Annotated in this window: 35 protein-coding genes and 1 pseudogene (2 of these 36 cut by a window edge); 12 read left to right on the forward strand and 24 right to left on the reverse strand. The window is 72.8% G+C overall.

Features of this window, described 5'->3' with window-relative positions:
* The 17 genes from PUR71_RS17335 to PUR71_RS17415 form a co-directional block, all read right to left on the reverse strand.
* Positions 1–5698: the 5' portion of a non-ribosomal peptide synthetase gene (locus tag PUR71_RS17335; protein ID WP_329927908.1), read on the reverse strand. Its footprint begins 524 nt before the window's first position; 5698 of the gene's 6222 nt are visible here — the first part of the coding sequence; its start codon is at positions 5696–5698; the stop codon falls past the left edge of the window.
* Positions 5699–5753: 55 nt separating this feature from the next.
* Positions 5754–6869, reverse strand: a complete 1116-nt coding sequence (locus PUR71_RS17340) for a 2-oxo acid dehydrogenase subunit E2 (protein WP_329927909.1) — start codon at positions 6867–6869, stop codon at positions 5754–5756.
* Positions 6862–7869 (reverse strand): alpha-ketoacid dehydrogenase subunit beta, encoded by a 1008-nt coding sequence (locus PUR71_RS17345; protein WP_329927910.1) that lies wholly within the window; start codon positions 7867–7869, stop codon positions 6862–6864. The genes PUR71_RS17340 and PUR71_RS17345 overlap by 8 nt, the downstream gene beginning before the upstream one ends.
* Positions 7866–8771: a thiamine pyrophosphate-dependent dehydrogenase E1 component subunit alpha gene (locus PUR71_RS17350; protein WP_329927911.1), complete on the reverse strand. Its 906-nt coding sequence runs from the start codon at positions 8769–8771 to the stop codon at positions 7866–7868. Before PUR71_RS17350 ends, PUR71_RS17345 begins: the two co-directional genes overlap by 4 nt.
* A complete protein-coding gene (locus PUR71_RS17355; protein ID WP_329927912.1) occupies positions 8768–9004 on the reverse strand; it encodes an acyl carrier protein in 237 nt (78 codons plus the stop codon). The genes PUR71_RS17350 and PUR71_RS17355 overlap by 4 nt, the downstream gene beginning before the upstream one ends.
* Positions 8997–10862, reverse strand: a complete 1866-nt coding sequence (locus PUR71_RS17360) for an HAD-IIIC family phosphatase (RefSeq protein ID WP_329927913.1) — start codon at positions 10860–10862, stop codon at positions 8997–8999. Before PUR71_RS17360 ends, PUR71_RS17355 begins: the two co-directional genes overlap by 8 nt.
* A 21-nt stretch (positions 10863–10883) precedes the next feature.
* Positions 10884–11900 carry a 3-oxoacyl-ACP synthase III family protein gene (locus PUR71_RS17365; RefSeq protein WP_329927914.1) on the reverse strand — a complete coding sequence of 339 codons (1017 nt, stop codon included), beginning with the start codon at positions 11898–11900 and terminating at the stop codon, positions 10884–10886.
* Positions 11901–11903: 3 nt separating this feature from the next.
* Entirely contained in the window at positions 11904–13424 is a 1521-nt protein-coding gene (locus tag PUR71_RS17370) for a hypothetical protein (RefSeq protein ID WP_329927915.1), read from the reverse strand.
* Positions 13421–13654 (reverse strand): acyl carrier protein, encoded by a 234-nt coding sequence (locus PUR71_RS17375; protein ID WP_329927916.1) that lies wholly within the window; start codon positions 13652–13654, stop codon positions 13421–13423. Before PUR71_RS17375 ends, PUR71_RS17370 begins: the two co-directional genes overlap by 4 nt.
* 73 nt (positions 13655–13727) lie before the next feature.
* Positions 13728–13970, reverse strand: a complete 243-nt coding sequence (locus PUR71_RS17380) for an MbtH family protein (RefSeq protein WP_329927917.1) — start codon at positions 13968–13970, stop codon at positions 13728–13730.
* Between the two features lie 13 nt (positions 13971–13983).
* Positions 13984–15366, reverse strand: coding sequence for an MFS transporter (locus PUR71_RS17385; RefSeq protein ID WP_329927918.1), 1383 nt, complete (start codon positions 15364–15366; stop codon positions 13984–13986).
* A gap of 23 nt (positions 15367–15389) precedes the next feature.
* Entirely contained in the window at positions 15390–21119 is a 5730-nt protein-coding gene (locus PUR71_RS17390) for a condensation domain-containing protein (protein ID WP_329927919.1), read from the reverse strand.
* Complete coding sequence (locus tag PUR71_RS17395) at positions 21116–21853, reverse strand: thioesterase II family protein (protein WP_329927920.1); 738 nt, start codon at positions 21851–21853, stop codon at positions 21116–21118. The genes PUR71_RS17390 and PUR71_RS17395 overlap by 4 nt, the downstream gene beginning before the upstream one ends.
* A 279-nt stretch (positions 21854–22132) precedes the next feature.
* Complete coding sequence (locus PUR71_RS17400; RefSeq protein WP_329927921.1) at positions 22133–24019, reverse strand: AfsR/SARP family transcriptional regulator; 1887 nt, start codon at positions 24017–24019, stop codon at positions 22133–22135.
* 112 nt (positions 24020–24131) lie between these two features.
* Entirely contained in the window at positions 24132–24308 is a 177-nt protein-coding gene (locus PUR71_RS17405) for a hypothetical protein (RefSeq protein WP_329927922.1), read from the reverse strand.
* Between the two features lie 160 nt (positions 24309–24468).
* Positions 24469–25407, reverse strand: a complete 939-nt coding sequence (locus PUR71_RS17410; protein WP_329927923.1) for a helix-turn-helix transcriptional regulator — start codon at positions 25405–25407, stop codon at positions 24469–24471.
* A gap of 617 nt (positions 25408–26024) precedes the next feature.
* Entirely contained in the window at positions 26025–26906 is an 882-nt protein-coding gene (locus tag PUR71_RS17415; protein ID WP_329927924.1) for a DMT family transporter, read from the reverse strand.
* Positions 26907–27230: 324 nt separating this feature from the next.
* On the opposite strand from PUR71_RS17415, the gene PUR71_RS17420 reads away from it, so the two are divergent.
* Both PUR71_RS17420 and PUR71_RS17425 read left to right on the forward strand, forming a co-directional pair.
* Positions 27231–27350, forward strand: a complete 120-nt coding sequence (locus PUR71_RS17420) for a DUF397 domain-containing protein (RefSeq protein ID WP_329927925.1) — start codon at positions 27231–27233, stop codon at positions 27348–27350.
* 198 nt (positions 27351–27548) lie between these two features.
* On the forward strand, positions 27549–28418 hold the full coding sequence (locus PUR71_RS17425) for a hypothetical protein (RefSeq protein ID WP_329927926.1): 870 nt from the start codon (positions 27549–27551) through the stop codon (positions 28416–28418).
* 264 nt (positions 28419–28682) lie between these two features.
* Here PUR71_RS17425 and PUR71_RS17430 read toward each other — a convergent pair whose 3' ends face one another.
* The 4 genes from PUR71_RS17430 to PUR71_RS17445 all read right to left on the reverse strand — a co-directional run bounded on the left by PUR71_RS17430 (position 28683) and on the right by PUR71_RS17445 (position 33476).
* Positions 28683–29240 (reverse strand): ATP-binding protein, encoded by a 558-nt coding sequence (locus PUR71_RS17430; protein WP_443077469.1) that lies wholly within the window; start codon positions 29238–29240, stop codon positions 28683–28685.
* Positions 29241–29379: 139 nt separating this feature from the next.
* Positions 29380–30591 carry a L,D-transpeptidase gene (locus PUR71_RS17435; protein WP_329927928.1) on the reverse strand — a complete coding sequence of 404 codons (1212 nt, stop codon included), beginning with the start codon at positions 30589–30591 and terminating at the stop codon, positions 29380–29382.
* Between the two features lie 200 nt (positions 30592–30791).
* A complete protein-coding gene (locus PUR71_RS17440; RefSeq protein WP_329927929.1) occupies positions 30792–32057 on the reverse strand; it encodes a L,D-transpeptidase in 1266 nt (421 codons plus the stop codon).
* A gap of 177 nt (positions 32058–32234) precedes the next feature.
* The gene (locus PUR71_RS17445; protein WP_329927930.1) at positions 32235–33476 is read right to left on the reverse strand and encodes a L,D-transpeptidase; all 1242 of its coding nucleotides are present in this window, start codon (positions 33474–33476) and stop codon (positions 32235–32237) included.
* A gap of 254 nt (positions 33477–33730) precedes the next feature.
* Here PUR71_RS17445 and glgX point away from each other — a divergent pair, with 254 nt between their 5' ends.
* Positions 33731–35935 (forward strand): glycogen debranching protein GlgX, encoded by a 2205-nt coding sequence (glgX, locus tag PUR71_RS17450; RefSeq protein ID WP_329927931.1) that lies wholly within the window; start codon positions 33731–33733, stop codon positions 35933–35935.
* Positions 35936–35946: 11 nt separating this feature from the next.
* On the opposite strand, the pseudogene PUR71_RS17455 reads toward glgX, so the two are convergent.
* A pseudogene (locus tag PUR71_RS17455) lies at positions 35947–36318 on the reverse strand (Crp/Fnr family transcriptional regulator); the annotation flags it as partial.
* Positions 36319–36580: 262 nt separating this feature from the next.
* On the opposite strand from PUR71_RS17455, the gene PUR71_RS17460 reads away from it, so the two are divergent.
* Together PUR71_RS17460 and PUR71_RS17465 are read left to right on the forward strand one after the other, a co-directional pair.
* Positions 36581–38383: an ABC transporter ATP-binding protein gene (locus PUR71_RS17460; RefSeq protein ID WP_329927932.1), complete on the forward strand. Its 1803-nt coding sequence runs from the start codon at positions 36581–36583 to the stop codon at positions 38381–38383.
* On the forward strand, positions 38380–40236 hold the full coding sequence (locus PUR71_RS17465) for an ABC transporter ATP-binding protein (protein WP_443077470.1): 1857 nt from the start codon (positions 38380–38382) through the stop codon (positions 40234–40236). Before PUR71_RS17460 ends, PUR71_RS17465 begins: the two co-directional genes overlap by 4 nt.
* An 88-nt stretch (positions 40237–40324) precedes the next feature.
* On the opposite strand, the gene glgP is transcribed toward PUR71_RS17465, so the two are convergent.
* On the reverse strand, positions 40325–43003 hold the full coding sequence (gene glgP, locus PUR71_RS17470; protein ID WP_329927933.1) for an alpha-glucan family phosphorylase: 2679 nt from the start codon (positions 43001–43003) through the stop codon (positions 40325–40327).
* A gap of 1153 nt (positions 43004–44156) precedes the next feature.
* Here glgP and PUR71_RS17475 point away from each other — a divergent pair.
* The 7 genes from PUR71_RS17475 to pyk all read left to right on the forward strand — a co-directional run bounded on the left by PUR71_RS17475 (position 44157) and on the right by pyk (position 57137).
* Entirely contained in the window at positions 44157–46112 is a 1956-nt protein-coding gene (locus PUR71_RS17475; RefSeq protein WP_329928144.1) for an alpha-1,4-glucan--maltose-1-phosphate maltosyltransferase, read from the forward strand.
* A complete protein-coding gene (gene treS / locus PUR71_RS17480; RefSeq protein ID WP_329927934.1) occupies positions 46109–47833 on the forward strand; it encodes a maltose alpha-D-glucosyltransferase in 1725 nt (574 codons plus the stop codon). The genes PUR71_RS17475 and treS overlap by 4 nt, the downstream gene beginning before the upstream one ends.
* Positions 47834–48088: 255 nt before the next feature.
* Positions 48089–49579 carry a maltokinase N-terminal cap-like domain-containing protein gene (locus PUR71_RS17485; RefSeq protein ID WP_443077471.1) on the forward strand — a complete coding sequence of 497 codons (1491 nt, stop codon included), beginning with the start codon at positions 48089–48091 and terminating at the stop codon, positions 49577–49579.
* 59 nt (positions 49580–49638) lie between these two features.
* Positions 49639–51999 (forward strand): 1,4-alpha-glucan branching protein GlgB, encoded by a 2361-nt coding sequence (gene glgB / locus PUR71_RS17490; protein ID WP_329927936.1) that lies wholly within the window; start codon positions 49639–49641, stop codon positions 51997–51999.
* 171 nt (positions 52000–52170) lie between these two features.
* Positions 52171–54300 carry a phosphate acetyltransferase gene (gene pta, locus PUR71_RS17495; protein ID WP_329927937.1) on the forward strand — a complete coding sequence of 710 codons (2130 nt, stop codon included), beginning with the start codon at positions 52171–52173 and terminating at the stop codon, positions 54298–54300.
* A 73-nt stretch (positions 54301–54373) separates the two neighbouring features.
* Positions 54374–55615 (forward strand): acetate kinase, encoded by a 1242-nt coding sequence (locus PUR71_RS17500; protein WP_329927938.1) that lies wholly within the window; start codon positions 54374–54376, stop codon positions 55613–55615.
* 94 nt (positions 55616–55709) lie between these two features.
* Complete coding sequence (pyk, locus tag PUR71_RS17505; RefSeq protein ID WP_329927939.1) at positions 55710–57137, forward strand: pyruvate kinase; 1428 nt, start codon at positions 55710–55712, stop codon at positions 57135–57137.
* Between the two features lie 80 nt (positions 57138–57217).
* Here the strand turns inward: pyk and PUR71_RS17510 are convergent, their stop codons facing one another.
* Positions 57218–57671, reverse strand: the 3' end of a protein-coding gene (locus tag PUR71_RS17510; protein WP_329927940.1) for a hypothetical protein. The gene runs 980 nt beyond the window's last position; only the last 454 of its 1434 coding nucleotides appear in the window; its start codon lies off the right edge, out of view; the stop codon is at positions 57218–57220.

The following is a 57671-nucleotide window of genomic DNA, read 5'->3' on the forward strand; positions in this document are numbered from 1 at the left end:
ACACGTGCGCGGCCAGGTGGACGCTCTTGCGCGGTACACCGAGCTCGGCGGCCAGCCGGGCGACGCCGTCGACGAGGTCGTCGGTCAGGACCCGCGTCACGTCCGGGTCGAGGAACGGGTCCTCGGGTCCGGGTCGGTCCCCGGCGTGGTCCGGCAGGTTCGGCTGCGGCGCGGAGTCGAGCATGGCACGCCAGTACGCCACGGCCTCGGGGTCCGACGCCGCGTGCCGCTCGAGCGCCACGTAGTCGCGGTAGCTGATCGTCGGTTCGACGAACGCGCGGGGCGATCCGGTCAGTTCGTCGTCGTAGGCGCGGAGCAGGTCCGTGAGCAGCACGGCGAAGCTCCAGCCGTCCGCGATGGCATGGCTCACCGACACGGCGATCGTGTACGAGTCCTGGCCGTGGATCAGCACGTGGCACCGGAGCAGGGGTGCCTGCGCGAGGTCGAAGGAGTGCCACCACTGGGACGCCCACCAGTGCCTGACGGCCTCGGTGGGGTCGACGCCGGCGACCTGGTCGACGGTCAGGTCGACGGTGGCGGACTCGTGCAGCAGCACCGTCGGTTCGGCCTGGTCCACCAGGTCGAACGAGGCCCGGAGCAGTTCGTGCCGGGCGACCAGCCGGTCGAGGGCCCGGGCCAGCGCGTCCCGGTCGAACGGCCCGGTGACCCGGACCGTGGTCAGGTCGTGGTAGAGCGTGGGATCCTCGCTGATCTCGCACTCGTACACGACGCCGACCTGGAGCACCGACGCGGGGTAGCCGTCGACGACGCCCTCGGGGAACAGGGAGCGGTCCGGCTCGGGCAGCGCCGGCACGGGCTGCTCGACGACCACGGGGCCCTCCGCGGGTCGCTGGTCGAGATGGGTCGCCAGCGCGGAGACGGTCGGGTGCAGGAACAGCCCGCGGACGTCCAGGTCCAGACCGGCTTCCCTGGCGCGCGCCACCACGCGCATCGCGCGGATCGAGTCGCCACCGAGCACGAAGAAGTTGTCCTCCGCCTCGACGTGGTCGAGCTCGAGGACCCCGGCCCAGATCGCGGCGAGCGCGGCCTCGGTGGAGGTCAGCGGCTCGGCGGCCGCCGTCCGGCGCCGCCGGGAGGGGGCGGGGAGCGCGTCGCGGTCGAGCTTTCCGTTGGCGGTCAGCGGAAGCGCGTCCAGGAACACGAACGCGGACGGCAGCATCTGGGCCGGCAGGCGGTCGGCGAGCGCCGTGCGCAGGTCGATCGGGTCCGGCTCGGCTCCGGGCGCGGCGACGACGTAGCCGACCAGGGTCGCGTCGCCGGCGTCGGCGCGGATGACGGCCGTGGCGGAACGCACCTGCGCCAACCCGAGCAGCGCCGCCTCGACCTCGCCCAGCTCGATGCGGAAACCGCGCAGCTGCACCTGGTTGTCCATGCGTCCGCAGTAGACGAGTTCACCGTCCTCGCGCAGCACGGCGAGGTCGCCGGTGCGGTACATCCGGCGTCCCGGCGGGCCGAGCGGGTCGGGGACGAAGCGCTGGGCGGTGAGCGCCGGGCGCCCGAGGTAGCCGCGGGACACGCCCGCCCCGCCGACGAACATCTCGCCCTTGACCCCGCGCGGGACCGGATTCATCTCCTCGTCGAGGATGACGATGCGCAGGTCGTCGATCGGGAGGCCGATCGGGCTGGCGGCGCCGAGGGCGTCGGCGGCGGTCATCGGCCGCAGCGTGACGTGCACGGTGGTCTCGGTGATGCCGTACATGTTGACCAGCCGGGGCGCGGCGTCGCCGTAGTGGTCGAACCAGCCGCGCAGCGAGGTGGGTTCGAGCGCCTCGCCGCCGAAGACCACCCAGCGCAGCGCGGTGGGCGGGTACCCGTTCCGCTCGGCCACGGCGGTCAGGTGGCGGAAGGCCGAGGGGGTCTGGTTCAGGACGGTGACCTGCTCCTCGACGAGCAGTCGCCAGAACGCCTCCGGGTCCCGGCTCGTCTCGAACGGGACGACCACGACGCGGCCTCCGTGCAGCAGCGCGCCCCAGATCTCCCACACCGAGAAGTCGAAGCCGAAGGAGTGGAACATGGTCCAGGTGTCGTCGGGGCCGAAGCCGTAGAACGGCTGGGTCACCGCGAAGAGCCTGGTCGCGTTGGCGTGGGTGACCACGACGCCCTTCGGCTTGCCCGTGGAGCCGGAGGTGTAGATCACGTAGGCCGCGGCGTCCGGATCGGTCACCGGCAGGGTCGCGTCGACCTCGGTCGGGTCGGCCACGTCGACGAACGGCGTGGCCCCGACCAGTGCCGCGTGCCGGGCGTGGCCGAGGACGACCCGGCAGCCGGAGTCCGTGAGGGTGTGGGCGAGCCGCGCGGGCGGATAGGTCGGGTCGAGCGGCACGTAGCCGCCGCCGGCCTTGAGGACGGCGAGGATGGCCGTGACCACGTCGACGGTGCGGTCCGTGCAGACGCCGACCAGGGTCTCCGGGCCGACGCCGTGCCCGCGCAGCCGCCGGGCGAGCCGGTCGGCGGCGTCGTCGAGTTCACGGTAGGTCAGGGCACGGACGCCGTCGCTGACCGCGACGCGGTCCGGACCGGCGGCCACCTGCTCGGCGAACAGTTCGTGCAGGCAACGCGCCGGCGCCTCGACCTCGGCCGGACCGAGCAGTCGCGCCGCGGGGCGCGTGGCGTCGAGCGCAACGGCGGTGATCGGGACGTCGGGGTCCGCGACCACGGCGGACAGGATCGTCAGGAACAGGTCGAGGGTGCGCTCGGCGGTGGCCGCGTCGAAGATGTCGGTGTTGAACTCGGCGGTCAGCCGCATGCCCTCGTCGAGCTCGTCGACCTCCATGGTGAGGTCGAACTTGCAGGTGCCGTTGTCCAGCTGAACCGCCTCGACGTCCAGGCCGGCCAGTGCGGCGTGCGGCCGGTAGCGGCCCTGGTAGGCCAGGGCGACCTGGATCAGGGACGCGCGGGACAGATCGCGCTCGGGTGCCAGCTCGTTGACGATCCACTCCCACGGCACGTACTGGTTCTCGTACGCGTCGAGGGAGGCGGTGTACGCCTGGCGCAGCACCTCACGGAAGGGGACCCGGCCGTGCGGGCGCAGCCGCAGCGGAACCGTGTTCGCGTAGAAGCCGAGCAGGCCCTCGGTGCCCTCGGGCCGACCGGCCATCGGGGATGCCACCAGCAGGTCCTCGTCGCCGCCGACCCGGCGCAGCAGGACGCCCAGGGCCGCCAGGAAGACGGCGTACGGGGTGACGCCCTCACCGCGGGCCAGTTCCGTCACCGCGGCGGCCAGCTCCGCGCCGACGGCGCGGCTGACCCGCTGTCCCGCATGGCTCTGAACGGCCGGGCGCGGTCGGTCGGTGGGCCAGCCGAGGGTCAGGGGAACGCCGGCCAGGTGCCGCTTCCACGCGGCCAGGCCCCGGGCCAGCGTGCCGGACTCCTCGAGGTCGCGGTACCAGTGCGCGACGTCCCGGCCGCGCAGGGCGGGCGGCGGCAGCTGCTCGCCGGCGTAGAGGGCGGCGAGTTCGGCGTCCAACAGGTCGAGCGACCAGCCGTCGGTGACCAGGTGGGGCTGGGTCACCAGGAGGAGGTGGTCCTCGGGTCCGAGCCGCATCAGGTGGGCCCGCAGCAGCGGGGCGGACGCCGGGTCGAGCGGACGCCGGGCCTCCTGCTCGGCCCGGGCGAGCGGGTCGGGCTCGCCGCTCAGATCGGTCACGGTCAGCACGTCGGGGAGGTCCTCCGCCGCCACCTCCTCGGCCGAGAGCACACCGTCGCGGAGCACCAGCCGGGTGCGCAGCAGGTCGTGCCGGCGCACGATCTCGTTGAGAGCGGCACGCAGCGCGGGGATGTCCGGCCCGCCTCGCAGACGCAGCGCCGCCGGTACCGTGTAGGCCGCGGCCGACCCGGGATTGAGGTGGCCGGTCATCCAGAGCCGGCGCTGACCCGGCAGCAGGGCCGGCCCGGCCCCGGGGACGGCGGTGACCGGTGGCAGGCCCTCGCCGACCTCGCGGACCGACGAGGCCAGGTCGGGGGCGTCGAAGAACTGGCGCCAGCTCAGCCGGACACCCTGCTCGCGCCGCAGCCGGGCCAGCACCTGGGCGGCCTGCAGCGAGTTGCCGCCGAGCTCGGCGAACCGGTCGAGGGCGCCCACCGGACGAATGCCCAGCACGTCCTCCCATAGCGCCGCCATCGCCTCCTGGGCGGGGCCGACCGGTGCCCGGTAGGGCAGCCCGGCGGGCCGTGAGCCGAGCTCGACCGCGGCGAGTGCCGCCCGGTCGATCTTTCCGTTGCCGTTCAGCGGCAGAGTGTCCAGGCGCACCCAGATCTCCGGCACGAGTTCACCCGGCACCCGCTGGGCGAGCCCGGCGCGCAGCTCGGACGGCTCGTCGTCACAGACGACGTAGCCGACCAGGCGCGGCCGGCTGCCGACCTCCCGCACCAGTGCGGCGGCGGCACGCACGCCGGGCAGCGCGTGCAGCGCCGCCTCGACCTCGCCGAGCTCGATCCGCCGACCGCTGATCTTGGCCTGCCCGTCCCGGCGGCCGAGGAAGGTGAGCCGGCCGTCGGAGTCACGGCGCACCAGGTCGCCGGTGCGGTAGAGCCGCTCCCCGGGCAGGCCCGAGAACGGATCGGGGATGAACGCCGCGGCCGTGGCGGCCGGGCGGCCCAGGTAGCCGCGGGCCAGGCCCGGGCCGCCGATCAGCAGCTCGCCCTCGGTGGTCTCGCGGAGGTCCTCGTCGACCACGTGGGCACGGTGGTTGGGCATCGGCCGGCCGATCGGCGGCGGGCCGTCCTGGGGCCCCGACAGCTCGGCGATCGCGGCGTCCACCGTGGTCTCGGTGGGGCCGTAGCCGTTGAAGAACCGGCGGCCGTCCCGCGTCCACCGCTCCACCAGCTCGCCCGGGACCTGCTCCCCGCCGCACAGCACGGTGCGCAGGCCGGGCAGCCGATCGGGTTCCAGCAGCGCGAGCACGCCCGGGGTGAGGCCGGCCCAGGTGGTGCCGTGCGCCACGATGAACGCGCGCAGCCGCTCCGGGTCGTTGCGGTCCTCGTCGCCGACGAGCCCGATCTCGGCGCCGGCCACCAGGGACACCCAGAGCTCCTGCACCGACGGGTCGAAGCCGAGTGAGGTGTAGCCGAGCACCCGGCTCTGCGGCCCGATGCCGACGACGGTCGCGTCGGTGACCGCGTACTCGACCAGGCTGCCGTGCGTGATGAGCACGCCCTTCGGCCGGCCCGTGGAACCGGAGGTGTACAGCACGTACGCGAGGTGGTCCGGCCCGGCCGGGCAGGGTGCCACGGGGGCGGCCGGCCGCGCCGCGTCGACGTCCAGCAGGGCGACCTCGGCCGGGTCGAAGAGCTGCGCGGTGCCGGCGTCGACGATCACGGTGGCGATGCCGGCGTCCTCGAGCGTCTCGCGGAGCCGGGCGCGTGGGTGCGCGGCATCGAGCGGCACGTACGCCGCCCCGGACAGCAGCACCCCGAGGGCGCCGACGACCATGCCCGGACTGCGGCGCGTGCACAGCCCGACACGGTCCTCGGGGCCGAGACCGGCGGCCCGCAGCTCCGCGGCCACGGCCGCGGCCGCCTCCACCAGGTCCGCGTAGGTCAGCACCTGGTCCCACTGCCGGACCGCGACGGCGTCCGGGGTCGACCGTGCCCGTGCCGCGACCAGGTCCCCCACGGTGGTCGTGACCGGATACGGGAGTTGCGCGGGCACTCCCGCTGCGATTGCTACCTCGGTCATCGACCGCTCCCTCGTGTGATGTGCTTGTGTCTCGTCCGGCTCGCGAGGCGGGCCGCTAGTTCAGGCCGGCCGGAGCCTCGATCAGGGCCTTGAGCGCACTGAGGTACTGGACCGCGTCGCGCCCGTTCAGGACGCGGTGGTCGTAGACCATGCTCACCAGGGCCACCTTCGACGGCGTCACCTCGCCGTCCTCGTCGAGGACGAGCTCGGTGTGCGTCGCGGCCAGGCAGACCACGGCGCTCTGGCCCGGGAAGACGATCGGGCCGGCCGTCACCACACCGGGATCGGTGTGCAGCGAGAGCATGATGTTGGCGTCGGCGAGATCGGCCTCGGCGAAGCCCTCCGCCGCGGCCTTGGTGCGGAACTCCAGCAGCGTGTCGGCGATCTCGGCCACGGACTGGACCTCGGCCTTGCCGACGACGGGGACGAACAGGCCCGCGCCCGCGTCGATCGTGACGCCGATCCGGGCGGTCTCGGCCAGGCGCACGGTGCCGCCGTCCCAACCGGTGGCGTAGCAGAGCGGGAACTGCTCCCGCAGCCGTGCCATCGCCTTGACCACGAGCTCCGGCAGGCCCACGAGGGTGCCGCTCTCCTTGCCGAGCCGGCGTGCGTGCTTCTGAGCGGCGGCCACCTCGACCTTGACCGCGACGAACGCCGACGGGACCGTGCGGTGCGACTCGGTCACGACGGCGGCGACCGCCTGCTGGATGCGCGACAGGGCGAAGCCGTCCGTGGCGGGCTGACCCCGATCGGCGAGCAGGGCCTCCACGTCCTCGCGGCGCACCACACGCCTGCCCAGCGACCGCAGCCGCTCGTGGTCGATGCCCGCGGACTTGGCCAGTTCCCGCGCGGAGGCGGTCAGCACGACCTCCGCATCGGGCTCGGGTGCCACGACGGCGCGGGCCGCCGCCTCGGCGGCGAACGCCTCCCGCTCCTGCTCGGTGGCGAAGACGTGCGCGATGACGTCGCCGACGCGGCAGGTGCCGCGCTCCTGCACGACCCGGTGGACGTGTCCGTCCTGCTCGGCCTCGAAGTCGACGGCCGACTTGGAGGTCTCGACGACCGCGATCACGTCGCCCGCGCTCACCCACTGTCCGTCGTCGACGAGCCACTCGGTGAGTTCGTACTCGGTGTCGTTGTTGTTCAGCTTGGGGAGGGCTATCTCAGTCATCGGCCAGGCTTCCTCTCACGGTGTCACGGATGGTCTCGGCCTGGACCAGCACCTGCCGCTCCAGGTGGGACGCCGTCGGCACGACGCTGTCCGCGGAATGGACGAGCCGCACGGGACCGGCCAGCTCGCCCCAGAGGCACTCGTGCAGCCGGTGGGCGATCTCGGCGCCCCAGGTGCCGCCGGCGGTGCTCTCCTCGACCACGAACACCTGGCGGCCGCGCACCACCGGCAGCAGCGGGTCGAGGTCGACGGGGTGGAGCCGGGAGGGGACGAGCAGCCGGCAGACGATCTCGTCCTCCAGCAGCAGCTCCCGAGCTGCCGCCAGCGCCCGGTGGGTGATCCCGCCCGGGAGGATCAGGACGCAGTCCGCGGCCTGCGGCTCGTCGGCGTAGTAGACGTGCGCGGTCGAGCCGCCGAGCGTCTCGTAGCGGAAGATGTCGTCCACGACGCCGTCGGCGTACATGCGCTGCGTGTACAGGACCTTGTCCTCGAAGAGCATGCACGGCTCGCCGCGGTCGAAGGCCTCGGTCAGCAGTTCGGCGTTGTCCCGGAACGGCGAGAGCTCGTAGACGCTCAGCCCGGGTATCCCGATGAAGTGCTTCTGCAGGCTCTGACTGTGCGTCGGCCCGTAGCCGCGGCCGCCACCGGTGGGGCAGCGCACGATCAGCCGCATCGGCACGCGGCTGCCGAACATCGTGGTCGACTTGCTGGCGAAGTTGAGGATCTGGTCGAAGCCGAGCGCGACGAAGTCGCTGAACATGATCTCGGCGATCGCCTTCCGGCCCGCCAGGGCCAGCCCACCCGCGACCCCGAGAAGCGCGCCCTCGCTGATCGGCGTGGTCAGCACCCGGTCCGGGTACGCGTCGGTCAGGCCGCGGGTGATCTTGAACGCCCCACCGTAGGGGTCGTGCACGTCCTCACCCAGCAGGTACGTGTCCTGGTGCGCCGCGAACACCGTGTGCAGCGCGTGGTTCAGGTTCTCGGCCACCCGCTCGCTCATGACGCCTCCCAAACTGAGGACGGACGCGCGCTGACGTCCGCGACCACGTCCTCGATCCGCTGCGACGCCCTGGCGTCGAGCTCGCTGAAGCGCACGCCGAACGCCGCCGCGTACGCCGGATACCAGTCGTTCAGCTGGGCCGCGCGGCGCTCCGCCTCGGGCCGGGCGTCGTCGCCCTTGCTGTGCGGGCCGACGCGGTGCGTGCGGAACTCCACGACCAGCGGCTCGCCCTCGGCGCGCACCCGCGCCACCAGCGGCGCGAGTTCGCCCCGGATCCGCGTCACGTCCACGCCGGTGACCAGGTGGTGGCGCACGCCGAACGCGGCGGCGCGTCCGGCGATGGTGCCGGCCATCTGCTGTCCGGTGGGCGTGGACTGGGCGATGCCGTTGTTCTCGACGACCACCAGCAGCGGCAGCCGCCACAGGGACGCCAGGTTCAGCGCCTCGTAGACGGAGCCTTCGCCCCAGGTGCCGTCGCCGATGTAGGTCAGGGCCAGCCCCTCGGAGCCGGAGCGACGCAGGTGCAGGGCCGTGCCCACGGCCACCGGCAGGCTCTCGCCCTGCACGCCGGTGGACATGTAGCGGTCCCGCAGGATGTGCTGGCTGCCACCGACGCCGCGGCAGACCGCGCCCTCACGGCCCATGATCTCGGCCAGCAGGCCGGGCACGTCGCCGAACCTGGCCAGGTAGTGGCCGTGGCCGCGGTGGTTGCTGAAGACGTAGTCCTCGGCGGTCAGCAGAGGTTCGAGCGCCACCGGCACGTACTCCTGCCCGAGGCAGGTGTGCGTGGTCCCGTGCAGTTCGCCGCGCCCGAACAGGTCGAGCAGCCGCGCCTCGAAGTGACGGATCAGCAGCATCCGCTCCAGGTCGGCGTCCTCGACGGAGGTCAGCGGGATGGTCATGGCATCTCCTCGGCGACCGCGCGGGCCAGCCCGTCGACGTCCGCGATCGCCAGGTAGGCGCGCAGGTTCAGGCGCACCCCGAAGCGGTCCTCGATGCCGGTGAGCAGCTGCAGCGCGTTGAAGCTGGTCCAGGTGCCGAGACGGTCGAAGCGGGCCGCTCCGCGCACCTCGTCCGGGGTGCTGCCGGTGACCTCGGCGATCAGGTCGACGAGTGGGTCGTGGATCTCAGGCATCGATCAGCTCCGCCTCTCCGTTGAGGGTGATCCAGGCCGGCCGCAGATCCGGTGCCGGCTCGAGGGACAGCTCGTAACGGCGCACGCCCTCGGCCGGCTCCTCGGCCGCCACGAAGCCGGTGCTCCGGTAGAACTCGCCGGCCAGACGGTTGCGGCCGGTGGGCCGGAAGAGCGCGACCAGCCGGCCGACGCCCTCGTCGCGCGCGAGGTCCGCGACGTGCTGGAGGGTGGCCTGCTCCACACCGCGGGAGAAGGCCCGGCAGCTGAGCACGAAGTTCTCGATGACCCAGTGGTCCGCGAACTTGGCGATCCACAGGCCGCCGACGATGCCCTCGCGGCCGAAGCGGTCCGCCACGTCGACGCCGAGCACCAGGCGGGCGTCCGGCTCGACGGCATCGGGGTCGGCCTCGGTGCCCATGGCGGTGAACTGGTTGGTGCGCAGGCACAGCTGGTTGAGCCTGGGCATGCTGAACTCGTCGCCCGGCGTGACGGTCACCCGCAGGTCGAGCTCGTGCAGGTAGGCGTCGGCCGACTCGAACTGCGCCGAGAAGCTCTCGCGCTGGGCACGCGAGCGGTAGAGCTCGGTCCGCTCGGTGTCGGTGCGGGTGACGCTCAGGGTGTCGAAGAAGCCGCCGTCCAGGAGGGCGGCGGTGTGCTCGGCGGGTTCCTCACCGAGCTGGACGACGCGCACCTCGGGCAGCCCCCGACGTACCAGGCCGCACTCGAAGGAGCTGTCGTCGAGGAAGACCATGGACGCGAGCCCGATGTTGAGCCGGTCGGCGAGGCCGGCGATGTTGCGGTCCTTGGGATCCCAGTTCACCGCCCAGGCGACCACCTCGTCCGCGCCCAGCTCCATCTCGGGATGGCGGGCGAAGACCTCCTCCACCACGGCCGCGTCGTTCTTGCTGCACACGGCGACGATCACGCCCTGGCGGCGCAGGGCACTGACCCGGCGCTGGAGGTCGGTGTAGCAGTTGCCCGGGTAGCCTCCGCCGAGCTTGATGCCGGTCGGACCGTCGTCGCCGACGACCCCGCCCCACAGGGTGTTGTCCAGGTCGAGCACCACGCACTTGCTCGACAGGCCCGCGGCGGTCCGGCAGAACCGGGCCGCCAGATCGGCGAAGCGGCGCTCGACCCCGAACGACCAGGCCATGCTGGCGTACCGGTCCAGGCGGGCGTCGCGCAGCGGGCCCTGGTGGTCGACCAGGTCGGCCTCGAAGTCGAGCACGTGGATCGAGTCCCGCGCCTCGGCCAGCGCGAGCAGGGAGTCGTTGAGTCCGCGCCACAACCGGGCCAGCCGCGCCCGGGTCTTGTAGGCGATGACGCTCCCGCGCTCGTCGGCGCTCAGCGGCACGGTGTGCGTCAGGACCAGGCCCCGGGCGCGCTCCGCGTAGCCGGTGACCGCCTGCTCGAACAGGCGCAGGCGCCCGTCGACGGCCGCGGACAGCGCGGACAGGTCCGTCGGGTCCCAGGTGAGCGGCAGGAACGCCCGGTCGTGCAGCACGCACAGGGTCACGTCGGCGTCGAAGGCGGCGAGCGCCGAGTCCGGGTCGCTCAGTTCGACGTTCAGCTGGTCGAAACCGACCGTGTGGATGGTCGGCGCGACACCGGAGCGGATCAGCTCGGCGCGCAGCAGCGGCACCACTCCGTCCGCGGTGAACGTGCCGGTGAGCGCGACGCGCTGGGGCCGCAGGGCACCGCCGAGGCGCTCGGCCGGGATGTTCGCGAGCAGGCGTCCGGCGGACGCGAGTTGGACCGGGTCGGTCACCTCACTGAGGTCCGCCAGCAGCTCCGGGTCGTCAGGGGCGTCGGGCTGGGTGAGCCGACGCAGGCGGGCGAGCAGGCTCTGGTTCTCCAAGGGTCTCGTCCCCTCTCGTGGTCAGATGGTCAGCAGCGTGCACAGCCAGTGCATGCCGCTCCCCGTGCTGGTCAGCGCGACGATGTCGCCCTCTGCGAGCTCTCCGGCGGCCAGCTGCCGTTCCAGGCTCAGCAGTTGGTCGGCACAGCCCACGTGGCCGTGCTCGGCCGCCAGCTCGGTGTTGGTGCGCTCCAGGGGGAGGCCGAGGTCCTTGGCCAGTTCCGCGAAGGCGTTGACGTTGTCGTGGAAGTGGAGCAGCCGGGCCAGGTCGTCGACCGCGATGCCGGCCCGGGCGCAGGCCCGCTCGACGATCTCCCGGTTGCGGTTGCGGATCGTGGAGACGAACGCGAACATCCGGCGCAGGTCGTCGGCGAAGAAGTCCTGCAGACGGTCCGTCGGGCTGAGCACCCGCGGCCGCTCGTGGTCACCCCCGCCGAACGGCCGGGCGGCGCCACCGGTCTCCATGCGCATGAAGTCGGCGTACCGTCCGTCGGTCAGCGTCTCGGTGAGCATCCAGCGGCAGCGCGGATGGTCGCGGCGCACGACCGCCGCCGCGGCGCCGTCCGAGAAGATGCTCGTGTTGATCTCCATGCGGTTCCAGTAGGGTTCGCAGACCCGGTTGGCACCGATGATCAGGGCCGTGTCGTAGTCGGGATGCGTGGCGAACCGGCCGCCGACCAGGTCGAACGCGGCCACGCCGCCGCCACAGGCCTGACCGAGCAGCACGGCCTCGGCGTCGTACGCCTCCAGCCGGGCCGCGGTGGAGGCGGCGGCGTCCCAGTACAGGTACTCGGACAGGTCCGACATGGCCAGCACGACGAGGTCGACCTCGGACGCCGCGACCGCGGCGCGTTCGAGGGCGAGTCGCCCGGCCTCCACGGCGAGGTCGGTGAGCCCGACCCCGTCCGCGGCGCGGTGGAAGCGACGGTAGCCCCAGGACCGGACCCGCTCGACGTCGGCGGTGAACTCCGGCACCACCGGGTCCACGTCCACCGGTTCGCCCAGGGTGTGGGCGAGGGAGACGATGCCGAAGGACATGGCTCACCCACCCGCTTCCACGACGGCGCGCACCCGGGTGCGCGGATGCCACTCGCGTGCGTCGATTCCCGCCAGGAAGTCGACGGCGACCGCGTTGTGTTCGGTGCGACGCGCCGTCAGCACCAGGTCGGTGCAGCCGCTGCGGTCGGCCAGGTCGGCGAGTTCGGCGAGCACCAGGTCCTCGGTGCCCTTGCCCAGCACCGGGCAGGAGAGCGAGAAGACCGACACCCGCATCTCCCGGCCCGAGACCTGGTAGCCGACCGCGCCGGAGACGCCGTAGTCACCCAGGCGGTCGCGCACGCGGATGCCCAACGTGGAGCCCGCGAAGTCGACGAGCTCCGCCCGGGACAGCCGCGCGCCCATGGTGAAGTCCTTGGCGCGCTCGACCACGTCGACGAACTTCGGCACCTCGGACTCGGTGACCGGCACGCAGTCGACCTCCGTGCGCAGACCGGTGACGAAGTCGGCCAGGGTGACCGACCGCGGATCCGTGTCCGACGCGGCGGACGGCGTCAGGCCGTGGTCCGCGTCGGCGTCCGGCATCGACACGGGCATGCGGTCCAGCACGCCCGCCCGGTGCAACGCCCAGATCCACGGCTCGTCCGGCCCGACGCCGACGGCCGCGGCCGCCCGCTGCAACCCGCCCGGCGCGGATTCGGACTCGGACTCCGGCGTCTGCGACGCGACGACGAGTCGCACCGAGCGCTCGAGCGCCACGCCGAGTTCGTCCTCGAGTTCGACGTCCGCACCGGTCCGGGCCAGCTCGGCCCGCTCGCGCACGGCCACGCGCAGCCCGGCCCGGCGCAACGCCGGCAGCTGCTCCGCGACCCAGTCGGACGCCATGCCGTCGGTCTCCACCACGACCGCCCGCCAGGTCGCCCCGAGCCGCGCCCGGAGCAGACCGCCCACCTGGCGGCCGAGTTCGGCGAAGACCTCCTCGGAGTACGGGATCTTCGCCAGCCGGTAGAGGGCCGGGCGGTGCGCCGCACGGGACCCTACGGCACGCACCGCCTCCTCCGCGTCGGCGACGCACGCCACGGGGCTCGCGCCCAGCCGACGGCGCACCTGCTCCCGCGCGGCGGTCGCCGAGGCGACGACGCCCCGCGGATCGGTCCCGTCGCCCACCCCGAAGGGCCGCTCCTCCGGAATGGCGGGCAGGACGAACACCAGGCCGGCACCCCACCGTTCGGCCGCGCCCAACGCCGTCTCGGCCAGCGCCGGCAGGTCGGCGGCGGGCACCTCCTCCAGCCGCGGCGCCACCACCAGCACGTCCGGCACCGACCGCGCGATCGCGCCCTGATCGTCGAGGCACTGCTGAACGATCTGGTTGTAGGACCCGAGGGTGAACTCCGGGGTCAGCCCGGCGTCGGCGAGCTGGACGCCGAGGTAGGGCAGCAGGGGGTCGACGGTGTAGCTGGCGAGCAGGGCCACGCGCAGCGCCGCGGGGCGCTCCGCGGCGGCCCGCCGCCATCGCGTCCGCGCGGCGGCCGGCGCCTCCGGCGCGACGATCACCGGCCTGGTCACACGCTCACACCCTTGTCGCGCAGGGCCTTTCGGAGCGCGCCGATCGTGGTCACGTCCTTCATCTCCTGGTAGCTGAAGGAGAGCCCGAAGGCCTCCTGGAGCGACACCAGGAGCTGTACGTGCCGCAGGCTGGTCCAACTGCCCAGGGTGTCCGGGCCGGCGTCGTCGGTGAGCTCCTCCGGCTCCACCTCCAGCACACCCGCGACCACCTCGTCGAAGTCCTCACTCATGCGCCCGCCCCACTTCGCTCGGCAGGGGCAGTCGCCCATGCGCGCCTCTCGATGACTCGCTCGCTCCGCTCACTCATGCCGCTCCCTCCGTCCGGCGCAGGCTGAGCGGACGCATGTCCTGCCAGACCCGCTCGATGTGGTCGAGGCAGTCCTGCTGCTCGCCGGTGACGCCGGTGTCGCGCCAGCCGGCCGGTACCTCCCGGCTCTCCGGCCAGATCGAGTACTGCTCCTCCTCGTTGCGGACCACCCGGAAGCGGCGCGGCGACTCGGCGAACTCCGCCCCTGCGGCGGCCGTGGTCGAGACGGTGTCGGACATCGTTGACCTCCTGTCAGCCGACGTGCGGCGCGGCCGCTGCGTCGATTCCGGACGGGACGGACTCGGCGGCGGAGGCGGACTCGTCCGCGTCCACCGGCACGAAGTCGGGGATGAGCTTCTCCACATCGCGCACCGCCGGCACGGCGAAGGCCACCGCCGTCACGACGATGCCGACCACGCCGACGAGCACGCAGAGCAGGCCCATGCCGGAACCGGGACCGGTGCCCACCATCCAGCCGAAGGCCCGCGACAGCGCGTGACCGGGCTCCATCCCGGGCAGGAAGACGTCCTGGGCCAGCGGCGCGGCACCGATCAGGCCGATCGGCACGGCCATGTCCTCGATGAACTGGCGGGCCGCGAAGACACGACCCTGGATCTCGGGGGCGACCTTCTCCTGCCAGATCGCGTTGCCGTAGCCGTCGATGACCGGGATGCAGCCGTGGATGACCACCATCGCGATGCCCCACAGGAACAGGTTGTCGGCCACGCCGAAGACGATCCGGCCGACCACGCTGAACGCCAACATGGCCAGCAGGAGCCTGCGCATCTTGTTGTTCGTGGGCTTGAGCACGCCCATGAGCACCGCGCCGAGAACGCCGCCGACCGCACCGATGGTGAAGGCCAGACCGGTGATGCTCTCGTCCGACTTGACCAGCAGCAGCGGCATCAGCACCGCGTAACCCATGGCCGCGAGCAGCCCGACCATGAACATCAGGATCTCCAGGCCCACCAGCGCGGAGCGCCCGCGGATGTAGCGCAGGCCGAAGAGGGAGTCCTGCCACAGGCTGGAGGCCTGCGCCTCGGCCGCCTTCGGCGTCGGCGGGACCGCGACCAGGAACACCGTGCCGATCGCGACCACGTAACTGAGGACGTCGATCACCAGCACCGGACCGATGGTGGTGACGGTCAGCAGGGCGGCGGCGACGGTGGGCGCGAAGATCGACGGCGCGAAGCGCACCACGGAGATCATCGCGTTCGCCCGCGGCCAGGCGCCGCGGTCCATCATCTGCGCGATCATGGCCGCGTAGGCCGGCCCCTGGAAGGCCAGCAGCGCGCCGGTCAGGGCGTTCGCGAGGAAGATCTCCCACGGCTTGGCCGCGCCCAGCTCGAAGCAGAGCAGCAGCCCCGCGGTCACCACCATCGAGCCGACATCGCTCAGGACGATGGTCACGCGGCGGTTCCAGCGGTCGATCAGGGCGCCGGCCAACGGGCTCACCAGCACCGTCGAGCCGAACGAGGCGAACAGCAGCAGCGCGTTGTCCATGGCGCTGCCCGTGCCGTTCCACATCCAGATGCCGAGCGCGAAGCTCGTCATCCGGGTGCCGACGGCGGAGAAGAGCTGTCCGAGCCATATGACGGTGAACGCGGCGAAGCCGTCAGGACGTCGTTTGAGCATGAGTACTCCCATCGAGGACTGCGTCAGTCGCCGGAGGCGAGCCGGAGCAGAGTGCGGTGAACGAGGCCGGCCAGGCGCTCGACGGTGCTCGGCCGGTGGATCGCGGGGTCGAAGACCAGCTCGACGCGCAAGCGGTCGGCGACGACCGTGCCGACCACGTCCAGCAGGAACGGCCAGGGCGCGTCCGGGTCCTGCTCGGAGCCGAGCGGGCCGTGGCAGATGTCGAAGGCGGCCGCGCCCGTGGGCACCTCGTCGAAGCCGAAGGCGCCCATGTAGTTGACGGTCACCTCGGGCGCCGGCAGCGCCGCGAGCTGCGCCCGGGTCTCCTGGTCGGCGTAGCGCAGCACTCCGTAGCCCACGCCGCCGCGCGGCACACTGCGCAGCCGCCGGGCGATCGCCGTGGCGGTCTCGGCGTCGGAGCCGTCCTCGGGCAGGGTCAGCCGGACCGGGTAGAGCACCTGGAACCAGCCCACGGTGCGGGACACGTCCAGGTCGGGCAGGATCGCGCCGCGCCCGTCGCCGGTGGTGCCGATCAGGTGGTCGGGCCGACCGGTCCAGTCGGCGAGCATCCGGCCGGCGATCCACACCAGCAGCTCCGACATGGTCACGCGCCAGCTCCGGGCGCGGCGGCGCACGGCGGCGGTCTGTTCCACCGTCAGGACCACCTCCTGCGCGGTGATCGCGCCGAGCCGGGGACGGCCCGGCGCGTCGACCGGCACCGGCCGCGTCCGCCCCGCGCCCTGCTCCAGCCAGAAGCCGAGCTCGTCGCGGCAGGAGCCGTCGCGGGCGAGCTCCGCCAGACGCTCGGCCCAGGTCAGGTAGGCGGTGGTCTTGGCGGGCAGCGCCCCACCGGTCACCAGCGTGCCCAGGTCCTCCAGGAGCAGCGCCCGGGAGACGCCGTCGGTGACCAGGTGGTGCGGCAGCAGGAGCAGCCGGTCCGGCTCCGCCGGGCCGAGCTTGAGGTGGACGGCGCGCGCCGACGGCCCTTCGGTGAGGTCGAGGGACCGCTGCCGCTCGGCCACCAGGGCGTCCACGGCGCGGGTGCGCTCGTCGTCGGCCAGCCCGGACAGGTCGTGGCTCTCGAACGGCACGGCCGACTCGCCCTGCTCCTGGCGCTGCCGCCACGGGCCCTCGGCCCGGTCGGTGAACCGGAGCCGCAAGGCGTCGTGATGGTCGGCGAGGGTCCGCACGATCTCCGCGAGGCGCGCCGGCTCGACCGGCTCGTTGAGGCTCAGGTAGTACGGGTGGTTGAAGTGGTCGGGGCGGGACATGTCCGCCGCGATCAGTTCGGTGAACCAGGTCTGCGCCGGCGTCAACGGCCCCTCGCCCTGGACCAGGCCCTGCTCGGCGGCGACGGTCGGTGCGGTCCGACCGCTCGCCATCTGCGCCACGGTGGGTCCGGCCGCCACACCCCGCGGTGTGAGCTCGATCCCCACGGCATTGGCCCGCGCCACCAGGCGCATCACGCTCAGCGAGTCGCCTCCGACCTCGAAGAAGTCGTCGTCCCGGCCGATGCCGTCCACGCCGAGCAGCTCGGCGACGATCGCCGCGAGGGCGCGCTCGGCGTCGGTGCGCGGCCCGTCGCCGGCTCCCGTGCGGCGGCCGCCGGCGACAGCGTCGCGCAGGGCCTGCAGGCGGTCCGGCTCGGCCCGCAGCTTCTCCCAGTGCGGGGCGCTGACGGCGTGCCGCTCGCCGATCGTGTCGGCGACCCACGCGCCCACCCAGGTGCCGTCGCCGTCGCGCAGTTCGACGACGTCGACGGACGGCAGCGCTGCGCAGGCCAGGGCCAGACGGTCGGTGAGAGCGCCGAAGAGGCCGGTCCAGTCCGGCGCGTCGAACGGCGCCGGTGCCGGTCGGATCGCCACCGTCACGGGGGCGTCCCGGGTCGCCAGCAGTGCGCACAGGTCGCGCAGACGGTGCTCCAGGTCGAGCGAGGCGCCGATCAGGGAGCGCCCCGGCGTCACCCAGTCCGCCCAGCAGAGCACGGCGACGACGGGCTCGCCCGCGGTCGCGGTGATCGCCCGGAACAGGCGGCCCGGAGGATCGGCCACCAGCGCCGCGACCGGCGCGGGAGCGGTCAGCGCATCACTCCACAGCCGCAGCGCCTCACGCAGCCCGGCCGCCTCGCCGGAGAGGGCGACGTGCACGACGGCGGCGTCGGCCGCCGGGGTCGCGCCCGCGTCGGCGAGCGCGACGGGGGCGTCCGCGTCCGCGGTCAGCTCGGCGAGGGCCTCGACGTACTCCGCCAGCAGCGCCTCGGCGGTCGCCGCGCGGTAGTAGTCGCTCCGGTACTCGAGACCCACCTCGATCCGGTCCTCGGCCGTCGACACGTTGAGGAACAGGTCGAAGTCCGCGCCGCCGGTCGGCACCGGAAGCTGCTCCACCGCCAGGCCGGGCATCGACAGGGCCTCGTCGGACAGCTCGGCCAGGTTGAACGCGCACTGGAACACCGGGTGGCGATCGGTGTCGCGGGGCAGGCGCAGCGCCTCGACGATGCGCGCGAACGGGACCTCGGCGTGGCGCTGGGCGTCGATCGCCGTACGGTGCACCCGGCGCAGCACCTGCCGGACCGACGGACGGCCCGTCAGCTCGACCCGCATCGGCAGGAGGTCGGTGAAGCAACCGATCAACTCCTCGCACTCGGCGCGACCTCGACCGGCCGACGGCACGCCCACGACGACGTCGGGCCGTTCGATCCGCCGCCCCAGCATCAGGGCGTATCCCGCGAGCAGGACGGCGAACGGGGTCACGCCCTCGGTGCGCGCGATCGCCCGGACCGCCTCGCTCAACTCGCCCGACAGCTCCCGGTCGAGCCGGCCGGCCTTGCCGGCCGCGCGGCCCTTGCCCGCCTTGATCTGCTCACGCGGCGGGGTGCTGGCCGCGGGCGCGTCGCCGAGGGCACGTCGCCAGTAGGCCAGGTGCGCCTCGTGCTCCGGGCCGGCGAGCAGGTCCTGCTGCCAGGCGGCGAAGTCGGCGAACTGGATCGCCTGCTCGGGCAGCACCACGTCGCCGTCGGCGTAGCGGGTAGCCAGTTCGCCCAGCAACAGTTCCCACGACGAGTTGTCGCAGATGATGTGGTGCATGCCGATCAGCAGGTGGTGCTCGGCGTCGCCGGCGCGCACCAGCTGGAGGCGCAGCAACGGGCCCTGCTCCAGGTCGAAGTGGTGCCTGGCGTGGCGGCGCAGCAGGCTGCGCAGCATGGTGGCGCGGTCGTCGTCCTCCTCGTCGGACAGGTCGGCCGGCTTCACCCAGCAGTCCATGCTGTCGCGGACGTCGAGGAAGGGCCGGCCGTCGCGCTCGACGAAGACCGTGCGCAGGATCTCGTGCCGGGCCACGATGCCTTCGAGGGCCCGGCGCAGCGCCTTGGTGTCCAGCTCTCCGCGCAGGACCGCGGCGAACATGGTGTTGTGCCGGGTGTGGTCGTCACCGAGCCGGCCCAGCGCCCACAGCCGCTCCTGCGTGGAGGAGGCCGGCAGCTCGCCGTCCCGGGCCACGCGCGGGATCCCCGCCCCACCGTCCGCGGCGGCCACGAGCTTCGCCAGGCCCGCCACGGTCGGCTCGGTGAAGAAGTCGAAGAGCGTGACGGTGGCGCCGAAGTCGGTCAGCACCCGGGACAGCAGCCGGGTGGCGAGCAGGGAGTGCCCGCCGAGACCGAAGAAGTCGCTGGTCACCCCGATCTCGGCGGGCAGCCCGGGCAGCTCGCGCCACAGGTCGGCCAGCCGCCGTTCCAGGGGAGTGCGCGGGGCCACGACCTCGCCGTCGGAACCGGTCCCCGGGCCGGCGGGCGTGGCCCGCTCCAGCACGGCGGCCGGCGATCCCAGGTGCTCGCCCAGGTAGGCCGCCCGCTCGGGCCCGGGCTCCGCGCCGATCCCGGCCAGGGTGCGCAGCCGCTGCGCCACGAGCGTGCCGAGCGCGGCGAAGTACTCGGCGGTGTAGGGGACGTGACCGAGCCGCTCGGCCGTCTCGTCGTAGACCTCGGACACGTCGCGGGTGTCGGCCCAGACGGCGTGCACGTTCCGCGTCCGTGCGGCGAGCAGCGCCAGGCGGTCGTCGAACCGCGCGAAGAGGTGCCCCAGCTCCTCTTCGGGTCCGGGGCACACCACGACCAGGACCGGTCGCCCGGCCTGGGCGAGAGCCGCCTCGAAGTCGCCCATGACGCGTTCCAGCACCGGCGCGGGGTCGCCCTCCACCCCGCGCAGCCAGTCCTGCCAGCGCACCAGCAGCACGTCCGCCGCCCGTGCGCCGCCGCCCAGCAGGTGCTGGACGACCTGGCCGTAGGGTGCGGAGTCCAGCTCGACCGGGGTGCGGGTCACCTCCAGCCACATCCGCAGCGGATCGAAGACCGGTTTGACGGTGAAGGTCGAGGCGACGGCCACGCGAGCGCGGCGCAGCGTCGAGAGCTCGTCCACGGCCACGGACGGGTTCGCCGCGAGATCCGCGAGGATCGCGCGCAGGTCGGTCGCGGCCTGCTCGGCCGTCTCCGCCAGGTAGAGGTCCGCGTTGTACCCGAGTACGACCGACAGCTGGCCGTCGTGCCGGGTCATGGTGAGGAAGAGGTCGAAGTCGGTCTCGTCCGTGTCGACGTCCTCCAGCGCCAGGCTCAGCCCTGCCGCCGTCCACCGCTCGTCGTCGCCCTCGGCGAGGCTGACCATGATCTGGAACAGCGGGTTCTGGCTCGGGTCGCGCGGCGGGGCCACCTCCTCCACCACCCGGGTGTACGGCGCGTCCTGATGGGCGTTGGCCTCGCTGATCCGGCGGTGGGTGGCCCGCACGAGGTCGGTCACGCTGGTGGCGCCGGGTGCGTCGACGCGCAGGACCAGCATGTTCGCCAGGGAGCCGATCAGCTGCTGGAGCTCGGGCTTCGGACGGCTCGCGGACGGCATGCCGAGGAGCACCGACTCCTGGCCGGTGGCCCGTCGGACCAGCATCGCCACGGCCGACAGCACCACGGCGTTGAGCGTCACCCCCGCCCGGCGGGCCAGGGCGGCGACGCTCTCCAGCTCCTCCGGCGGGACGACGAACTTGAGCTGCGCGCCGCGGTGGGTCTGGATCCGCGGCCGCGGGCGGTCCGAGGGCAGCGTCGACCGCGTCGGAGCGCCCGCCAGCCGTTCGCGCCAGTACCCGAGCTGACGGTCGAGCACCTCGCCCGTCAGCCTGCGCCGCTCCTCGGCCACGTGCTCGGTGAAGCTCGTGACCAGGGCCGGGGGCGGTGAGCCGGCGCCGACCGCGGCGCCGTAGCAGGCCGCGAGGTCGCGCGCGAACACGGTGGCGGACGTGGCGTCGAAGACGATGTGGTGGGCGACGACCGTCAGCAGGTGCTCGTCCGGTCCGACGACCGTCAGCCGCAGCGCGAGCAGCGGTCCGGCCTCCAGGTCGAACCTGTGCCCGGCGAGGGGAGCCCCGTCGTGCTCGTCGTCGCGGAGCAGCGGGACGCGCACCTCGTCGCGGACCGTCTGCACCGGCACGTCGTCCTTGAGGGAGAAGACCACGCGCAGCGCGTCGTGACGGGCGACCACGGCGTCCACGGCGTCACGCAGCGCGGCCGTGTCGAGCGGCCCGTGGATCCGCAGTGCGAAGGGGATGTTGTACGCGGTGCCGCCCGGCTCCAGACGGTCCAGGAACCAGAGCTGCTCCTGCGTGAACGAGAGCGGCTTCTCCGGTTTGGCCCGCATCGACCGCAGCCTGGCCTCGAACACCTTGCGCTGCTCCGGGGAGAGCGCGGCGATCTGCTGCGTCAGGTTCTCGGTGCTCATGCCGTCTCGCCCCTCACTACGTCCCAGACGGCCGCTGGGTCGTCGGTCAGAAACATGTGCCCGCCCTTGATCGGGGCGAGGTGGAACGCCTCGGTGGTGTAGTCGGCCCAGCACTCGACGTCCGCCACGGTGGCGAACTCGTCCTCCGTGCCGACCAGCGCGGTGATCGGCGCCGGGAGCGGCGTGGCCAGCTCCGCCGGGTACAGCTCGCACGCCTCGGTGTCCGCCCGGACCACGGGCAGGATCAGGTCGAGCAGGTACGGGTCCGCCAGCAGCTCGTCCGGTACGCCGCCGAGAGCGACCAGCCACTGCCGCAGGCCCGCCTCGTCCAGCGCGTGCACGCGGGTCCGCTCGATGCGGGACGGGGCCCGGGTGGCGGACACGAACACCTGCCGCGGCGCGCGCCCCAGCGCGACCAGCTCATGGGCCACGTCGAAGGCGAGCAGCCCACCGAAGCTGTGACCGAACAAGGTCACCGGCTCCTCGAACTGCCCGGCGATCGCCCGGGCGATCGGCCCGGCCAGCTCGGCGGTCGACCGCGCCGGCGGCTCGGCCATGCGCGCCCCGCGCCCCGGCAGCAGCGCCGCCCACACCTCGAAGCCCGGCGCGAGCGCTTCGTACCACTCCCGGAACGCGGCCGCGCTCGCCCCGGCGTGCGGAAAGCAGACCAGGGGAGCCCCGGCCGCATCTCGCGCCGAGGGGCGCCACAGCCACTCATCGCCTCTGGAACGCACCCTGTCCACAGTCCCTCCGTCTTCGTCGGCCGACGGAGGTCGACTCTTCTCCTCGGCGCTGGCGCGTCGCTGACCTCTCGTTGGCGCGAGCGCTCCACCGCGTTGACCCAGGCGTCAACAGGCGGCCCGGAGCTGCAGACACGTCGGTTCACGCGCGTCAACGAGGGCTTGCCGGACCAGCGGTTCGGCGGTGCGCCGCAACGACGACGGACCGGCCCCGCCGAGGCGGGACCGGTCCGAGGAGGGGACAGCTGAGGAAGGGGAGTCGAGGGGCGGGACCTACCCCACGGACGCCGGGAGTTCCGCGGCACACAGGCGGGCGAGCGTCGGCATCAGGTAACGGCCGTCCTCCTGGAGGGTCACCAGATGGACGTCCTCAAGAGCCTCCAACGCCGTCTCGGCCTGCGGGCGGGGCCAGTCGCAGGCGTCCGCCACCTCCGCGGCGGTCATGCCGACCGTGTCGATCCAGGGGTGACGTCCCAGGATCCGGAAGAGCTCCGCCCCGAACTGCCCGGTGATCGATCGTGCCGCAGCACCGATGCGGTCCCCGACGGAGCGCCCGCCGATGGAGAGTTCGGCCAGACGCGTCGGCCTCGGCTCAAGGCGGGCCGCCAGCATGCGCGGCGTCAGCAGGGGTCGGGCGGCCAGGCGGGCCGCGGCGATCCGGACCGCGAGCGGCGTCCGGTCACACAACCGGACCACCGCCCGAGCGGCCGTGAGATCGGCGTCGACGCGCTGCGCTCCCACGTGCCGGCGCAGGAGTTCGACCATGTCGTCCTCCTCCGGCGTGCCGATCGGGACGTGCAGCGCGTTGTCCAGGACCGTCATCGCGACGTGGCTGGTGACCAGCGCCGCGCACCAGCCGGATCCGGGAAGCAGCGGGCTGACCTGTTCGGCGTTCGAGGCGCCGTCGACCACGACCAGCACGCGCCGGCGGACCAGCATCGAACGGAACAGCGCGGAGGCCTCCTCCAGCCGCTGCGGCACGTGATCGGCACCGAGGCTGCGCAGCCAGCGGGACAACACCTGCAGGGGGACGTCCTCGCCCTGCTCGCCCGCGGCGCGGTGCAGGTCGGCGTAGAGCTGCCCGTCCGGGAAGTGCTCGGCGAGCTGATGCGCCGCGCGCACGGCGAGGGCCGACTTGCCCACCCCGGGAGGGCCGCTCAGCACCGCCGGCCGCAGCGGCCCCCGCCGTTCGGACCACTGCAGCAACCACTGTCGGATCGCCGCCAACTCCGCCCCGCGCCCGACGAAGTCGGCGGTCTCGGCGGGGAGTTCGGTGGTTCCCGCGGGCGCGGCAGCCGGGCCGGGACCGCCGGCCGCGGGCGGAGCGGGGGCGGGGGCGGGGGCCGGCAGGCCGGCGCTCACCACGGTCTGCACGTGGGCGCCCGGCACCGGAATCGTCCCCGCGAGGATCGACTGCTGCAACCGCAGGGTCTCCCGGGTGGGCTCGATCCCCAGGTCGTCGCGGAGCCGGACCCTCAGCCTGCTGAAGGCGCCCAGCGCCTCGGCCCGGCGACCGCTGCGGGCCAGGGCCAGCATCAGCTGGCCCCACAGGCGCTCACGGTAGGGCTGGGCCTCCGCGAGTGCGGTGATCTGCTCCAGGAGCTCCCGGTGCCGCCCGAGTTCGAGGCCGACGTCCATCGCGTCCTCGGCGACGCGCAGGCGGAGCTCGGCGAGGCGGTGCGCCTCGGCCTGAACCGCGGGCACCGGCACGTCCGCGAGGGCCGCGGGACCGCGCCACTGGGCCAGCGCGTCGCGCAGCCTGGCGTGGCCGTCCTCCGGGAAGCCCGCCCGAACGGCCTGTCGTCCCTTCTCGGCCAGGTCTTCGAAGCGGTGCAGATCGAGCGCCTGCTCCGGAACGCGCACCGAGTACCCGTCGATCTCCGTGCGCAGCACCGGCCCGTGTTTCGGAGGCATCAGTTGTCGCAAGCGGTACACATAGGACTGCACGGCGTTGCGCGCCCCGTTGGGCGGCCGGTCACCCCAGAGCCGGTCCTCCAGCTCGGCCAGCGTCACCGTCCGGTTCGCTCGCAGGAGCAGCAACGCGAGCACCGCCCGCTGCTTCTCCGCGCCGATGCGGACCACGCTCGGGCCCTGACGGACCAGCAGTGGGCCCAGCACGCCGAACTCCCACTCCGGAGCGCTCACCGTCTTCGTTCTCATGGCCTGCGGGCTCTCCGCAGCCTGCGTCAGCACCAACACACTCTTCACCCCGTATGTGTCTGCCGACTTGCCCAGCCGGCGTTGGTTCGTCGACGTCAGTGAGTCGGACCGATCACGGCCCCCAGCCGGAGTCGTGCGGCCCGGGGGCCGCAAGGATCGTCGTGACGGTGTCGGACCCGTCCGGGTCGCCGACGTGGTGCGCTCCGGTCGTCGACGCCGACGCGGCGAGGGCCAGCGCGGCCACGGCCATCGCGACGGCTGTCACGCGGAAGCGAAGTCCACGGAACATCGCGGTTTCCTTTCCTGGCGGAAGGCGGTTCACACAGGGGGCGGGCCGGCCCCGTGCGCTGGATCGCCATCCTGCCTCGCGAACAGGTTCGCGCCAATCGGAAATCGGACCGGTCGCGATGCACCTTTACGCAGTGCGGAAACCCGAGGCTGCACCATAGTCATACATGTGGCTGAAAGCGGGCCGATTCGGTCCACTCGGCAGCCCCCTCGTCCAGCAGGCCGCTCTGCGCGACCAGGAAGCCGAGGTGGGCGCGACTGCGTCCGCCGAGCGACTTGGACACCTTCTGGATGTGCGTGGAGACCGTACGGGTGCTCATGCCGAGCCGCTTGGCGATGGCCTCGTCGGTGTGCCCGGTGATCATCAGCCGCACGACTTCGAGGCGGATGGAGTCGGTCATCAGCGTCGGCCGACAGCCGCTCGCGGCGTAGGCCACGGGCTGCGCCCGCTCCCACATGTACTCGAACATCTTCACCAGGTACCGGACCAGACCGGGATGGTCGATCGCGATGCACGAGGTGCGGCGTTCCACGGATCCCGGCACGAAGGCCACCGCGCGGTCACAGATGATCAACCGTTCGAAGACCTCTTCCAGCGTACGCACCTCGGCACCGTGCTCCACCACCTTCTCGATGTACGCCAGTGTGGGCTCGTGCGACCGTACGGTGTGCTGGTAGAGGGTGGCTTGCCGCACGCCGCGCTGCGCCAGGGCCAGATCACGCGGCAGCGCGTCCGCCAGGTACTCCGGCGGGCGCCCGCCGCCCGGCTGGGCCGTGAGCAGTTCGAACCGGCAGTCGCCGACCGCCTTCTCCAGCGCGCTGTTGATGGCCTCCGGCTCGTCGTACTCGCGTAGCGGCGGGCGCAGGGCCTCCTGGGCCTCGGCGTAGGTGCGCTGGACCAGGGCCAGTCCGTCGGAGATCCGCGCGAGAGCCGCCTGCCCCTGCGCGATCATGCTCTCGATCGGTCGACGCAGGTCCTGCGCGGCGGTGTCCGGCGCGACCGCGTACACCATGCCGGGCGAACCGGGCACCTGACGGACGAGACCGGCGGCCGACACGCACTCCGGGACCGGGCCGTCGACGGTTCCGGTCTCCAGCACCGCTTGGTACGCCGCACGCCCGCTTTCGCAGATCCCCATGCGGAGGTCCGAATCGGCATCGTCACGCGAGCACATCGCGGCACCCTTCCTGTTCGTGCAATGCGCCATCACGAAGGCCCCGGTGCCCGGGTCTGCTCCCCGACTCCGGGCCATACTGAATTCCAAACACCCACGCCGCCTGTCTCCGAGGTCACGACCCGCCGGACCCGCCCCAACAGTGGTTCCTGATCCTCCGGTTGGCAACAGTGGCGCCGCAACCTTCACAACCACCACCGCCGCCACGAGCCGTGGACGATCCCGTCCTCAGCGACGCGTGGGTCTCCCGCGGCGCGCGAACACGGCGACCGCCCGCGGCGGCCCCGCGGTCGACGTCATCGAGTGGTGATCTCCCCCGGCACAACAGCGGGCCTCCGGACGGGGATTCCCCCGGGGGCCCGCTGCGCCCGGGTGGCAGAAGGCCCTTCTGGATCCCCGGAGTTGGGCTTGTCCGCCGGCTACCGGCGCCGTGGAGTCGGTGGGCGAGGAAAGGATGCTTCGCCCACCGACTCCAGGTCCCGGAAAGAGATGCCGAGGAAGCCCGGCTGTCGTCCCGGGGCCGCGCCGACGGCCCGCCGAGATCACCCGAAGGCGAGGACCGCCAGCCCGGCGGCCAGGAGGCCGAGGCCCGACCAGGAGACCGCCGGCAGCCGTTCGGCCAGCACCACGACGCCGAGGAGTGCGGCGACGGCGGGCTCGGCGAGGGTCAGCGTCGTGGCGGTCTGGGCCGTGGTGCGGCGCAGGCCGTGGCCGAAGAGGCGGTAGGCGAGGAAGGTCGTGATCACGGCGAGGTGGAGGGCGACGGCCGAGCCCCGGAAGGTCAGCAGCCAGTGCCCGTCACCGAGCAGGAGGACGGGCAGGACGAGCAGCGCGGCCCCGCCGAACATCGCGCCCATCACGCCGCCCGACACGTGCCCCCGCGCGATCAGCGCGCCGCCGATCAGCGAGTACGCGGCGTACGAGAGCCCGGAGAGGGCGGCCAGCAGGACGCCGAGGACGTCCACCGGCGTGCCGCCGCCGGTGAGTTCGGGTCCGAGGACGAGCACGGCGCAGCCGAGGACGGCGGTGACGGTGGCAGCGGTCCACCGGGCGCCGGGCCGCTGCCGCCCGGCGATCCAGCCGAGGAGCCCGGTGAACACGGGGGCGCTGCCGAGCGCGATCACGGTGGCGACGGCCACACCGGTGCGGGTGACCGCCGGGTAGAACGTGAGCGGGTAGCCGACCACGGCGACGGCCCCCAGGGTGAGGAGCCCGAGTTCGCGGCGGGTGCAGGCACGGGGCAGGGTGCGGGCGGCGCGGGAGGAGAGGAAGAGGAGCAGGCCGCCGAGAACGAGCCCGGCGGCGCCGATGCCCGTCGGGGACGCCCCGGCGGGGGCGAGGGAACTGGCGGTGCCGGTGGTGCCCCAGAGGAGGGCGGCGGCAAGGATCGGGAGAGGCCCGTTGAGGGCAGGGCGAGCACGCACGATGGTGAACTCCGTCGTCGAGAACCGTGATGGTGAGCGGTTTCGGAACGGGCGCACGTGACGCACCCCAGCGGCGGAGAAGGCCGACGGGGATCGCGGGATCAAGCCACCTACGCGCGCCCGGTCAGGCGCAGAGCGGTGGCAGCACGACGTGCCAGTACGAGTTCACGCATCGATGGTACTGGCCGCCCCCGCGGGAAGACGGCCGGGCCGACCTCCTGCGGGGCCCAGACTCTCAGTCGGTCGAGCCCAGAACGATCGCCTGGATCCCGGGCAGGTCAGCGAATCCGGCCGAACCGTCGACGGTGACCACCGTCCGGGCCGGTGGCCAGGGCCGTGGCCAAGGCCGGCCCGGCCCTCGCCTTCTCCCCCGAGGCCTGGGCCGCCTTCGTCTCCTTCGCCCCCGAAGCTCAAGCCACCCAGCCCGAGCTTCCCCTTAGGTGAACGGGCGGGTAACCACCTTCCAACCACCCCTGCACGCAGCCGATATGACTTATCGTCACCGCTTCGCCACAGCCGGATCCTCCGTGTAGCGTGCGCACCAATGAATCAACCCCCGGCCGGTGCGGGAACACCGAACGGGGGTCTGACCGGCACGATCGACAAGGACTCGATCCTGTGGCTACCCACGACTCTACCGCCATGGCCGCTCCCGGGTACGGAAAGCAGTCTGCTCCGGAGCAACTCCCCCGCTCCGCGTCCGATTTCGCGCACCTCCCGGCGCGCGAGGCGTACATCGCCTCGCTCATCGACCACCTGCCCGACGGCGCCGCCATGGACGTCAAGACGCTCGCCGCCCTCCAGCCTCACTACGGCCAGATGGCCTGCCGCACGGTGCTCAACAACCTGTCCACCGCGGGGCACCTGCGTCGTGTCCGCGAGCGCGTCGGCTCCCCCCAGTGCCGCTGGGTGTTCCGCACGTACTTCTCCCGCACGCCCCGCTCCGACGCCTGGTGGACGCGTTTCATCATGTCGGGCGAGGCGTCAACGCCCGGAGCACCTGATCCCCCCAAGGAGCGAACGCCCACGAGGGCCTCCGTCACTCCGGCTGACTCCGCGGCCTCCCCCGCCTACGCGGCCCTCGCCGGCCTCGGCCTCGCGGACGCCCGCCTCGCGCTCTCCGCCGCCGACTGCGCGGCCCTCGAACCGCTGGCCGCCGAGTGGCTGGCCCGGGGCGCCACGCCGGCCCTCTTCACGGCCGCCCTCACCGCAGGTCTGCCGCCGGACGGCGTCCACAGCCCAGGGGCCTTCACCCGCCGTCGTCTGCTCGACAAGATGCCCCCGGAGCGCCCAGCCCCAGCCTCGGCCCCAGTCCCGGCCCCGGCGGCCCGCGTCCTGGAGTGCACGGACTGCCGCACTCCCTGCCGCCCCCAAGCCCTCCTCGGCGGCCTCTGCCGTTCCTGCCGGGGCACTCCCAAGGCGCCACCACCCCGCCCGAGCCTCTCCCCGGCCGCCGTCCGCGCCTACGCCGCCCGGGCCCGCGCGGCGATGGCAGCACCCCCGCAATCGTGAATATTCACAGGCGGCAGCGTGAACCTATGCAAAATCCCAAGGTGAAGTAGGTTACAAACCTTTCAATCCAAGCCGTCCGGTTTGCCCACATGCTGAGATCCATGCCATAGTCGACCCATCGGACTTCGACTGGCCCGACCTGGCACAGTCGACGCCCATCGCGCGGCACGCACCCCCTTGGCCGGCGCGATGACTTGCACGGGCCCCCATCCGCCGGACCACGGCGACGTCGGGGGCCCTGCGTGTTCTCCGGACCGAACGCCGTCAGTGGCGCTCGCGGATCCTCAGCTCGAACCAGACGCCCTTGCCCCGCGGCAGCAGGTCCGCGCCCCACCGGTCGGCGAGGTCGTCGACCACCTTCAGACCGCGCCCCCGCTCGGTGACGGGCAGCGGCTCGGCGAGGATCACGCAGGGCAACGCCCTTGAGGAGTCCCGGACTTCGACCCGCAGCCAGCCCGGCTTGCGGATCACCTGGAGCCCGATCGTGCGGCCGGCGGCGTGCCGCACGGCGTTGGAGACGAGCTCGCTGGTGAGCAACTCCCCCGCCTCCAGGTGCTGGTGGAGGTCCCAGGACTCCAGGACGGAGAGCACCAGCCGGCGGGCCACCGGCGCGGACTCCGCCCGGGACGGCAGCCGCACCTCGCCCGGTGCGGACTGGTCGCACAGCCTGCCGAAGTACATCTCCTCCAGCTCCGCGGAGCTGAGCCGCTCCAGCGCCGACAGCGCGCCCGGGACGTCGACCCAGGACGCCTCCGCGACCAATCCGGCTCCGGGAACTGATGACTGATCTGTTTCGCCCCAACCCGCCATGCGACCCATCATTGCGGAACGCAAGCAGCCGCGTACGGACAATGAGCAAACGATCACGTCCGATCCGGCATATGCCCGGGGCAGGAAAGCGACAACCCGGGCCTGTGTTCGTCAAGCCCGGGTTGACCTCACGGCGCGTGGATCCCGGTGGTTACCAGGAGGCCCAGGGCAGGCTCCAGCCGCTCAGGCCGTTCGACGGGTCGAGGGTCTCGCTCTTGCTGGAGTTCTTGACGATCACGACGTCGCCGACGATCGAGCCGTCGTAGAACTTGCCCATCGAGGTGGAGTCGCCGCCGCCCTTGACGTCCTTGAGGCCGACGCAGCCGTGGCTGACGTTGTCCTCGCCGAAGGCGTCCGACCAGTAGTTGCCGTGGATGTAGGTGCCCGAGTCGGTGAGGCGCATCGAGTGCGGCACCTGGAGGTCGTACGGCGCGCCGGTCATGCCGGGCAGGGTGCTGGACTGCATCCGCACCACGCCCTCCTTGGACTCGATGACCATGGTGCCGTTCCAGGTCGGGTGCGCGTCCGAGCCCGAGGTGATGTCGATGTCGGAGGACTGGCCGTCCCGCACGACCGTCATCCTGTGGGTCTTGGCGTCGACGGTGGACACCTGCGAGCGCCCGATGGTGAAGGGCTCGTCGCGGTCGCTGCCGTAGACGCCGGGGGCGATCTCGACGCTGCCCAGGCGGTAGTGGACGCTCACCTTGGTGCCGGGCTTCCAGTACTCGGCCGGGCGGAAGTCCAGCCGGCGGTCGCCGAACCAGTGGCCCTTCACGGCGGTGCCGTTGTCGGTCTCGAAGGTGATGCCCTTGAGGACCGCGTCCTTGTTCTTGACGTCCTTGCTGAAGTTCACCGAGACGATCATGCCGACGCCGTAGGTGGCGTTGTCGTCGACGTTGTCCGCGGCCTTGGCCAGCGCGGTCGGGGTCAGCGTGGTGAAGCTGCTGTCGGCCTGCGCGACCACGCCGTTGGCGTCCGCGGCCATCGCGCTCACCTGGTAGGCGGTGCCGACCGCGAGCCCGCCGGTCGGGGTCCAGCTGGTGCCGTCGGCGGCGATCGTGCCGGGCACCTCCTTGCCGGTCTTGTCGCTCACCTTGACGGTGGTGAGCTTGCCGCCGGTCGCCCCGACCTTGAGCGCGCCCGGCGCGACGTCGACCGAGCCGGTCTTCGGCTCGATGGACACCACGGCCTGCGACACCTTCGGCGCCGCGCTCGTGGCGGCCGCCGAGGGCACCGCGGAGGCCGCGCCGCCGAGGTCCGCCTTGGCCGCGCTGCCGCCGGCGTCGTCGTTGTTGCACGCTGCCGTCAGGACCATCATCCCGCCGACCAGACCGACGGCCATCACCCTGCGTATCGACTTCACGTCGATCCCTCCCTCAAACACCCCGTTCGAACCCAGCGGGCTCGACCAATACACGCGCTGGCCACCGGAAAGGTTGCGCCATTCGAGGGGCTTCGCGCTCGGAAATCACCGGCGGCCCGACCCCAACGGGTGAGGATCGGGCCGCGCGGTGCGAAAGCGGTGACGAACCGGGACTACCCGGGCCTACCGCCGGGTAGGTCCTACCAGTTGGCCCAGGCCACGTTCCAGCCGCCCAGCCCGTTCGAGGGCGAGACGGTCTTCTCCTTCGAGTTCACGATCTTGACGACGTCGCCGACCATCGAGTCGTTGAAGAACTTCCCGGCGTTCGAGGAGTCGCTGCCGCCCTTCTCGTCGGCCATCGAGATGCAGCCGTGGCTCGCGTTGGACTTGCCGAACGGCGCCGGGTCGGCCCAGTAGTTGCCGTGCACGAAGGTGCCGGAGGTGGTCAGCCGCATCGCGTGCGGCACGTCCTGGATGTCGTACTCGCCGCCGAGGCCGACGGTCTGCGAGTTCATCCGGGTGACCTTCTCCTTGGACATGATCACCATGGTGCCGCCCCAGGACGGCGTCGCGTCCGCGCCCAGCGTGACCGGCACCGTGGTGCTCCTGCCGTCCCGCTCGACGGTCATCTGGTGCGCCTTGGCGTCCGCGGTGGAGATCATCGAGCGGCCGACGGTGAACGGCTCGTCCTTGTCCACGTCGCCGTAGACGCCCGGGGACACCTCGACGTTCTTCAGCCGGTACTTGATGGTGACCTTGGTGCCCGGCTTCCAGTACTCGGCCGGGCGGAAGTCCACCCGGCGGTCGCCGAACCAGTGGCCCTTCACCTCGGTGCCGTTGCTGCTCTCGAAGGTGATGCCCTTGACGACGGCGTCCTTGTTCTTGACGTCCTTCGTGAAGTTCACCGAGACGATCATGCCGACGCCGTAGGTGGCGCCGTCGCTGATGTTGTCGTTGGTGGAGACCTTCTTCTCCGGCGTCAGCGTCGTGAACGTCGTGGTGGACGCGGCCACCAGGCCGTCGGCGTCCTTGGCCTGCGCGTTCACCTTGTACGCCATGCCGACGGCGAGTGCCGCCGCGGGCTTCCAGCCGGTGCCGTCCGGCGTGATCGCGCCCTCGACCGGCTTGCCGTTCTTGTCGGTCACCTCGACCGACGTCAGCTTGCCGTTGGAGACCCCCACCTGCAGCGCGTTGCTCGGCGCGACGTCCTGGGCGCCGTCCTTCGGCTCCACGGCCAGCACCGCGGCCGAGGTCTTCGGCGCGGCCTGCGAGGCCGCGGGCGCCGCGGAGCCGTCGGCCGCCGCCGCGGCCGTGCTGTCGCCGGACGCCTTCGTGCCCCCGCTGGTGTCGTCGTTGCACGCCGCGGTGAGCAGCAGCACCCCGCCCATGGCCAGCGCCAGCGCTCCCCTGCGCCCGTAGCGGCCCGCGGTTCGTATCGCGGCGCCGGCCGTCGTACCCGTCTTCACGGTTTCTCCCCTCCCGGTATTCACTCACTTGACGCGGCAAGTGCCCCCGCAAGTTGCACCGGGCGCCGATCTTTCGCGCCGGGGCCCGGCGCGCCGGAGCAGGATAGCCGGGCCGTCCGGGTGAACTCCGGGGGAGGGGGTGGAGCGGGGGTGAAGCAGCCGTGAAGGCGCCAGGGCCTACCGGGCCGGGGGCGGCGCGCTGGCGGCCACCCACTGCGCCCACGGGACGTTCCAGTCGCCCAGCCCGTTCTGCGGCGGCACGAAGTCCCCGGCGGAGGCCTTCACCTCGAGCACGTCCCCGGGGATGGTGTGTTCGAAGAGCCAGCCCGCCGGGGTGTCCTTGCTCGTCCCGCCCTTGGTGTCGGCGAGGCCGATGCAGCCGTGGCTGGTGTTCGCGGTGCCGAACACCCCGGGGTCCGCCCAGTAGTTGCCGTGGATGAAGGTCCCGGAGGTGGTCAGCCGCATCGCGTGCGGGACGTCCTTGATGTCGTACTCGTCGCCCATGCCGACGGTCTGCGAGTTCATCCGGGTCTCCTTGTACTTCTCCGACACCACCAGCACCCCCCGGTAGGTGGAGTGGTCGGGGCTGCCGCCGGACACCTTCAGCACCCGGAGCACCCTGCCGCCCGGGCCGGAGCGGACGGTCAGGGTGTGGGCGTCGAGGTCGACCGTGGACACCTGGGCCCGGCCGACCGTGAAGCGCAGGTCCTTGGTCTGGGTGCCGAACTCCCCCGGCGCGCCCTGCACGTCCTTCAGCCGCAGCGCCACCGCGACCTTCGTCCCGGCCGCCCAGTACTGCTGCGGACGGAAGTCCAGCCGCTGGCCGCCGAACCAGTGCGCGGCCACCGGGACGGGCGGGTCCGCGCTCACCCGCACGGCCCGCTCCACCGCCGCCCGGTCGGTGATCGGACGGCTGAAGCGCAGCGAGACGGGCATCCCGACGCCCACCGTGGAGCCGTCCTCCGGGGTGAGGAAGGCGACGAAGGTGTGCGCACGGGCCACGGTCGAGAACGCGGAGTGCTGGGCCGCCTTCTGGCCCTGCCCGTCCTCGGCGACGGCGTCCAGGGTGTACGCCGTGCCGAGCGGCAGCGGGCCGTCCGGCGTCCACGCGGCGCCGTCCGGACTGACGGTGCCGGGCACCTCGGTGCCCCTGCCGTCGGCGAGCCGGACGGAGACCAGCCGGCCCTGCGCCACCGTCACCCGCACCGGCCCGTCCGACGGCACGTCCTGGGCTCCGTCGGCGGGGAGGGCGGCGAGCACCGCCCGGGACGGCGGCGGGGGCGGCGTGTGGACCCCGGGCGGGGCCGCGTCGCCCGCGGGCGCGGCCGGGGAGCCGCCACTGCCGCAGCCCGTGAGCGCGGCGAGGCACCACAGCGCCGCCACCGCCCGCCGCGCCCACACCCGTCCTCGGCGCCGCATTCCGGAGGCCTCCAGCCGTCTCGTTCCGACATCCGGAACAACGAGGAGCCCCGGGGCCGGACACGGCGGCGCGGACCGGCCGGCGCCCGCCCCCGGGCCGCGTGGGCGCCCCGCGCCGACCCCGGGCACCCCGCGGCGGCACCCCTCTCCCGCCATCCGCCGGTAAGCCCCCGTTCAGCCGCTTCCGATCAGTGCAAACCGGGAATGAGGAAGTGCACGGGGTCCGGGACACCCCGGCCAGGGAGGGCACGGCCATGGCGTCAGGGCAGGAGCTGGAAGCCGGTGTGCGCACGCGCGGCGGGCGGACCGCCGAGCCACCGTGGCCCGGCGACTGGCAGCCGCTCGGCGCCCGCTTCCGCACCGACCGGCTCGGCGGCCCCGGCACCAACTTCGCGCTCTGGGCGGCCGGCGCCGAGGCCGTGGACCTCTGCCTGTTCGACGAGGACGGCCGGGAGAGCCGGCACCGCCTGACCGAACAGGACTTCCAGATCTGGCACGGCTTCCTGCCCGGCGTGCGCCCCGGCACGCGCTACGGCTTCCGCGTGCACGGCCGCTGGGACCCGTGGACCGGCGCCCGGTGGAACCCGGCCAAACTGCTGCTCGACCCGTACGCCCGCGCCGTCGACGGCTGCTACACCTCCCACGACGCGGCCAGCGGCGCCGTCCGCAACTGGCCCGAGGCGGACGTCGCCGACACCGTCCGGGACAACCGCGACTCCGCCCGCTACGTGCCCAGATCCGTCGTCGTCCACGACGACGACGACTGGTACGACGACCACCGCCCGAAGACCCCGTGGGCCGAGACCGTCCTCTACGAACTGCACGTCCGCGGCTTCACCATGCGCCACCCCGACGTCCCACCCCACCTGCGCGGCACCTACGCGGGCCTGGCCCACCCCGCCGCCGTCGCCCACCTGACCCGCCTCGGCGTCACCGCCGTCGAACTGCTGCCGGTCCACCAGCACGCGAGCGAGGACCACCTCCAGGCCCGCGGCCTCGTCAACTACTGGGGCTACAACACCGTCGGCTACTTCGCCCCGCACGCCGGCTACTCCTCCTCCGGCTCGCGCGGCGGCCAGGTCGGCGAGTTCAAGCGGATGGTCCGCGCCCTGCACGCCGCCGGGATCGAGGTGATCCTCGACGTCGTGTTCAACCACACCGCCGAGGGCGCCGAACTCGGTCCCACGCTCTCCCTGCGCGGCATCGACAACGCCGCCTACTACCGCCTCGCCCCGCACCGCCCGCGCGGCTACGCCGACTACACCGGTTGCGGAAACACCCTGGACACCCGGCGCCCGCAGGTGATCCGGCTGATCACCGACTCGCTGCGGTACTGGGTCACCGAGATGGGCGTGGACGGCTTCCGCTTCGACCTCGCCGCCGCCCTCGCCCGGGCCGGCGACGGCGTCGACATGGAGCACCCGTTCCTCGCCGCCGTCTCCCAGGACCCCCTCCTCAGCCGGGTCAAGCTGATCGCCGAGCCGTGGGACGTCGGCCCCGGCGGCTACCAGGTCGGCGGCTTCCCCCCGCTGTGGGCCGAGTGGAACGACAAGTACCGCGACACCGTCCGGGACTTCTGGCGCGGCGCCCGTCCGGACGTCCGCGAGCTCGGCTACCGGCTCTCCGGCTCCTCCGACCTCTACCAGCGCGGCGGCCGGCGCCCGTACGCCTCCGTCAACTTCGTCACCGCGCACGACGGCTTCACCCTGCGCGACCTCGTCAGCTACGACCGCAAGCACAACGAGGCCAACGGCGAGGCCAACCGGGACGGCACCGACGACAACCGCTCCTGGAACCACGGCGTCGAGGGCGAGACCGCCGACCCGGACGTCACCGCCCTGCGGCTGCGCCAGCTGCGCAACCTGCTGGCCACGCTGCTGCTCTCCACCGGCGTGCCGATGCTCACCGCCGGCGACGAGTTCGGCCGCACCCAGGGCGGCAACAACAACGCCTACTGCCAGGACAACGAGGTCAGCTGGCTGGACTGGTCCCTGCTGCGCGAGCCCGGCTGGCGGGACCTCTGCGACCTGACCGCCCGCCTGGTGCGGCTGCGCCGCGCCCACCCGGTGCTGCGGCAGCGGGCGTTCTTCTCCGGTCGGGCCGCCACCCCTGGCGGCCTGCCGGACCTCGCCTGGTTCACACCGCTCGGCAAGGAGATGACCGAGGCCGACTGGTTCGCCCCGACGGCCTGCCTCGGCATGCTGCTCTCCGGCGCCGCGATGTCCGAGCGGGACGGCGCCGGGCGGCCGTTGCGCGACGACAGCTTCCTGCTGCTCCTCAACGCCGGCCACGAACCGGTCGTCTTCACCCTCCCCGGCGAGCCCTGGGCCGCGCCGGAGGCCGCGTACGGGACGGTCGTCGACACGGCGGCACCGGGCACGGGCGAACCGCACCCGCGGGGGGCCGTCGTGCTGGGCGGGCGCTCGCTCCAGCTGCTGCGCGCGCCCGCCCCGGAGTGATCCGGCGCGCGTCAGCCGCGCGCGCGGCCGACCTCGACGTTCTCCAGCACGCCGATCGCGTCCGGCACCAGCACCGCCGCCGAGTAGGAGGCGCTGACCAGGTAGGACGCGATCGCCTTCTCGTCGATGCCCATGAACCGGACGTTCGGCCCGGGCTCGTACTCGTCCGGGATGCCGACCTGGTTCAGGCCGATGACGCCCTGGTTGTCCTCGCCCACGCGCATCGCGAGGAAGGACGTGGTGCCGGTGTCGGCGACCGGGATCTTGTCGCACGGGAGGATCGGCACCCCGCGCCAGGTCGGCCGGTGCGTGCCCGCGACGTCGACGGTTCCGGGGTGGATGCCGCGCTTGTTGCACTCGCGTCCGAACGCCGCGATCGCCCGCGAGGGGCCGGCCCGGTCTCGACCGGTATGGCGCATCTCCCATCGCTGACGCATCAGTGACCACCCGTCAGGCGATGTCATCGGCCGATCGGCAGGGGCTCACAAGAGGCGCCGGACGCACTCATCCCTGCACGAACCGACACGCGCGCCCCGTCGAACGCCTCCATCCCGCCCGTACGGGTGGCCGGTTCTCGCCGCACCGGGCCGACAGGGGCGAAAAACCTGATGAGAAATGACGGAAGGTCTGCCTACCCTCACGACGATGGCCGAGAACCGACAACCCGACGCCCCCGGGACCGCCCACCGCTCCACGGTCCGCTCCCTGCTGCGCCTGTGGCCCTACGCCCGGGCTGTCCGCCGACAACTCGCCACCTCCGTGACGGCCGCCGTGCTCGCCATGATGAGCGTCCTCGGCGTGCCGATCGTGCTCGGCCGGATCGTGGACGGCCCGCTGGCCCGGCACGACCTCACCGGTCTCTGGCCGCTGGTCGGCCTGCTGCTGATCCTCGGCCTGGTCGAGTCCGCCCTGTTCTACACCCGCCGGGTGGTCCTGGCCCGCCCGCTGGCCGCGCTGGAGACGACCATGCGCGGCGAGCTCTTCGCCAAGCTCCAGCGGCTGCCGGTCTCCTTCCACGAACGCTGGGGATCCGGCCAGTTGCTCTCCCGGGCCACCGCGGACATGTACACCATGCGGCTGTTCCTGGCCTTCCCGCTGGTCTTCCTCATCGTCAACTCGGTGATGTTCCTGGCCGGCACGGTGGTCATGTTCACCCAGGACTGGCGGCTCGCCCTGATCGTCGTGCTGCCCGCCGCACCGCTGTTCGTGCTCACCCGGCGCTTCGAGTCCGGCTACTCCGGCGCCTCCCGGCTCGCCCAGGACCAGAACGGCGACCTCGCGACCGTGGTCGAGGAGTCCGTCCTCGGCATCCGCATCCTCAAGGCCTTCGGCCGCCACCGCTCGATGCACGAGCGCTTCCGCGCCCAGTCCCGGCTGCTGCGCCGCACCGAGCTGCGCAAGGCCCACCTGCTGGCCAACCTGTGGGCGGTGATCGTCGGCCTGCCGGAGCTCGCCCTCGGCTGCGCCCTCGCCGTCGGCGCCTACCTGGTCGCCCACGACCAGCTCAGCGCCGGCACCCTGGTCGCCTTCCTCTCCACCGCGCTCGCGCTGCGCTGGCCGGTCGAGTCCCTCGGCTGGCTGCTCGCCTACGCCAACGAGGCCGCCACCGCCACCGACCGCTTCTTCGAGGTCCTCGACGAACCGGAGGAGGACGACCCGGGCACCGCCACCGGGCTCGGCGCCACCCGGGACGGCATCCGCCTCACCGGCGTCCGCTTCCGCTACCCCGACGCCCCCGACGGCACCCCCGACCTGCTCCGCGGCATCGACCTGCACGTGCGCAGCGGCGAGACGATGGCCCTGGTCGGCGCCACCGGCAGCGGCAAGACCACCCTCACCGCCCTGCTCCCCCGCCTGTACGAGGCCACCGCCGGCACCATCACCCTGGACGGCCGTGACATCCGCGACCTGCCCCGGGAGCGGCTGCGCGAGCTCGTCGCGGTGGCCTTCGAGGAGCCCACCCTGTTCTCGGCGACCGTCCGGGAGAACGTCCTGATGGGCGCCCCCGGCGCGGGCGAGGACCGGCTGCGCTCGGCGCTCGCGACCGCCCAGGCCGGCTTCGTCGACAAGCTCCCGGCGGGGGCGGACACCGAGGTCGGGGAGCAGGGCCTCAGCCTCTCCGGCGGCCAGCGCCAGCGGCTCGCCCTGGCCCGCGCGGTCGTCGGCGACCCGGCCTTCCTCGTCCTCGACGACCCGCTGTCCGCCCTCGACGTGCACACCGAGGCCCTGGTCGAACGCGCCCTGCGCGAGGTCCTCGCCGGCACCACCGCCCTGGTGGTCGCCCACCGCCCCAGCACCGTGCTGCTCGCCGACCGGGTCGCGGTGCTCGCGGACGGCCGGATCGAGGCGGTCGGCACCCACCAGGAACTGCTGCGCACCTCCACGCGCTACCGCGAACTGATGACGGGCGAGGCCGCCCTGATCCCCGAGGGGAGCACCTCCCGGTGACCACCACCGCCGAACCCGCCGTCGAACCGGCCGACCCCGACGGCCCCGCCTCCGAGGAGGAGCTGCCGCGCCCGCCGGAGGACGAGGAGGACATTCCCGTCCCGCCCGGCGCGCCCCGGGCGCTGCTGCGCTCGCTGCTCGGCCCGCACCGCGCCCGGATCACCGCCGCGATGCTGGTGATCCTGGTCCAGCAGGCCGCCCTTCAGTCCGGCCCGCTGCTCGTCGCGGTCGCGATGGACCGCGGCATCCCGGCACTGCGCGAGGACGACGCCGGACCGCTGGTCGCGGTGATCGCCGCCTACCTGTGCTTCGCCCTGCTCAGTCCGCTGCTGCAATGGGTGTTCATCAAGATCAGCGCCCGGGTCAACCAGGACGTCCTGCTGGACCTTCGCGGCCGGATCTTCCGCCACGCCCAACGGCTCAGCCTCGACTTCCACGAGCGCTACACCTCGGGCCGGATCATCTCCCGCGCCACCAGCGACATCGACGCGCTGCGCGAGCTGCTCTCCGAGGGCCTCCAGGAGCTGCTGACCGTCTTCCTGTCGGTCTGCTACATCTCGGTGCTGCTCGTGGTGCTGGACTGGCGCCTCGGACTGGCCTCGCTGGCCGCGCTGGTGCCGCTCGGCCTGATCGCCCGCTCCTTCCGCACCCGCTCGCGCCGGGTCTACCGCCGCTCGCGCACCTCCGCGGCCTCGATGATCGTCCGCTTCACCGAGACCATGAACGGCATCCGCCCGGTGCAGGCCTTCCGCCGCGAGAAGGCCAACGACGCCGCCTTCGCCGTGGTCAACGGACGCTCGGCCACCGCCACCGCCGACGGCTTCCTGGAGCTCGCCCGCTACGTCGGCCTCTCCCGCGCCACGGCCAACGTCTGGACGACCGGCGTCGTGCTGCTCGGCGGCTGGCTGGTCGTCGACGACACGCTGGAACTCGGCGTCCTCACCGCCTTCGTGCTCTACCTGCGCCGCCTGTTCGACCCGATCGACCAGCTCGCGATGTTCCTCAACAGCTACCAGTCGGCCGCCGCCGCGCTGGAGAAGATCGCCGGCCTGCTCGCCCACGAGCCGACCGTCGCCGAGCCGGCCGAGCCCTCCGGACTGCCGCAGGCGACCGGCAAGGGCCGCGAGGTCTCCTTCGAGGGGACGCGCTTCGCCTACCGCACCGGCAAGGAGGTGCTGCCGCCCTTCGACCTGGTGATCCCGGCCGGGCAGACGGTGGCCGTGGTCGGCGCGACCGGCGCGGGCAAGTCGACGCTCGCCAAGCTGCTGGCCCGCTTCTACGACCCGACCGAGGGCCGGGTCGGGCTGGACGGCGTCGACCTGCGCGACCTCGCCACCCCCGAACTGCGGCGCGGGGTGGTCGTGGTGACCCAGGAGTCCTTCCTGTTCTCCGGCACCGTCGCCGAGAACATCGCGATCGGCCGCCCCGGCGCCACCCGCGCGGAGGTCGAGCAGGCCGCCCGGGACATCGGCGCGTACGAGTTCGTCGCCGCGCTCCCGGACGGCTTCGACACCGACGTGCGCAAGCGCGGCGGCCGGATCTCCGCCGGGCAGCGCCAGCTGGTCGCCTTCGCCCGCGCCCTGCTGGCCGACCCGGCGGTGCTGATCCTGGACGAGGCGACCAGCTCGCTGGACGTCCCGGGCGAGCAGGCCGTCCAGCGGGCCATGCGCACGGTGCTGGCGGGCCGGACGGCCGTGATCATCGCGCACCGCCTCTCCACCGTGGAGATCGCCGACCGCGTCCTGGTGATGGACCAGGGCCGGATCGTCGAGGACGGCACCCCGCAGGAGCTCATCGCCGGCGCCGGCCGCTTCGCCGAACTGCACCGGGCCTGGCGGGACAGCCTGGTGTGAGCCGTCCCGCCGCAGAGCCGCCGTTGCCCGCCCCGAGCCGAAGGGCGCGCCGGGAACCCGGAGGGCGCGCCCGGAGGCGAGCGGGCGCCTATCGGAGCAGGCCCGCGTCCATCCCGGCCGACTCGGCGGGCAGGGCGACCAGCCCCAGCTCCGCCGGGGAGGCCAGCCGCGGGTGGGACGGCAGCACCCGGACGGTGTAACCGAACGGGCCGGTCCTGGACAGCTCCAGCGAGCCCTCGTACCGGGTCCGCCCGTCCAGGTCCGGGCCGCCGACCGGCTTGAGGGCGAGCAGGCCGGCGTCCGAGATGCCGTCCGTCTCGTCCACCCGGCCGGACACCACCTGCACCTCGACGTCGCCCGGCTCCAGCGCGCCGAGCGCGACCTGCACCCGCAGCGCCAGCGAGCTGCCGAGCTCCTGCGCCTCGGCCGGGCAGTCCGCCTCGACGTGCTCGACCCGGACGGCCGGCCAGGCCTCGCGGACCTTCGCCTTCCAGACCGCCAGCTCCCGGGCGCCCGCGCCCGACCCGGCCGCCAGCTCGCGCTGGGCGAGCGCCGCCGGGGCGTACAGCCGCTCGACGTACTCGCGGACCATCCGGCCCGCCAGCACCTTGGGGCCGAGGGTGACCAGGGTGTGCCGGACCATCGCGATCCAGCGGTGCGGCAGCCCGTCCGCGCCTCGGTCGTAGAAGCGCGCGGCGACCTGCTCCTCGATCAGGTCGTAGAGCGCCGCCGCCTCGATGTCGTCGCGCCGCTCGGCCTCGCTGCTCTCCGGGTCGAGCGCGCCGCCGGCGTCGTCGGCCGTGGGGATCGCCCAGCCGTTCTGGCCGTCGTACCACTCGTCCCACCAGCCGTCCAGGACGGACAGGTTGAGGCAGCCGTTGAGCGCGGCCTTCATCCCGGAGGTCCCGCAGGCCTCCAGCGGGCGCAGCGGGTTGTTCAGCCAGACGTCGCAGCCCGGATAGAGGTGCTGGGCCATCGCCATGTCGTAGTCCGGCAGGAAGACGATCCGGTGGCGGACGGCCGGGTCGTCGGCGAAGGCGACCATCTGCTGGATCAGCCGCTTGCCGCCGTCGTCGGCCGGGTGGGCCTTGCCGGCGACGACGATCTGCACCGGGCGGGTCGGGTGCAGGAGCAGGGAGCGCAGCCGGTCCTGGTCGCGCAGCATCAGGGTGAGCCGCTTGTAGGAGGGCACCCGGCGGGCGAAGCCGATGGTCAGGACGTCCGGGTCGAGCACCGAGGAGACCCAGCCGAGCTCGGCCTCGCCGGCGCCGCGCTGGCGCCAGGAGGTGCGCAGCCGGCGGCGGGCCTCGTCGACCAGCTGGGCGCGCAGGCTGCGGCGCAGGTCCCAGATCTCGGTGTTGCCGATCCGCTCCAGGCCGGTCCAGCGCTTGGCGTCGCCGTTGGTCATCGCGTCCTCGGCGCGGTCGGCGCCGATCTCGGCGGCGCCCAGGCGCACGACGGCCGGGTCGATCCAGGTGGCGGCGTGGACGCCGTTGGTGACGGAGGTGATCGGGACCTCGGCGGGGTCGAAGCCGGGCCACAGGCCGTTGAACATGGCCCGGCTGACCTCGCCGTGCAGCGTGGAGACGCCGTTGGCGCGCTGGGCGAGCCGCAGTCCCATGGCGGCCATGTTGAAGAGCTTCGGGTCCCCGCCGGGCCAGGTCTCGGCGCCGAGCGCGAGCACCGGCTCGACCGGGACGCCGGGCAGGGCGGCGTCGCCGGAGAAGTGCCGGGCGACGAGCTCGCGGTCGAAGCGGTCGATGCCGGCCGGGACGGGCGTGTGGGTGGTGAAGAGGGTGCCGGCCCGGACGGACTCCAGGGCGGCGGCGAAGTCGGGTCCGGCGCCGTCGGGGCCGGCCGGGCCGTCGGCGACGAGTTCGCGGATCCGCTCGACGCCGAGGAAGCCGGCGTGGCCCTCGTTGGTGTGGAAGACCTCGGGGGCGGGGTGGCCGGTGAGGCGGCAGTAGGCGCGCACGGCCCGGACGCCGCCGATGCCGAGGAGCATCTCCTGGAGCAGCCGGTGCTCGCTGCCGCCGCCGTAGAGGCGGTCGGTGACGTCGCGTTCGGCGGGCGAGTTCTCCTCGGTGTCGGAGTCGAGCAGGAGCAGCGGGACCCGGCCGACCTGGGCCTTCCAGATGTGCGCGGCGAGGGTCCGGCCACCGGGCAGGGCGAGGTCGACCCGGCAGGGGGTGCCGTCGGCCTCCCGGAGCAGGCTGACCGCGAGCTCGTCCGGGTCGAGCAGGGGGTAGCGCTCCTGCTGCCAGCCGTCCCGGTCGAGGGACTGGCGGAAGTAGCCGTGCCGGTAGAACAGGCCCACGCCGATGATCGGGACGCCGAGGTCGCTGGCGGCCTTGAGGTGGTCGCCGGCCAGGATGCCGAGCCCGCCGGAGTACTGGGGCAGCGCGGCGGCGATGCCGTACTCGGGCGAGAAGTAGGCGACGGCGGCGGGCAGCGGGGTGCCGCCACCCTCCTGGGCCTGGTACCAGCGCGGGCCCGCGAGGTAGTCGCGCAGGTCGTCGGCGAGGTCGCCGAGGCGGCGCAGGAAACGCCGGTCGGCGGCGAGCGCGGCGAGCCGGGCGGCCGGGACCTCCCCGAGCAGCCGCACCGGGTCCTCGCCGGTCGCGGCCCAGACCTCCGGTTCCACGGACCGGAAGAGGTCCCTGGTCTCGGGGTGCCAGGACCAGCGCAGGTTGAGGGCCAGCTCGTGCAACGGCTGGAGTTGTTCGGGCAGGACGGTGCGGACGGTGAATCTGCGGATTGCCTTCACGGCGTGAAGCGTAGCCCCGACGGCCGTCATGACAGTGCCTCAAGTGGGCTATTGGGCATCCGTTCGGCCTATTGATGAGATCGCATTCGGCGCATTGGGCTGCACGGGGGGCGCGCGAGGCGCACTTTCCCGGGGCTCGCGCTACCAAAGCGTGAACACTGCGGAACGACCCCATTTCCGATCGCGCATCCGACCCGGACAAAGCTCGAAACTACTGTCGTACCGCTGCGAAAGTCCGGTCCGCGGTGCGAGTATGAACCAAGGTCGTTGATGCTGTGGGGAGTGCGGCGACGGGTGGCGCCCTCCTCGAAGCAGCACGTCCGAATCCTTTTCGCGTTGATCGTTCCTCATCATCCTTAGCCCATTCGGCGCCCACGGCGTTCCGACGCGTGTCCTCGTACTCGGCCGGCTCGTTCACGGGTCGACCGGGTCGCCCAGGGGCGTGCCCCCGGAGGCGTGCGCCGGGACGCGCGCGGGCTCCGGGGCGTCCCGCCACGGGCTGGGCGGGCGCCGGGCAGGTTGCCGGGGACGGCGGCGCGGGCAGGCTCTCGGTCGCACGTCCTCCCCACCCAGCAGTCCTCCCGGTACTCCCCCCGGCCCACCCCCGGCGCCCGCGGGAGCTGCCGCCGATCTCGGGCAGGAGCTTGGCATGCACGGCGACACGCGGGACCAGTCCACACCGGTGGCCGACAACCTCGACGCAGCGGTCGCGGAATCCGCCGGACGGATGGATTCTGACACTCGGACGGATCCGGCGATGCCGGCGCCCAGGGCGTCCGGAGCGGCCCGTCCCCCGCACTCCGAACCCGAGGCCGCCTCACCCGAGCAGCCCCCGTCCGAACACCCCGCCCCGCTCGAACACCCCGAGCCCGAGTCCTCCGCAGCGGCCCTCCAACCGGGGGCCGCGGAGAGCCGGACCGCGGCACCGCGCAGGCGCACCACCACCACGCGCCGCACCACCACCGCCGGGTCCACCGCACCGTCCGCCACCCCGAAGGCCGGTGCCGCGGCGGCGGCCGCCGCCGCGCCGGCCGCCGCGAAGTCCGGTGCCCGGTCCGGCGCGGCGAAGGCGGGCGCCGCGAAGGCCGACGCCCCGCCCCGCAAGGCGCCCGCCCGCAAGCCCTCCGCCCGCAAGACGACAGAGAGCGACACCGTGATCGGCCGCATCCCCGTCCTGGACGTCAGCCCGCTCGTCGACTCCGGCCGCCGCCCGGCCAAGGCCGTCGTCGGCGAGACCTTCCTGGTCACCGCGACCGTGTTCCGCGAGGGCCACGACGCCGTCAACGCCAACGTCGTGCTGCGCGACCCGCGCGGGCGCAGCGGCCCGTGGACCCCGATGCGCGAGCTCGCCGAGGGCACCGACCGCTGGGGCGCACGAGTCACCCCGACCGCGCCCGGCCGCTGGTCGTACCTGGTCGAGGCGTGGAGCGACCCGATCGCGACCTGGCGCAAGACGGCGTCGGTCAAGCTGCCCGCGGGGATGGACACCGCGCTCGTCCTGGAGGAGGGCGCCCGCCTGCTGGAGCAGGCGGCGGCCGGCGTGCCGAAGAAGGAGGGCCGCGCGCACGTGCTCGCCGCCGCCGAAGCGCTGCGCGACCCCGGCCTGCCGCCGCTGTCCCGGCTGGCGGCCGCGCTCGCCCCCGAGGTTCTGGAGCTGCTCGCCCGGTACCCGCTGCGCGAGCTGCTGAGCGCCTCCCGCCCGCTGCCGCTCCAGGTGGACCGCGAGCGCGCCCTGTTCGGCTCCTGGTACGAGTTCTTCCCGCGGTCGGAGGGCGCCGTGGTGGACCCGAACGGCGTCGAGCCGCCGCGTTCGGGCACCCTGCGCACCGCGGCCGAGCGGCTGCCCGCGATCGCCGCGATGGACTTCGACGTGGTCTACCTGCCGCCCGTCCACCCGATCGGCCGCGCCTACCGCAAGGGCCCGGACAACACCCTGACGGCCGGTCCGCACGACGTCGGCTCGCCCTGGGCGATCGGCTCCCCCGAGGGCGGCCACGACGCGGTCCACCCGGACCTCGGCACCATCGAGGACTTCGACCACTTCGTCGCCGAGGCCAAGGCGCTGCACCTGGAGGTGGCGTTGGACTTCGCCCTCCAGTGCTCCCCCGACCACCCGTGGGTGAACAAGCACCCGGAATGGTTCAGCCACCGCGCCGACGGCACCATCGCGTACGCCGAGAACCCGCCGAAGAAGTACCAGGACATCTATCCGGTCAACTTCGACCAGGACATGGACGGAATCGTCAAGGAAACCGTCCGCATCCTGCGTTTCTGGATGTCCCACGGCGTGCGGATCTTCCGGGTCGACAACCCGCACACCAAGCCGGTGCTGTTCTGGGAGAAGGTGCTCGCCGACATCGCCCGCACCGACCCCGACGTCCTGTTCCTGGCGGAGGCCTTCACCCGCCCCGCGATGATGCACACCCTCGGGAAGATCGGTTTCCACCAGTCGTACACGTACTTCACCTGGCGCACCACCAAACCGGAACTCACCGACTACCTCACCGAACTCACCGGTGACGCGGCCGCCTACATGCGGCCCAACTTCTTCGCCAACACCCCCGACATCCTGCACGCCTACCTCCAGCACGGCGGCCGGGCCGCGTTCGCCGTCCGCGCCGTGCTCGCCGCCACGCTCTCCCCCACCTACGGGATCTACGCCGGGTTCGAGCTGTACGAGAACGAGCCGGCCCACCCCGGCTCCGAGGAGTACCTGCACTCGGAGAAGTACGAGCTGCGCCCGCGCGACTGGAACCGCACCGACACCCTCGCCCCGCTGCTCACCGTGCTCAACCGGCTGCGCCGGCGCCACCCGGCCCTGCGGCAGCTGCGCGACCTGCGCTTCCACCACACCGACAACGATCAGGTGATCGCCTACTCCAAGACCGCGACCACGCCGGAGGGCCTGACCGACCAGGTCATCACCGTGGTCAACCTCGACCCGCACCACGTCCAGGAGGCCACCGTCACGCTCGACGGCGACGGCCCGTTCGCGGTGCACGACGAGCTCACCGGCGCCGTCTACACCTGGGGCCGGCACAACTACGTCCGGCTCGATCCCTCAGCCGAGCCGGCTCACCTCCTCACGGTTCGGAGGAACCCAGCGTGACAGTGAACGAGCCCGTCCCCGACACCTTCCCCGAGACCTCGAAGAAGAACCTGGACCCCGAGTGGTTCAAGCGTGCGGTCTTCTACGAGGTGCTGGTGCGGTCCTTCCAGGACAGCAACGGCGACGGGGTCGGGGACCTCAAGGGGCTCACGGCCAAGCTCGACTACCTCCAGTGGCTCGGCATCGACTGCCTCTGGCTCCCGCCGTTCTTCGCCTCGCCGCTGCGCGACGGCGGGTACGACGTGGCCGACTACAAGTCGGTGCTGCCCGAGTTCGGCGACCTCGCCGACTTCATGGAGTTCGTGGACGCCGCGCACGCCCGCGGCATGCGCGTGATCATCGACTTCGTCATGAACCACACCAGCGACCAGCACCCGTGGTTCCAGGCCTCCCGCGCGGACCCGGACGGGCCGTACGGCGACTTCTACATGTGGGCCGACGACGACAAGCGGTACCCGGACGCCCGCATCATCTTCGTCGACACCGAGACCTCCAACTGGACGTACGACCCGGTCCGCAAGCAGTACTTCTGGCACCGGTTCTTCTCTCACCAGCCGGACCTCAACTACGACAACCCCCGCGTCCAGGACGAGATGATCGCCGGGCTGCGGTTCTGGCTCGACCTCGGCATCGACGGCTTCCGGCTGGACGCGGTGCCCTACCTGTTCGCGCGCGACGGGACCAACTGCGAGAACCTGCCGGAGACCCACGAGTTCCTCCGCCGGGTCCGCAAGGAGATCGACGCCGACTACCCCGACACCGTGCTGCTCGCCGAGGCCAACCAGTGGCCCGAGGACGTCGTCGACTACTTCGGCGACTTCGCGGCGGGCGGCGACGAGTGCCACATGGCGTTCCACTTCCCGGTGATGCCGCGGATCTTCATGGCGGTGCGGCGCGAGTCCCGCTACCCCGTCTCGGAGATCCTCGCCAAGACCCCGCACATCCCGTACGGGTGCCAGTGGGGCATCTTCCTGCGCAACCACGACGAGCTGACCCTGGAGATGGTCACCGACGAGGAGCGCGACTACATGTACGCGGAGTACGCCAAGGACCCCCGGATGCGCGCCAACGTGGGCATCCGGCGCCGGCTCGCCCCGCTGCTGGAGAACGACCGCAACCAGATCGAGCTGTTCACCGCCCTCCTCCTCTCGCTGCCCGGCTCGCCGGTGCTCTACTACGGGGACGAGATCGGCATGGGCGACAACATCTGGCTCGGCGACCGGGACGGCGTCCGCACGCCGATGCAGTGGACCCCGGACCGCAACGCGGGTTTCTCCTCCGCCGACCCGGGCAGGCTCAGTCTGCCGCCCATCATGGACCCGGTGTACGGCTATCAGGTGACCAACGTCGAGGCGCAGCAGAGCAGTTCGAGTTCGCTGCTGCACTGGACGCGTCGCATGATCGAGATCCGCAAGCTCAACCCGGCGTTCGGCCTGGGCACGTACACCGAACTGCCCTCCAGCAACCCCGCGGTGCTGGCCTTCGTGCGGGAGCACGAGGGGGACCTGGTCATGTGCGTGAACAACTTCTCGCGGTTCGCACAACCGACCGAACTGGACCTGCGGCAGTACGGCGGACGCTACCCGGTCGAGCTGATCGGCGGGGTGCGCTTCCCCTCGATCGGCGAGTGGCCGTACCTGCTCACCCTGGCCGGCCACGGCTTCTACTGGTTCCAGCTCCGGCAGCCCCCGCGACTGAGCGGGACCAGGCGGTCGAAGTAACGATCCGCCGCACCGGCCCCGACCGCACCACCAGACCCTCGGGGGGCGCGAGTTGCACCCGCGCGCCCCGGGGTCCTCCGCTCCGCTGCGCCCCCGGGCGCCGCGTACGGAGAACAGCCCAACGGCCACCCACACGAAGGCGTGACACCTGAGCCCCGCTCGCGTGCCGCCACCGCCGCGCCGCCGAAATCCGGAAGACTGACGGACCCGGCCAGACCCGTCGGGCAGTCGGCCCGCTTCCGGGGAAAGGGAGTCATGTCCGAAACCTCCCGTTCTCAAGCCCATGTGCAGCACGACACCCCGGCCGGCCCCGCCGCGTCGGCGGGCGCGCGGAGCACCGGGCTCCGGAGAACCACCCTGGGGGTCAGCGAACTCGTCCAGGCGGCGCTGCCGCTGATCTCCGAGTGGCTCCCCACCCAGCGCTGGTACGCCGGGAAGGGACGGCCCATCACCGGACTCACCCTGGTGGTCGGAACCCCGCTGCAGGTCGGCGACCCCGCCCTGCTGCACCTCCTGCTGCGGGTCGAGCACGCCACCACGGCCGGCGCCCCGCACGGGGACGTCTACCAACTCCTCCTCGGCGTCCGCTCCGAACGCCCCGCCGACATCGAGCCCGGCGCCGTGCTCGGCCGGCTCACCCACGGCCCGTACGACGGCGCGACGCTCTACGACGCCGTCCACGACCCGGAGCTCACCGGGCGCCTGCTGGAACACCTGGCCACCGGCGACCGCTTCGGCTCGCTCTCCTTCCGCCGCACCCCCGGCTCCGGCCTGCCCACCACCATCCCCGGCCGCGCCTCCACCGCCGAGCAGTCCAACAGCTCGGTCATCTACGGCACCTCGTACATCCTCAAGCTCTTCCGCCGCGTCCACCCCGGCACCAACCCCGACCTCGAACTCTCCCTCGCCCTCTCCCGGGCCGGCTCCACCCGCATCCCGCGCGTCGCGGCCTGGTTCGAGAGCCGGATGGAACGCGCCGAACCCGCCACCCTCGGCCTGCTCCAGCGCTACCTGCCGGACGCCGAGGACGGCTGGGAGCTGGCCCTCGACCAGGTCGGCCGGCTCAAGGGCGACCCCTCCCCCGGCAACTTCGCGATCGAGGCCCACCGGCTCGGCCGGGCCACCGCCGAGGTGCACCGGGTGCTCGCCCGCTCCATGCCCGTCGCCCGCCTCGACCGCACCCAGACCCGCCAGCTCGCCACCGCCATGGCCGACCGGCTCGACAGCGCCGTCGCCGCCGTGCCCGGCCTGATGCGCTACCGGGCCGCGCTGCGCAACGCCTTCCAGCAGCTCGCCGACGCCCACCCGGACGGCCTGCCGGTCCAGCGCATCCACGGCGACCTGCACCTCGGCCAGGCCATGCGCACCCCGCACGGCTGGGTCCTGCTCGACTTCGAGGGCGAGCCCGCCAAGTCCGTCAACGAGCGCCGCGAACCGCAGCCCGCCCTGCGCGACGTCGCCGCGATGCTGCGCTCCTTCGACTACGCGGCGGCCCACCTCCTCGCCGGCGGCCCGGTCGACCCCGAGCTCGCCCACCTCGCCGCCGCCTGGGCACAGCGCAACCGCACCGCCTTCAGCGCCGGGTACACCGCCGGGGGCGGCGTCGATCCGGCGGCCTCGCCCGAGCTGATGCGCGCGCTGGAGATCGACAAGGCGGTCTACGAGGTGGTGTACGAGGCCCGGCACCGCCCGAGCTGGCTGCCGATCCCGCTGGCCGCGATCAACCGGCTCGCCCTGACCGTGTGATCCCCCGCTCGTACCGCCCGCAGGAGTTCGCCCACACCCCCGCCGCAGGAGGCCCCGCCGTGACGCCGCTCGATCCGCCCGGCCGCACCACCCGTCCCGTACCGGCCACGTTCCTGGCCGGTACGGGGACACCCGCTCCTGCCCCGGCCGCCGCCTCCGCCTCCGGTCCCGCGCCCGAACCGCCGTCGGCCGGGGCCCCACCGGCCGGACCGCTGTCGGCCGGAGCGCTCAGGCTGCCCGAGGCGCCGCTGCCGCCCGCCGAGGTGGACCGGCTGGTCGGCGGGCAGCACCACGATCCGCACGCGCTGCTCGGCGCCCACCCCGTGCACGGCGGCACCGCGATCCGGGTGCTGCGGCCCTTCGCCGAGCGGGTCGTGGTCGAGACCGCCCAGGGGCCGGCCGAACTCACCCACCAGCAGGGCGGGTTGTTCACCGGCCTGCTCGCCGGCGGCGCACCGCCCGACTACCGGCTGCTGGTGACGTACCCGGGCGGCGAACCGCTCGTCCAGCAGGACGGCTACCGCACCCCGCCCACCCTCGGCGAGCTCGACCTGCACCTCATCTCCGAGGGCCGGCACGAGCAGCTGTGGCAGGTGCTGGGCTCGCACGTGCGCACGGTGGACGGCGTCGCCGGCACCGCGTTCGCCGTGTGGGCGCCGAACGCCGCCGGGGTCCGCCTGATCGGCGACTTCAACCACTGGGACGGCACCGGGCACCCGATGCGCTCGCTCGGCTCCTCCGGCGTGTGGGAACTGTTCGTCCCCGGGCTCGCCGAGGGCACCACGTACAAGTACGAGATCCACACCCGGCAGGGCTGGGTGCTCGACAAGGCCGACCCGCTGGCCCGCGCCGCCCAGTGCCCGCCCGGCACCGCGTCCGTCGTCACCTCCTCCGCCCACCGGTGGGAGGACGGCGAGTGGATGGCCCGCCGGGCGCGCACCGCGCACCACCGGGCGCCGATGTCGGTGTACGAGCTGCACCTGCCGTCCTGGCGGCCCGACCTCACCGACTACCGCGCGATCGCCGAGGAACTCCCCGGCTACCTCAAGGAGTTGAACTTCACCCACGTGGAGTTCATGCCGGTCATGGAACACCCGTTCGGCGGCTCCTGGGGCTATCAGGTGTCCGGCTACTACGCGCCCACCGCCCGCCTCGGCACCCCGGACGACTTCCGCCACCTCGTCGACACGCTGCACCAGCACGGGATCGGCGTGATCGTCGACTGGGTGCCCGCGCACTTCCCCAAGGACGCCTTCGCCCTCGCCCGCTTCGACGGCGAGCCGCTCTACGAGCCGGCCGACCCGCTGCGTGCCGAACACCCCGACTGGGGCACGCTGGAGTTCGACTACGGGCGCAAGGAGGTGCGCAACTTCCTCGTCGCCAACGCGGTCTACTGGTGCGAGGAGTTCCACATCGACGGGCTGCGGGTGGACGCCGTCGCCTCGATGCTCTACCTCGACTACTCCCGCGAGGGCGGCGCCTGGACGCCCAACCAGTTCGGCGGCCGGGAGAACCTCGACGCCGCCTCCTTCCTCCAGGAGATGAACGCGACCGTCTACCGGCGCTGCCCGGGCGTCGTGACCATCGCCGAGGAGTCGACCGCCTGGGACGGCGTGACCCGCCCGACCGACAGCGGCGGCCTCGGCTTCGGCCTCAAGTGGAACATGGGCTGGATGCACGACTCGCTCGTCTACATGTCCAAGGAGCCGGTGCACCGCAAGTACCACCACAACGAGATCACCTTCTCGATGGTCTACGCCTACTCCGAGAACTACGTCCTGCCGATCTCCCACGACGAGGTCGTGCACGGCAAGCAGGCGCTCGTCTCCAAGATGCCCGGCGACTGGTGGCAGCAGCGCGCCAACCACCGCGCCTACCTCGGCTTCATGTGGTCCCACCCCGGCAAGCAACTCCTCTTCATGGGACAGGAGTTCGCCCAGGGCGCGGAATGGGACCACGAGACCGGCCCGCAGTGGTGGGTGCTCGACGAGCAGTGGCCGGCCCACCCGGACCACCAGGGCGTGCGCCGCCTCGTCCGCGACCTCAACCGCCTCTACCGCGACACCCCCGCCCTCTGGGAGCTCGACACCTCCCCCGAGGGCTTCCAGTGGCTCGACGGCGGCTCCGCCGACGACAACCTGCTCTCCTACGTCCGCCACGCCGCCGACGGCACGCCCCTCGTCGCCGTCTGCAACTTCTCCCCCGTCGTCCGCCACGGCCACCGCGTCGGCCTGCCCGCCCTCGACGGCCGCGACCAGCTGTGGGAGGAAGTCCTCAACACCGACGCCGAAACCTACGGCGGCACCGGCACCGGCAACTCCACCCCCATCAAGGCCGACCCCGTCGAATGGAACGGCCAGCCCCGCTCCGCCGACCTGACCCTCCCCCCGCTGGCCACCATCTGGCTCCGCCCGGCCTGACCCCGTCCCGCATCACGAGCCCCCGGAGCGCACGCTCCGGGGGCCCTCCACGACCTCGTGACCTTCGTCCCTTGCCTCCCCCAGGGTCGTTCTGCTCGCGGGCACCCGCGGGGGGTGCGAAGGTAGGGTCGATATGACCACCTTCCGAGGCGACGGGACGGAGAAGAGCGCGTGGCGCGCAGCGTGTACGTGACCGGGATCGACCGGGGGGACGGACGCCAGGCGGTCGAGCTCGGGGTCATGGAGCTGCTCACCCGGCAGGTGGACCGGGTCGGGGTGTTCCGGCCGCTGGTGCACGCGCACGCGCCGGGGACGTCCGGGTCGGACCACGTGGTCGAGCTGCTGCGCGGCCGGTACCGGATCGACCTGCCCGCCGCCGACCTCTACGGGCTCACCTACGAGGAGGCCGCCGCCCTGCAGGCCGCGCAGGGGCAGGACGAGCTGGTGTCGGCCCTCGTCGACCGGTTCCGGGCGGTGGAGCGGCGGTGCGAGGTCGTACTGGTGCTCGGCACCGACTTCGCGGACACCAACATCCCGGACGAGCTGGCCTTCAACGCCCGTCTGGCCAACGAGTTCGGCGCCGCCGTGCTGCCGGTGATCGGCGGGCAGGGCAAGGAGGCGGAGGCCGTGACCGCCGAGGTCCGCAACGCCCACCGGGCGTACACCGACCTCGGCTGCGAGACCCTCGCGATGATCGCCAACCGGGTCGCCCCCGCCTCCAAGCAGCGGATCCAGCGCAAGCTCACCGAGAAGCTGCCGATCCCCGCCTACGTCATCCCGGAGGAGCCGGCGCTGGCCGCGCCCACCGTCGCCCAGCTGGTCGAGGCGACCGGCGCCGAGGTGCTGCTCGGGGACGCCGCCGGGCTCGCCCGGGACGTGCGCGGCTTCGTCTTCGGCGGTGCCATGCTGCCGACCTTCCTCGACGCGCTGACCGACGGCGCCCTCGTCGTCACCCCCGGGGACCGCGCCGACCTGGTCATCGGCTCGCTCGCCGCGCACGCCGCCGGCGCCCCGCCGATCGCCGGCGTGCTGCTGACGCTCGGCCAGCACCCCGGCCCGAACGTCATGACGCTGGCCGCCCGGCTCGCCCCCGGCACCCCGGTCGCGGTGGTCCCCGAGGGCAGCTGGCCGACCGCCGCCACCCTGACCCACCTGGAGGGCAAGCTCAGCGCAGCCAGCCCGCGGAAGGCCGAGATCGCCCTCGGCCTGTTCGAACTGCACGTCGACACCGCCGAGTTGACCAACCGGATCGAGGTCGGCCGGTCCGAACGGGTCACCCCGATGATGTTCGAGCACGAGCTCCTGGAGCGCGCCCGCGCCGAGCGCCGGCACGTCGTCCTCCCCGAGGGCACCGAGGAGCGCGTGCTGCGCGCCGCCGAGGTCCTGCTGCGCCGCAACATCTGCGACCTCACCCTCCTCGGCGACGCCGACGCGGTGCGCCGCAAGGCCGCGGGCCTCGGCATCGCGATACCGCAGGAGGAGCCCGGCGCCGACCGCGCCCAGGTCCGGATCGTCGACCCGACCACCAGCCCGCTGCGCCGCCAGTTCGCCGAGCTGTACGCGCGGCTGCGCGCCCACAAGGGCATGACCGTCGAACTCGCGCTGGACGTCGTCACCGACGTCTCCTACTTCGGCACCCTGATGGTCCAGGAGGGCATCGCCGACGGGATGGTCTCCGGCGCGGTGCACTCCACCGCCGCCACCATCCGGCCCGCCTTCGAGGTCATCAAGACCTCGCCGGGCGCGTCCATCGTGTCGAGCGTCTTCTTCATGTGCCTGGCCGACAAGGTCCTCGTGTACGGCGACTGCGCCGTCAACCCGGACCCGGACGCCCAGCAGCTGGCCGACATCGCGATCCAGGCCGCCGCCACCGCCGCCCAGTTCGGCGTCGAGCCGCGGGTCGCGATGCTCTCCTACTCGACCGGCACGTCCGGCTCCGGCGCGGACGTCGACAAGGTCCGCAAGGCCACCGAGCTGGTCCGCGAGCTGCGGCCGGACATCCTGGTCGAGGGGCCGATCCAGTACGACGCCGCGGTGGACGCGCACGTCGCGGCCACCAAGCTGCCGGGCTCCGCGGTGGCCGGCCGGGCGACCGTGCTGATCTTCCCGGACCTCAACACCGGCAACAACACCTACAAGGCCGTGCAGCGCTCGGCCGGCGCGGTCGCCGTCGGTCCGGTCCTCCAGGGCCTGCGCAAGCCGGTCAACGACCTCTCGCGCGGCGCGCTCGTGCAGGACATCGTCAACACCGTCGCGATCACCGCGATCCAGTCCCAGGAGCGCAAGGAGGCGCAGGCATGAGCGAGCGCAGCGAGCGAGTCATCGAAGGGTGCGTGGCTCGCGAAGCGACCGCCGAGCGCGGCGAGGTGGCCGCATGAGTGAAGGCACCCGCGTTCTCGTCCTGAACGCCGGCTCCTCGTCGGTCAAGTACCAGCTGATCGACATGCTCGACGGCGCCCGGCTCGCCTCCGGGCTGGTCGAGCGGATCGGCGAGCCGAGCGGCCGGCTGGTGCACACCCCCCGCTCCGGAGAGCGCCGCGAGAGCCTGCAGACCTTCCCGGACCACTCGGCCGCGCTCAAGGCCGTCGCCGAGGAACTCGCCGCCGACGGCGTCGGGCTGGACTCCCCCGAGCTCGCCGCCATCGGCCACCGCGTGGTGCACGGCGGCAAGCGGTTCACCGAGCCGACCGTGCTCACCGACGAGGTGCTCCGGGAGGTCCGCCGGCTGATCCCGGTCGCGCCGCTGCACAACCCGGCCAACATCACCGGCATCGAGGTGGCCCGCGCGCTGCGCCCGGACCTGCCCCAGGTGGCCGTCTTCGACACCGCCTTCCACGCCTCCATGCCCGAGCCGGCCGCCCGGTACGCGATCGACAGGGCCGTCGCGGACGAGCACCGGGTGCGCCGCTACGGCTTCCACGGCACCTCGCACCAGTACGTCTCGCGGGCCACCGCCCGGCTGCTCGGCAAGGACCCGGCCGAGGTGAACGTCATCGTGCTGCACCTGGGCAACGGCGCCTCCGCGTCGGCGGTCAGCGGCGGCCGGTGCGTGGACACCTCGATGGGGCTGACCCCGCTGGAGGGCCTCGTCATGGGCACCCGTTCGGGTGACATCGACGCGGGCGTGGTGTTCCACCTGCACCGGGTCGGCGGCCTGTCGGTCGACGAGATCGACGACCTGCTCAACCGCCGCAGCGGCCTGCGCGGCCTGTGCGGGGACAACGACATGCGCGAGATCATGCGCCGCGCGGACGAGGGGGACGCTGACGCAAAGCTCGCCTTCGACTCCTACGTCCACCGGCTCCGCAAGTACATCGGCGCTTACTACGCCGTGCTCGGCCGGGTGGACGCGATCGCGTTCACCGCGGGCGTCGGCGAGAACGCCGCGCCGGTGCGCGCGGCGGCCACGGCGGGCCTGGAGGAGCTGGGCATCGCCGTGGACCCCGAGCTGAACTCCGTGCGCTCCGGCGAGCCCAGGATCATCTCGCCGCAGTACGCGCGGGTGACGGTCGCGGTGGTGCCGACGGACGAGGAACTGGAGATCGCCCGGCAGGCCTTCGCCCTCGTGCACCGCCGGGACCAGGAGGCGCAGGGAAGCCGGGGGTCCGAGGACTGACTCCCCGTCGTCTCGGTCCGCGGAATCCTTCGTCGGCGATTCCTCACGATTCGTGCCGAATGCACCCATAACACGAACGGATAGACTGATCCATATGCGCCGAGCGAAAATTGTCTGCACCCTGGGTCCGGCGACGGACTCCTACGAACAGCTGAAGGCCATCGTCGAGGCGGGCATGAACGTCGCCCGACTGAACATGAGCCACGGCACCCACGCGGACCACGAGGAGCGGTACCGAAAGGTCCGCCAGGTCTCGGAGGACACCGGCAAGGCCATCGGCGTCCTGGCCGACCTCCAGGGTCCCAAGATCCGTCTGGCGACCTTCGCCAACGGCCCGGTGACCGTCGACAACGGCGACGAGTTCACCATCACCACCGAGGACGTCCCCGGTGACCAGCACATCTGCGGCACCACCTACAAGGGCCTGCCCGGCGACGTGAAGCCCGGCGACCCGATCCTGATCAACGACGGCGTCATCGCCCTGGAGGTCGTCAGCGTCGACGGCCCGCGGGTGAGGACCGTGGTGGTCGAGGGCGGCGTGCTCTCGAACAACAAGGGCATCAACCTGCCCGGCGCGGCCGTGAACGTGCCCGCCCTGTCCGAGAAGGACAAGGACGACCTGCGTTTCGCGCTCCGCCTGGGCGTCGACATGATCGCCCTGTCCTTCGTCCGCAACGCGGACGACATCAAGGACGTCCACGAGGTCATGGACGAGGTCGGCATCCGTGTGCCGGTCATCGCCAAGATCGAGAAGCCGCAGGCCGTCGAGGCCATGGAGGAGATCGTCCTCGCCTTCGACGCCATCATGGTCGCCCGCGGCGACCTGGCCGTGGAGTACCCGCTGGAGCGGGTGCCGCTGGTCCAGAAGCGCCTGATCACGCTGGCGCGCCGCAACGCCAAGCCGGTCATCGTCGCCACCCAGATGATGGAGTCGATGATCCACGCCTCGCGCCCGACCCGCGCCGAGGTCTCCGACGTCGCCAACGCCATCCTGGACGGCGCCGACGCGGTCATGCTGTCGGCCGAGTCGAGCGTCGGCAAGTACCCGGTGGAGACCGTTCGCACCATGAGCCGGATCTGCGAGAAGGCCGAGGAGGAGCTCGTCTCCCAGGGCCTGCAGCCGCTCAACCCGGGCCGCAAGCCGCGCACCCAGGGCGGCTCCGTCGCCCGCGCCGCGTGCGAGCTGGGTGACTTCCTGAACGGCAGGGCGCTGATCGCGTTCACCAAGTCCGGCGACACCGCGCGCCGACTGTCCCGCTACCGCTCGCCGATCCCGGTGATCGCGTTCACCCCGGACGCGGCCACCCGCAACCAGCTCTCGCTGAGCTGGGGCGTCGAGTCGTACGTCACCGAGCAGGTGGCCACCACCGACGCGATGGTCGCGCAGGTCGACCGCGAGCTGCTGAAGCTGGGCGAGCTGTCCGAGGGCGACACCGTCATCGTCACCGCCGGTGTCCCGGTCGGCATCCCCGGCACCACCAACATGGTGCAGGTGCACCGCCTGGGCTCGCACGGCGAGTAGTACCCGCCGGCAGCGCCGAACGCCCGTGGGGCGGCTCCTCCTCGCCGGAGGGCCGCCCCACGGGCGTCGTGCGTTCCCGCCTACTTGTCGCTGTAGGGGGCGTTGTCGTTGAACATGTGCATCCCGGGGATGTGCAGCGTGCCGCCGAACTGGCCGGCCTGCTTGGCGGTGACCCCGGTCAGCTCCAGGTCCAGCGGGATCGGGACGGAGCCGATCAGGTCGTACAGCCAGCGCGGCAGGGTGTCCGGGGTGAGGGTGATCTCGCCCAGGTCGATCGGGATCGGCAGGCCGAGCACCTTGGACAGGTGGCCGGACAGACGCTCCACGTACATGGTGACCTGGCCGTCGCGCATGGTCGAGGTCGAGCCGGGGGCGCCCTGGACGTGGAACGTCACGCCGTTGCCCTCCAGCGTCGACATGTCGAGGTTCTCGATGTCGACGCTCGACACCACGAACTTCAGCACCCGCTTGGTGCCGGTCGGCGTCTTGACGTCGTAGACGCCGTGGAAGGCTGCGCCGTGCAGGCCCAGGCGG

Origin of the sequence: Streptomyces sp. SP17BM10 (assembly GCF_036322405.1) — a bacterium.
Lineage (GTDB): Bacteria > Actinomycetota > Actinomycetes > Streptomycetales > Streptomycetaceae > Kitasatospora.

Coding starts and splice junctions, on each gene's coding strand:
- PUR71_RS17345 (WP_329927910.1), bottom strand. CDS start 7,869: ATGAGCGAGCGGGTGGCCGAGAACCTGAACCACGCGCTGCACACGGTG.
- PUR71_RS17350 (WP_329927911.1), bottom strand. CDS start 8,771: ATGACCATCCCGCTGACCTCCGTCGAGGACGCCGACCTGGAGCGGATG.
- PUR71_RS17460 (WP_329927932.1), top strand. CDS start 36,581: ATGGCCGAGAACCGACAACCCGACGCCCCCGGGACCGCCCACCGCTCC.
- PUR71_RS17425 (WP_329927926.1), top strand. CDS start 27,549: ATGGCCGCTCCCGGGTACGGAAAGCAGTCTGCTCCGGAGCAACTCCCC.
- glgX (WP_329927931.1), top strand. CDS start 33,731: ATGGCGTCAGGGCAGGAGCTGGAAGCCGGTGTGCGCACGCGCGGCGGG.
- PUR71_RS17385 (WP_329927918.1), bottom strand. CDS start 15,366: ATGCTCAAACGACGTCCTGACGGCTTCGCCGCGTTCACCGTCATATGG.
- PUR71_RS17340 (WP_329927909.1), bottom strand. CDS start 6,869: ATGACTGAGATAGCCCTCCCCAAGCTGAACAACAACGACACCGAGTAC.
- PUR71_RS17405 (WP_329927922.1), bottom strand. CDS start 24,308: ATGTTCCGTGGACTTCGCTTCCGCGTGACAGCCGTCGCGATGGCCGTG.
- PUR71_RS17500 (WP_329927938.1), top strand. CDS start 54,374: ATGAGTGAAGGCACCCGCGTTCTCGTCCTGAACGCCGGCTCCTCGTCG.
- pyk (WP_329927939.1), top strand. CDS start 55,710: ATGCGCCGAGCGAAAATTGTCTGCACCCTGGGTCCGGCGACGGACTCC.
- PUR71_RS17365 (WP_329927914.1), bottom strand. CDS start 11,900: ATGTCCTTCGGCATCGTCTCCCTCGCCCACACCCTGGGCGAACCGGTG.
- PUR71_RS17430 (WP_443077469.1), bottom strand. CDS start 29,240: ATGATGGGTCGCATGGCGGGTTGGGGCGAAACAGATCAGTCATCAGTT.
- PUR71_RS17400 (WP_329927921.1), bottom strand. CDS start 24,019: ATGAGAACGAAGACGGTGAGCGCTCCGGAGTGGGAGTTCGGCGTGCTG.
- PUR71_RS17355 (WP_329927912.1), bottom strand. CDS start 9,004: ATGCCTGAGATCCACGACCCACTCGTCGACCTGATCGCCGAGGTCACC.
- PUR71_RS17380 (WP_329927917.1), bottom strand. CDS start 13,970: ATGTCCGACACCGTCTCGACCACGGCCGCCGCAGGGGCGGAGTTCGCC.
- PUR71_RS17445 (WP_329927930.1), bottom strand. CDS start 33,476: ATGCGGCGCCGAGGACGGGTGTGGGCGCGGCGGGCGGTGGCGGCGCTG.
- PUR71_RS17390 (WP_329927919.1), bottom strand. CDS start 21,119: ATGAGCACCGAGAACCTGACGCAGCAGATCGCCGCGCTCTCCCCGGAG.
- PUR71_RS17375 (WP_329927916.1), bottom strand. CDS start 13,654: ATGAGTGAGGACTTCGACGAGGTGGTCGCGGGTGTGCTGGAGGTGGAG.
- PUR71_RS17485 (WP_443077471.1), top strand. CDS start 48,089: ATGTCCGAAACCTCCCGTTCTCAAGCCCATGTGCAGCACGACACCCCG.